This is a genomic window from Vallitalea sp. (genome assembly GCF_025211055.1).
Classification (GTDB): Bacteria; Bacillota; Clostridia; order Lachnospirales; family Vallitaleaceae; genus Vallitalea.
Genome location: NZ_JAOARO010000099.1, coordinates 115,344 through 173,014 on the forward strand (window position 1 = coordinate 115,344; position 57,671 = coordinate 173,014).

Below are 57,671 nucleotides of genomic sequence, written 5' to 3' on the forward strand. Positions count from 1 at the left end.
CTAATGTATTACCAATTGCTTTTTCCAAGACTAAGACAGATAATCAAGACTTATTGAAAGATTGGCTATTAAATGCTACAGGTAAAAAAGCTAATCTTATTATTAATTTTATGTCTTTTAGACTAGGAGCTGGACCTATGGGTGGAAATGCAGATTATGCAGTTAGTGTTTTAGAAGATGTTAATGTCCCTATCTTTCATCCATTTTTTATGTCAAAAAGAAGAGAGCTTGAATGGTTTGATAGTGTGGAAGGAATCAATTCATCAGAGTTTCTATTATCAGTGATGCTTCCAGAATTAGATGGAGCAATAGAGACTTATCCCATTGGAGCTATGGCAGTACCTAAGTATAATAGTGAATTTGATATTGAAGTGAGGGAACTCAGCTTAATAAATGATAGAGTCATGAAACTGGTTTCCAGAGTTAAAAATTGGCTTAAACTGCAAACTAAGATGAACTTGGATAAAAAGGTAGCTATTATATGCTACAATTATCCACCAGGTGAAGATAACCTATTTGGAGGGGCTTTTCTTGATACTTTTGGTTCAGTGGGAAATATACTAAAAGAATTAAATAGTAATTCTTATAATGTAAAACCTCTAAGTGCTAACCAGTTAATGGATAGTTTCACATCAGGTAAGATAGTCAATTCAGGTAGATGGTCTAACGAAGAATCTCAAGAAAATTTTTTTAAGTATGCTACCAAAGAGTACAATAAAGATATGGAAAACAAATGGTATAAAGAAGAGATGTTAGAGCAATGGGGCGAAGCACCAGGAAGTATAATGAGTGATGGAGAAAATTTTTTGATACCAGGAATAATTAATGGAAATATTTTTATTGGTCTACAGCCAACAAGAGGTATACATGAGAATCCAGAAAAAATCTATCATGACAAAACATTATTGCCTCCTCATCAATATATAGCATATTATAAGTGGCTAAAAGAGGAATTTAAAGCAGATGTTATTATTCATGTCGGAACACACGGGACATTAGAATTCTTGAAAGGTAAAGAATGCGGTATGTCCAGTAGATGTCTACCAGATATGTTAGTTAGTGACCTTCCTCATCTGTATATCTATTATTGTGGAAATCCTGCTGAAGGAATGATTGCAAAAAGACGTTCTCATGCAGCATTGATAGGCTATCAACCACCAACATTTATTGAAGGAGAATTATATGGTGAATACGCAAAAATGGCAGCTATGATTGATGAATACCATGAAGCACTAAGAGTATCACCAGTAAGAAGTGATGATGTATATACTAACATAATGAAGAAGGCAGTGGAAAATAATCTACCTGAGGATTTAGATGAAATTGAAAGTGAATTATATAGAATGAACCGTTCACTTATTCCAAAAGGTCTTCATGTATTTGGTAAATCTTTTGATAATGAAGAAGTCTATAGATATCTTGAATTTGTTCTAAGATATGATAGAGGTAATATAAAATCTCTTAGGAGAATCTTAGCAGTTAATAATGGTTATGATTATGATGAAATACTGGAAAAAAATGATATAAACCTATTAAAACGAATAGATAGAGAAGTAAAAGAATTAATTGATATATATTGGAAAGAAAATGGGAAAATCAGTGATAGTCTTAACATTAAAAATGAGCTACGACTAGAAATAGATAGTACAATGAAGTATGCAGAAGACCTAATTACTAAGTGTAATAATAATAATGAGAGCAACGGACTTCTGAAACTATTGAATGGAGAATATCTTAAGGCTAAATTAGCAGGAGATACTATTAGAAATCCAGAAGTAATGCCAACAGGTTATAATCTATATCAATTTGACCCAAGATTTGTTCCTAGTGAAACAGCTTATGAGAGAGGTAAGAAAATCGCTGAAAATACAATTAGCCAGTATCTAAAGGAACATGGAGAATATCCAAAAAGTATAGCGGTAGTTCTATGGGGACTTGAAACTTCTAGGACTCAGGGAGAAACAGTTGGACAGATAATGGCTTATCTAGGAATAAGACTTGGAAAGTCAAGAAGTATATGGGAACCCAAATATGAAATAATACCTGAGGAAGAATTAAAGAGACCTAGAATTGATGTAGTAATAAATATATGTGGATTTTTTAGGGATATGTTCTCAAATATTATCAATGATTTAAATGAATTATTTGAAACAATATATGAACTAGATGAAGGTGACGAATTTAATTACTTCAAGGCTAATAGTAAAAGACTGTACAAGAAGCTATTAGAAGAGGGTTACGAAAAAGAGGAAGCAATAGAGTTATGTAAATCTAGGATATTTGGACCGGCAGAAGGAGAATACGGAACAGGTGTTACTAAGCTATTTGAAACTAAGAATTGGCAAAATGAATCTCAGATAGGAGAAACTTTTGTTAAGAGTCTAAGATATGTATATAGTAAAAATTGTAGAGGAAAAGAAGCAGGAGAATTGTTTAATAATAACTTGAGTTCTGTTGATGTTGTATCACAGATAAGAAGTAATCACGAGTATGAGGTAACAGATCTTGATCATTATTATGAGTTTTTTGGTGGACTTGCTAAATCAGTGGAAATGGCCAAGGGGTCAAAAGCAGAGATATACATTACTGATACAACTGGTGAAAGGATTGAAACAGAAAGTGTGGAAAAATCTATTAATAGAGGAATTAGGACAAGGGTATTAAATCCTAAGTGGATAGATGGTATGTTAGAGCATAAATATCATGGAGTTCAGAATATAGCGGATAGATTTGAAAATATTATGGGGTTAGCGGCTACTACTAATAAGGTAGAAGAGTGGATTTATGATGATTTGCATAGTAAATATATTGATGATGATGAGATGAAGGAAAGACTTAGAGACAATAATAGATGGGCTTATTTTTCTATTGTGGAACAGATGATGGAGTATGAGAAGAGAGGTTATTGGAAGGCTACGGATGAGCAGAAGGAGAAGTTATTGGAGGTATATTTGGAATTGGAGGGGGATATAGAGGAGGATATTTAGATATTACTGCATAAAAAAGTCAACAATCAGGTTGTAAAGTGTTATAATCACTTGCCTTACTCTGAGAAACGAACCGTCTGAGTGATTATAACACTTTACAACCTTCGGTTGGTGCCGGTTTATGGATAGTATTAATTTCTATTAAATAAAATGGTAAAAGGAGTTAGAGTTATGGAAAATATCAAAAAGCAATACCCCTTTACTGCGATAGTGGGACAAGATAATATGAAGAAAGCTCTTTTGCTTAATATAATTAATCCTTCTATTGGAGGTGTTTTGATTAGAGGTGAGAAGGGAACAGCTAAATCTACGGCTGTGAGAGCTTTGGCTGATTTGTTGCCGGAGAGAAAAGAGATTAGTGGTTGCAAGTTTCATTGTAATCCAGATGAAATAAGTGAGTGTTGTGATGAATGTGTGGGTTTGATTGAGTCTGGAGATGTTACTGAGCATAAGGGTAAGATGAAAGTGGTTGATTTGCCTGTTAGTGCAACGGAGGATAGAGTTGTTGGAACTCTTGATATTGAGCATGCTATTAAGATGGGTGAGAAGAAATTTGAATCTGGGATTTTGGCAGAGGCTAATAGGAATATACTATATATTGATGAAGTTAATCTGTTGGATGACCATGTTGTGGATATTTTGCTTGATTCGGCAGCTATGGGGGTTAACACTATTGAGAGAGAGGGAATATCTTATACTCATCCTGCTAGGTTTGTGTTGGTTGGGACCATGAATCCTGAGGAAGGAGATCTTAGACCACAGCTTCTTGATAGATTTGGGCTTGTTGTAGAAGTTATGGGAGAAAGGGAAACAGAAAAAAGGGTTGAGGTTATTAAGAGAAGATTGGAGTATGAAGATAATCCTGAGAAGTTTGTTGAGAAATATATCCAAGATAATAATAGATTAAATGAAAGAATTATGAAGGCTAAGAGTTTGTTGAGTAAGGTTGAATATACAGATAAGATATTAGAAATTGTTGCAAGATTATCTATTGAGTTAGAGGTTGATGGGCATAGGGCGGATATTACTATGGTTAAGACGGCAGTTACTAATGCAGCATTTAATGGAAGAACTAAGGTGATGAAAGAGGATTTGTTAGAGGCGGCAGAGTTAGTGTTACCACATAGAATGAGAAGAAGACCTTTTGAAGAAGGAGTATTAGATTTTGAAAGGGTAAAACAAATTATTGGATAGGTGTATAACTATGAATAAATCAGAAGTGGTATTTCCTTTTGCAGCTATTGCTGGACAGGAGAAAGTTAAGAAAGCTCTTATACTTAATGCGGTTAATCCTGCGGTTGGTGGTGTTTTGATAAGCGGTGAGAAAGGTACAGCAAAGTCTACTTTGGTAAGAGGGTTAGCTGATGTAATTAGAGAAAGTGTTGTTAATCTTCCGTTGAATATTACTGAGGATAGGCTCATTGGGACTATTGATATCGAAACAGCAATTTCTAGAGGTAAGAAAGCTGTAGATTGTGGTGTTTTACAAAAGGCTAATGGAAATATTTTGTATGTTGATGAAGTTAATCTTTTGAGTGAACATATTGTTAATTGTTTGCTTGAGGTATCATCTTCGGGTGTTAACAGAATTGAAAGGGAAGGATTATCTTTCAGTCATGAATCTAAGTTCATATTGATAGGGACAATGAATCCTGAGGAGGGGTATTTGCGTCCTCAATTTATTGATCGATTCGGGTTATATGTGGAGAGTAGAGGTTCTAAAAATATTCAGGAGCGTAAGGAAATAATAAAGAGAAGGCTGGAATATGAAGAAAATCCCATTGGGTTTATTGAGGATTGGCAAAAGGAAAATCATAGAATACGTGATGAAATAGCTAATGCTAGAGAGATTATCAGAGATGTAGTGGTAGATGAAGAACTATTGTATTTTGCAGCCGATATTGCTAAAGGGGGAAATTGCTCAGGTCATAGGGCTGAGATATCAATAGTGGAAACAGCTAAGGCAATAGCAGCACTTGATAGGAGAAAAAATGTTATTAGTGATGATATTGAAGAGGCGGCAGGTTATAGTTTACCTCATAGGATAAGAGAGATACCTAATGTAAATGAATCTAGGAGAGACACAAATAATAATGATAAGGACACTAATAGAGATGAAACACAGAATAATGCAAGTACAAATAATAGTAAAACTGATGATATAAGAAATAGAGATATAGAAAATGATTATATTAGCCAAAGGGATAATACTAATGATGATTTTATGAATAAAAGAGACAATGATTTAACTGATGAACAGATTGGTGATACTAGTAAGAAAAATAATAAGAGTAATGAATCAAGTAATGAACCTCATTTACAAGAAAAGATTGAACAACCCTTATATAACGACAAAATTATTCCCCTGGAAATAAAATCTACAAATAATACTAAAAAGGTAAAAGGTACTGGAAAAAGAACTAAAGTAAAGAATGATCCTCAAAAGGGTAGATATATAAAATATTCCATACCTAAAGGTAAAGTTAGTTCTATTGCATTTGATGCAACATTAAGGGCTGCATTACCTTATCAAAAGTTCAGGAATAATGATAAAGTATCTATAGTTATTGATAGGTCAGATATAAGAGAAAAAATAAGAGAGAGAAGGACAGGGAGTACAATATTGTTTGTAGTTGATGCAAGTGGTTCTATGGGAACAAAACAACGAATGAGGGTTGTGAAATCAGTAATCATTTCAATGTTGAATGATGCTTATCAAAAGAGGGATAAAGTAGGTATGATTGCTTTTAGAAAAGATAAAGCAGAAGTTCTACTTCCAATAACAAAAAGTGTAGATATGGCAGAAAAGAGGCTCAAGAATATACCTACAGGGGGAAAAACTCCTTTAGCCTCTGGGTTATATGCAGCTTATGAATTGCTAAAATCATATAAAGTAAAAGAACCTGATACGGAGCCTTTGATGGTGCTTGTTACAGATGGCAAAGCTAATGTTTCGTTGAACAAGGGTAAGCCTATAGATGATGCATTACATATGGCTAGGATGATAAGAAATGAAGGTATACAAACTATGGTAATTGATACAGAAAGTGGTTTTATCCAATTAGGGTTAGGTAAAAAATTATCAGATGAAATTAATGGAGAGTATTATAAATTGGAAGATATTAGGTATAAAGAATTAAAGGATGTTATTAATAGAGGCAAGGGGAGAGTAACTTGATTCTCCCCGTATATTAAAATATTTATTCTTGAAAATGTTTAATCAAGCATGTAATTATTATTAAATACACTATTGAGATAAAAGCATATAATATTTTATTTGAAGTTAAGATACATAAATCAGGTAAATAACGATTCAATAAAACAGTGATAATATACCAACTAATAAATGATACAGTTTCTGATATTAAATCTGCCATATTATCTTTCAATAATGCTTTAATAAAAGAAGCTAATGAAATTATAGTTATACCTATAACAATTCCTATAATATTCTCAAATAAGAATTCCATTAAATTATTTCCTTTGTTTTAATATATTGTTTTAATAAAAAAGAGGTTATAAAAATCAATTAAAAATCTGCTCTAAATCTAATTACAACTTTGTCGTTATATTTAGAAGTTATATCGCCTGTTACATCTCTTTTAATATGTGATTGCCAAAAACCTCTTTTAGCTTCTTGTTCTAACCAATCTATATCACCAAAATGGGGAGAATTTACTCTACCGCTTTCAGTATAAGTTTTTCTAACCATTTTATTTGAATTTTTATCGTAATAATTACAGTCATCATATTGATTCCAAAGAGCATAATCAGCTGATGAGGAATTATCCCATGCTTCATCATAAATATTATAGACTTGTTTAATTTTTCTAGTCCAACAACAATTCAATGTTATATAATATGAACTGCTTTTCGAGGTTCCAATAGAATTTAAATCAATTCCTAAGGCTGTTAGTATTTTCCATGAATGTTTTGTTACAGATCCCACTACTATATTAAAAGTTTTATTTAATATATCTGCCATAGATTTATAATATGGAAATCCTGTATATTTTTTATACATATTTTCAGTATGTGTTTTAGCCATCCTAGGATCATTTTCTGCATATAAATATATGGTTCTAAATTGCCAAGGGTATGTCTCAAATGTATATGTATCATCTGATACTAGGGATATTCTATTATTTTGCTTTGAAAGTTGTTGAGTTTCAGAAACAATTATTGTAAAATATTCAGGTGTTTCAGTTTCAAATAGAGTATTAAAATTCATCTTTAATTTCTTTTGAAGTTCTGTATAATTGTTTTTACTAACATTATAAATTTTTAATCCAGCTTTTTCTAATTCATTATTTATCAAAGGATAATTTTTTTCTGATAATGTTAATTGATTATTACTAAAAGTACTGATGTTTTTATTTAAGATATTTTGCATATGTTTAAATACTAAATCATCACATTTTTTTTCATATGATATGTTTGTAGATTTAGCAAATATTGATGTAGTAGATGTTAATAATAATGATACAAGTAAAATTATTGATAATATTTTTTTCATGTTATCCTCCATAAAGTTAACTAATTTTTTTGATTTATTATGCTATAATTTATGTAGAAAATCAGTAAATATTGTGTAAAAGACTAGTATAAAAATAGTAAATTAAATACCTCTTTTTATATTAAACAAAACAATTATATATCAATGTAACATAAAATGTCAAGTTATATTAAAATAAAAAAATAAAAAGGATTAATGTCGCTATTTATCAAAAATATTGAGTTTGAGTCTGAATAATTGATTAAGCAAAGCTTTTACTTTTTTAGATACTATTTGTTTGAGTTAATTATAATAAATCTATTACGAAATATCATCAATAACTTAATTCTTTTATAAACCAAAGATTAACTCCGTCATATAATTTCTTTATAACCTTTTGACTCATAGTTTTTTTCCAAACTATGGTCATAGATACAGAAAGCGGGTTTATCCAATTAGTGTTAGGTAAAAAATTATCAGATGAAATTAAAGGCTTGCAAGTAGGTTTTGGTTAGAATCTTAATAAAATCTGTTAATATTAACTATACTATATATATTATTATAATAAATATATTTAGTATAGTTTTTTTGTGCATAATTACAATTAATCAAATCATTAGAAAAAATATGTTGACAAATAACTACAAAATATTTATAATGAAATTAATTAATCAAGTCATTTGATTAATAGAGAAAGGAGGAATATTCTTGAATAAGAAAAAATACACACCCTACTTATTAATTGCACCAACATACATTTTATTCATAGTATTTTTCATAATACCTCTTATATATTCTTTTAGTCTTACGCTTGTTGATTGGAACGGATTTTCAATAGACAAAGTATTTGTTGGATTTCAGAATTATATGAGATTATTTGATGATAAAGATTTTCTTAATGCTCTTAAAAATACTTTGATATATGCAGCTATTACAGTGCCATTAAGTGTTTTTATATCATTAGTACTTAGCTATATAATGGATGAAACAATAAAAGGATATCAATTTTTGAAAGGTGTTTTCTTCTTGCCACATATTGTTTCACTTGTTGCTGTAGGGGTTGTGTGGTCTTGGATTTTCTTACCAGATAAATATGGTTTGTTAAATAGTATTTTATCTGTATTTGGTATAGGACCTATGAAGTGGTTTTCCGATCCTAACTTGGCTATGCCGGCACTTATCATCATAGGAGTTTGGAAAAGCATAGGTTACAACATGGTAATATTTATTGCCGGACTGTTATCTATATCCAAATCTATCAATGAGGCAGCTGAGATAGATGGAGCTAATAGCATTCAGAAGTTTTTTAGAATAACTATGCCACTACTTAGACCCACAATGTTTTTTGTTATAGTATCAAGTACAATATATTCATTTTTTCAAATATTTGATATTGTAAAAGTAACAACAAATGGAGGACCTATAGGAAAAACAGAGATGCTAGTTACTTATTTATATAAAGTTGGTTTCGTTGAGTATGAAATAGGATATGCATCTGCTATAGCATTTGTATTGTTTGCACTAACTGTATTAATTACAGTAATTCAGAAAAAATTTGTTGAGGAGAATTGATATGACTATGAAAAAAATATCTAAGTATATTATTTTATATGGAATAGCGATAGCAATGATATTACCTTTTTTATGGATGATATCCACATCATTCAAATCAGCAAATGAAATCTTTACTATTCCTATAAAATGGATACCAAGCAGTTTTAATTTTAAAAATTTCAGTAAAGCAATATCTAGCTTTCCATTTGTTAGATTCTTTATAAATAGTGTTACAGTTACAATATTTATTATAATTGGGCAGTTAGTAACATCAGTAATGTCTGCCTATGCATTTGCAAGAATGGAATTCAAAGGTAAGAATTTACTATTTATCATTTTGTTAGCTGGCTTAATGTTACCAGCACAAACAATTATGATACCAATGATATTAATACTAAAAGAATTACATTTATTAAATACTTTGCGAGGAATAATAATTCCATTTACATGGAGTGCATTGATAGTATTTTTATTAAGACAATTCTTCATGAAGATACCAAAAGAAATAGAAGAAGCGGCTATGATTGATGGGTGTTCCACTTTTAGGATTGTTACTTCTATCGTTCTACCTATATCAAAGCCAATTTTATCTACATCTTTTATATTAATATTTATCTATGCTTGGAACCAATATTTTTGGCCTTTACTAATTGTAAATAAAGAAGAGTTATATACATTACAATTGGGATTAGCTTATTTTAAAGAAGTTAATGCTATTGAAACTGATTGGGGAGCATTAATGGCTGGAACAACATTAACTTTATTACCAGTTATAATCGTATTTGTAATTTTTCAGAAAAAAGTAATAGAAAGTATTGCATTTTCTGGAGGTAAAGAATAAATTAAAAAAAAGTTAAAATGACTTAAGGAGGATTTAATATGAAAGGGAAAAAAATAGTCACTTTATTATTAGCAACTCTATGTGTAGTATCATTATTATTTAGTGGGTGTAAAAAAGATACAACAAAACCAGATGCCAATAATGATAAAGGGAAAGATGTAGTAGAACAAAACGAAGATAAAGATACACAGGAGAAAGTTACTGTTGAATTCTGGCATGGATATACAGCAGAAAAAACAGAAGTACTTGATGAAATGGTAGCAAAATACGAAAAAGAAAATCCAAATGTAACAATAAACGCTAAGTTTGTTGCAACTGGAGAAGAAATGTTACAAAATGTTCAAACAGCTTTACTTTCAGGAGAAGAACCAAATATGCTTTGGGGATATCCTACATGGACTGGAGTATTAGAGAGTTCAGGAAAACTTGTTGATATAGGAGCAATAATAGATGATGAATTAAAAAGTGATTTACCTACAGGTTTATTAGAAGCTGGTAAATACAAAGAAAAAATCTATTCAGTACCAATTGAAGCGGGAACTTTATATCTAATCTATAACAAAGATATGTTTGAAGAAGCAGGAATTGATAATCCACCAACAACATGGGAAGAGTTATATGATATTTCTAAAAAATTATCAGATGGAGAAAGATATGGAGTTTGGTTACCTATAGCACCTAATGAAAGAACTACTTGGACATTTGAGACATTCTTATGGCAAAATGGTCAAGACGTGCTTAATGCAGAAGGAAACAATGTTGGCTTCAACAACGAAAAAGGTTTAGAAGCATTAGAATTCTATACTAAGATGATTAAAGATGGATATGCACCTACAGCGGTTGGTCAAGACCCATTTATTGACAAACAAGTAGCTATGGTGTACGCTACACAAGGAGCAGCTAATTCTTATATTAATAAGTATGAAATGAATGTGGGAGTAGCAATGTTACCAGGAAAAGATAAATTAGCTACAGGATTAGGTTCAAACCACTATTTCATGTTCAAAAGCGATGATAAAGTACAACAAGAAACTTTGAAGTTTATAAAATATATGACAACTGGAGAGAACCACGCAGAATGGGCAATAAGAGCAGGTTACTTACCAGTATCAAATTCAGCTAGAGAAAGTGATAAATATAAAAAATTCGGTGAAGAAAATCCACATATGATTGAAGCTGCAAAAGCATTAACATATGGAGTTGCTAGACCACCTATTGAAGAATATCCAAAATTATCTACAGCTATCTCAGAAACTATTGAAAAAATAGCTATAGGTAATATGACACCTGAAGAAGGAATGAAACAAATACAAGACGAAGTTAATAAAATATTTAAATAAGTAGGGATAATATATGATTAAAGTTACTAGCCCAGATTTAATGAAGATCAATAATAAAAAGCAAATATTAGAGATGATCTATTCAGAGAAAAATATCTATAGAGCACAGATTGCTGAAATGACTAATATGTCTAATCAAACAATTACTAATCTAGTAAAAGAGTTATTGAACGAAGGGATCGTCAAAGAAGTTACTATTGAAAATAAATCAAAAGGGCGAAACCCAATGGCATTATCTATAAATAATGAGAATATATGTTCAATAGGAGTAGAAGTATCAGTAGAAATGATTAGTGTAGGTTTGTTTGATGTAGACGGTAATATGTTAAATCTCAAAAATTATACCAGATCTAATATAACTAGTAATGTTCTTGACATAGTTAAAAAATTATTAGAACAAGTAATAAGTAATTGTGTTAGTAAGAGAATTCTAGGTATAGGAATTAGTATTGAAGGGATAGTTGATTCATTAAGCGGATTAGTAATAAAATCAAAAAGTCTTGGATTAGATGGAATTAATATTTTAAAAGAACTGGAATACCTAGGTATTCCAGTTCTAATAAAAAATGATGTTAATATGTTAGCTGAAACAGATTATGGAAAAGAATTATTAAATAATTACATGCTTATTAAATTAGATTCAGGTATTGGTGCAGCTCTTGTTTTAGATGGTTATTTATTAAAAAGTAGTCATACAGCTGGTGAGTTTGGACACGTAAAAATCCATTCAATTAATAAGCCAAAACTATGTAAGTGTGGACAATATGGATGTTTAACAACAGAAGCATCTATCTCTGCAATTGAAAGTAAAACAGGATTATCATTTGACGATTTTATTAAGCAATACAAATTGGGAGATAGCAAGATACAATCTATTATTAACGATGTTTCAAGATATATATGTGAACCATTGATTAATATTATAACTTTATTAGATTTAGAAAGAGTTATATTAACTGGTAAATTAGTTAATGCTTTGGGAGATGAATTTATAGATTCAATTAAACAGTATATAGATGATTCTCTTAATAGCTTTAGTTCATATAAAGGATTAAAGATTTTAAATAATGTTAATGTGATAAAAAGGTGTTCTAGTTATGTGTTTTACGATTATTTTTTGAATTGGAAGGAGCATTTATAATAATGAAATATATGACAATTATAGTTGCTTTTTATAATACATAAATAAGTATCATTTAAGAAGAGGGATAGATAATGTATATAGCAGATAAGAATTTTATTCAAGGATGTTTTAGAAGAAAAAAGTATACTGGTTATCAAAAGATAAAACAATATCAATATATAGATGTAACAGCAGATATAACAACAGCAAATAAATATATAAAAGATGAATTTGTAGAAAAACTATATAAAACAAGATTAATTGGAGACATGCAATATAATGAATATATAAATGAATTAAAAGATTTTTTTATGAATTTGGCAGATATGAATGATATAACTGATGTAATGATTTATAATAAAATAAATAAAAAAAGATATAAATATTTTGGGCAAAGCTGTTTAGATTATATAAAAGAAGTTAGGAGTAGTTTTTATACTCATAATTCTTATAAAGAGATAAATGGAATAGACCAAAGTGATATTTTGAATAAATTACAAGATAAGAATAAAAATGTATATTTAGTGATTGACAATTATACATATATTGTACAACTAATGACATTCATAAAAAAGATAAAAGACAGGTTTAAAAAAATATATATTATTACAAAAGAAAATGATAATTTTGCTTTTATACCTACTAAAAAAGATATGATAAGATATATTCAAATGTTTGAACAAGATATGAATATTGAAGATATAACCTTTATAATAGATAAAGACTGTGACTATGGATTTGATCTTAGTAAGTTAGAAGTTGAAAGTGAAAATGATATACTAATTGGGTTTGGAGAATGGTGCTTAGAATCTTTCAAAGAGCTTAATATAGACGCCTTTGTATGTTGTAGATCAGAAAAATTAATAACTAGAGCATTGACCAATGCACTTAGTGAGGATGAGACGCACTTTATTTATATCTATAAGGGTTATAATATATTTAACTATGTAAGTATGGTAGAAAAAACAGAATTAAATTATAAAATGTTAAGTTGGATATACGATATTATAGGTATGAAAGCATATGAAAAAGATATAGATACTTTGTTTAAGAAGTTTCCTAATGTATTTTTTAACTCTAATTCCCATAAAATAATAGAATTACAAAATAGTGATAATCTAAACAAAGAAGAACCAAATGATACATATAATAAAGAAGATATTAGACAGCAAAAGATAAAAAAACATATTGGTGATAATTTCAATGGTATCCATCTAAATGATTATGTTTTTAAAGATAAATGGTCAAATGATGTAAAAGTGAATTATATAGAAATAGAGAATAAAAAAGATATTAATATTAAAATTGATACATTTACTAAAGCAGTTGATCCAAGAGGGTTCTTTAAAAAGCAAAAAGAAGGCAATTATATTGCTTCAAACTTCTTGTTTTTTATTACCCCTAAGACAATAGAGTTATATAATACACTAAGAGATACAAGAGACAAAGAAAAAATTAATAAATATGGCTGGCATATTGACTACAAATATGAAAATAACAAAGTAAAACCAGTTGAAACATTCCCATTATATAATAAAGCAGCTATTGGCAAAAGAAAAAATGGTGGTATAGAATTCTTTAGAAAACACTTATCAGCTGGTAAAATGATTATTAACGATACTAAGATACAATGGGATGATGAAGATATTAATGCAAATGATGAAAGAGATATAATTATATATACACCTATGGGTGAGAGTAAAAATGAAGTAGATTATAATAGATACACTAAGACAGTAGGCGAGAATAGAGTAAATATTATATGTGTTGATGATTTTATTGTTACCATAAGAAAAGGAGATGTAGTATTACCTAATATAGGTGTAGTTATATCTCTTAGTATAGAAAAATGGGAAAAGATATTCTCTGATGCTATATATGACAAAGATGGATATATGGAAACTAAGGATATCTCTCATCAATTATATCTAAAAGATTCAGATGAATATGAATGGTGTTATGGTGGAGGAATGTTTTTGATATATGATGGTGAATCATTTGACACTTGGACCAAACTTGAAGAAGAATTCTATCAAGAAGGATGGTTAACAAAATTATCCATGCAGACTCAAGAATCTGAAATTCATAAAATTGAAAAGCATCCAAGAACAGTCATCGGTGTAACTAGCAATAATAAGTTTTTTATTATGGTTTGTTCAGGGCGAAGCAAAAAAAGTGCTGGAGCTAATTATTATGAATTAATTAAGACGGCAAAAGATATATTTGGAGATATTGAATATCTTATGAATATCGACGGAGGAGGATCTTCTTTTTTAGCATATATAACACAGAATGAATTATTTGAACTAAATGATATCGCTCATTCTAATAATACATGTGCAGGTGTAATAAGACCAGTTAATTCCATTATGACAATTGACTTAAATGATAAATAATTAATATTGAATATAATATAATTACAAAGTTAACATAAAGACCAGTGAAAAGTCTTTGTGTTAACTTTTTTTTACTATTATCAACTTAAATTTATAATGAATTATAACACTATTGATTTAATATTATAAAATTGTATAATAAATATGAAAAAAATATTGCATTAATTTGCAAAATATGCTAACATTTACAAAGTGAGCAAGAATATAAAAAATAAAAAAGAATTATAGAAATAAAACATAAATCATACATTTTTAATACATTACAAGTCGATCTAGAAGAAGTTCTCTTTATAAAGCATACTAAAGATTGAAAACTTAATATTTTAGCTAAAGTAAAAGGATTAATTAACAGATACCTAAGAGATTGTATCATAGGAAGTAATATTATGGTTAAAGAGTACTTTTTAGTACGATAGATTATTGTAATGCTTCTTGATATGAAACTTAATTATAGGAGGATAAATAGCAATGTTTTTAAATATACCAACTAATTGGGATAATGAAATTTTAAATACCGTTGAAAAGATTAATAGTAGTTCTCAATTTAATTATAAGGTTGGACAGATATACGGATCGTCATTAAATGATATAGGATCTGGTAGATTAGATACACCTATGGTAGAGGATATAGTATTAAAAGATCACATTAACAAATGTCATGAATTAGGTGTAATGTTCAATTTTGTTATAAATTCACCTTCATTAGGAGGTATAGAACATGACCAAGTACATCGGGAAAAAATACTTGATGTTATTAGATGGATTAGTGACTTAGGTGCAGATATAGTTACTGTTTCCATACCTTTTCTTGGTGAGCTAATTAATCATCATTTTCCACATCTCAAAGTAAAGATGTCTACTATTTTAGATGTAAGAAACGTTCAAGGTATCCGATTATTAGATCAATTGGGACCTAATATTCATAGTATTACATTAAGCCGTTTTATTAACCGAGAAATGCAATTGTTAAAAAATATTGTCCATGAAATCGACTTTGAAGTTGAATTATTAGCTAATTCGTTTTGTTTACATAATTGCCCTTATCAAAAGTATCATGCAGATTTGGTATGTTGGCAGGCAAAAACAGATAAAAATTGGAAAGAACCTTTTCAAGATTACCGAGCTCTAGGATGTGATGGAATAAGGTTTAGAGATCCATCAGAGTTAATAAAAAGCCCGTGGATAAGACCAGAAGACTTAATAATATATGAAAATCTGGGGATACATTCAATTAAAATTGCTGGAAGAACATTTCCAACACAATGGATCGTAAAGATAATTAAGGCTTATGCAAAAGGATCATATGATGGTAATCTATGGGAACTCATCATGCCATTTCATCCTGTTTATGTTGATAATAAATTACTTGATGGATTCATAGACTATTTTAGTAGGAAGAAATTTGATTGCGGTGTTAATTGTGGAACATGTACATATTGTAATGAAGTAGCAGATAAAGTGGTGACATTTAACGAGGAGAAAGAAGAATATTTAGAAGACTTAGATAAACGTTTAGAGGGAAGAATTGATAGGGAGTTACAAGTACAACCTTATTTAGCTCAGTCAAGAATATAGATAAGGAGTAAGATGATAATGGATAATATTATTTTAAAAGGGGCTAATAAACATAATTTGAAAAATATTAGTTTAGAAATACCCAAAAATCAACTAGTAGTTTTTACTGGAATATCAGGCTCGGGAAAGTCATCTATTGTATATGATATTTTATTTTCTGAAGCACAACGACAATATTTGGATTCACTAAGTACCTATGCACGAACGAGCTTGCCAAAATTCTCAAAGGTTAATGTTGAACAATTAGAGGGGCTATCCCCTGCTATAGTGATAAATCAACAACAGCTAGCAAGAAATCCACGCTCAACTGTAGGGACAGTGACAGAGATATATAATTATATAAGATTATTATTTTCCCGATTGGGGCAACCAATTATTGACTCTGGTGATTTTTCATTTAACACTCCATCAGGAGCCTGTCCAACCTGTAAAGGAACAGGTGAAGAATTAGTACTAGATTATAATAAGCTTATAGATACCAATAAGTCTTTAAATGAAGGAGCTATTAAACATAGAACCTGGAAAGTTGATGGACGACTATTTAATATAATAAAGGCAACTCAATTGTTTGATATGGATAAGCCATTACATGATTTTACAGAAAAGGAGATAACGACACTTCTTTACTCCAAAGCACAACAATTTAATAATAATGCAGTAGGTTTTATTCAAAATTTTTCTTTTGAAGGGATTGTAACAAGAATTATAAATAGACATAGCGATGGACGTGGATTAGTAGGCGTATCATATGATTCAAAGTTTTTTATGCCAAGTGTGTGTAAAGAATGTAAAGGATCACGTATTAATGCAAAAGCTCGCAGTGTTACTTATAAAGGTAAGACAATTGTTGATTTAGTAACTATGGAAATTTATGAATTATTAGAGTTTGTAAAAGAAATATCGGATTCCATAGCTTATGAAATAAAAGAGTACATCATTAATAAATTAGAAATATTAATAAAAATAGGTGTTGGCTATTTATCATTAAGCCGTTCAGTAGCAACTTTATCTAATGGAGAGTCTCAACGATTGAAATTAGGAAAACAATTAGGTAATTCTCTAACCAATCTTATGTATATATTAGATGAACCTACAGCAGGTTTACATGCTAGAGATAAGGAGTTTGTTATACAAGCAATGAAAGAACTTGTAAAAAAGCATAATACAGTTATTGTGGTAGAACATGATAAGCAAGTAATTTCAGATGCAGATTATATTATTGATATTGGCCCAGGTGCTGGAGTAAATGGTGGGAAAGTTGTCTATCAAGGAAATTATAAAGGATTAATTGAGAATAAATCAATTACTGGTAATTATATGAGCAATAGAAAAGTAATTACACGAAAAGACAGCTTACGTACCCCACAAGATTATTTTCATTTTGTAGCAAATAATAACAACTTAAGAGACGTATCAATAAAAATACCAAAAAAAGTACTTACATGTATTACAGGAGTTTCAGGATCGGGAAAAAGTTCTCTAATTGGTGTATTACTAAACAAGTACGAGGACATTGTTGTTATTGATCAATCACCAATTGGATCTTCTCCAAGATCAAATTCTGCTACCTATACAAAAGCATTTGATGATATAAGAAAGCTATTTGCAGAAGTTTCTGGTCTAAGTCCTTCTAAATTTGCATTTAATAGTAAAGGAGCTTGTCAACAATGCAAGGGTTTGGGTTATGAGATTGTCAATATGCATTTCTTAGGTAATATTAAGAAAGTATGCGAAACATGTAATGGACAACGTTATTCAGATGAAGTATTAACTTATAAATACAGAAACAAAAGTATATCTGATGTACTAAACATGACTATAGAAGAGGCAGAAAATTTCTTTGATGTAATATCCATTAAAAATAAGCTTAATATTCTGTCTTCAGTGGGATTAGACTATTTATTATTGGGTCAGTCCTTAGATTCTCTATCAGGTGGAGAAGCACAGCGTTTAAAATTAGCAAGTGGGTTAAGTAAAAAAGGTAAAACATATGTACTTGATGAACCAACAAGAGGATTGCATATGGCAGATATTGCTCAACTTCTTGTCCTTATTAATGATTTAGTTAATGCAGGAAATACAATTATTGTTGTAGAACATAATTTGGACTTCATTAAAAATGCAGATTGGATTATTGATTTAGGTCCTGAAGGAGGGAAAAACGGGGGCAGAATTATTGCAGAAGGTTTTCCAGAGGATATAATAAAAAACAATAATTCGTATACAGGAAGATATTTAAAAAAGCATTGTTTGATACAAAATTATTACTAAGTACTAGGGAGGGAAAACAATGAAATCAGATAAATATATTGTCGTTTGTGGAAATATAATCACAGGTAATGAACTATATTTAATTAAATCATTAGGTTATAAAAGTATTTTAATTAACTCTAATACATGGATAAGTTTAGATAAAGCTCTAGAAGCAGATGTACCTGTTGAAGTGAATTTAAATGATGAAGAAAAAGTACTAAAAAAGATAGATGAACTAAAGGAAAAATATAATATTGTAGCTGTATTTACACTTCATGAGTATAGGGTACCTATGGCTGCCAAAATAAAAGAACATCTGGGGCTGCCTTATGGATTAAGCTATGAGGCAGCAATGAAATGTCGAAACAAAAAAGCGACAAGAAAAACATTAAAAGGTTTAGGTAAAGATTCGGTAAAACATGCAATAATAAGAACACTTGAAGAAGCAAAAGCTTTTGTTAATGTTAATGGTTTACCAGTGGTAATAAAACCTTCTAATGATGCAGGGAGTAAATTAGTAGCCTGTTGTTCCACAATGTCAGAGGTAGAGGAAGCTGTATCAAATATAAGAAATGTTAAAACTAATTTAGTCGATATAATGCTAGATCCAGAATTTCTGATTGAGGAGTTCTTAGACGGACCTGAATTCAGTGTTGAAACAATTACATATCAAGGTGAACCAAGAGTTATTGCAATTACCTCAAAAAAAATATTGTCCCAAATAGCTCCAATAGAAGTAGGACATACAGTACCAGCTTCTCTAGACTTAGTTGAAGAAGAAAGTATTAAAAGTATTGTAATTAAGGCACACAAATTATTAGGTATTAGCGATACAGTAACTCACACAGAGATTATACTTACAAAAAATGGACCACGAATCGTTGAAGTAAATGCTCGTCCAGGTGGGGATAATATTTCCTTATTAGTCGAAGCAGTTACAGGAGTTAATTTATATGCTTCAAATATATTACTTGCATTAGGAAAAGACATAATCACTGATAGTCAGCAATGTACGGCTTCTAAGGCAGATATTCGTTACTTTATTGCAGAAGAAGATGGCTATGCTAGGATTAGTGACTTATCAGATATTTATAATAATGCAAAAGTAAAAAAAATAGATTTAAATATAAAACATGGAATGCAAGTTAAAAAATCAACGAATAACTATGATAGACTTGGTTGGTTTATATGCTTTGACGAAGAAGATGAAATAATAAATGAGATAGCACAAATAGTAGAAGTTCAAAAAGAACCTTTACAAGAAATATTACCAGAAGAAAAGATATCAGAAAAAAAGGAAGACTGGAATTTAGACAACTTCCAGAAGATGAATATTGATATATCTTCAAAAGATAATATATCTGCACGTGAATACGCAATGGCAGTTTTAATGCGTGGGCTATTATCTGATAGTGATCACAAAAAAGTAAGGGCAGTTATATATGCTAAAAGTATTGGAATTTCTAATGAAGAAATCTACAGGTTATTCTCTTCAGTATCAGATATAGATCAAATACTTAATTATAAGAGTATAAGTTGAACATAATAATAACGTATTGTCAATGTATCAAGGAGTCATTTAAGGGGGGGAAGAGGATTCTACTTAAAGTGAAAGGAATCCATTTATAATGAAAAGTATAAAAGATGTTGCAGGAGTTTTTATAAGTATTCCTCGTAAAATCCAAATGTTATTATTAGCGATTTTCGTAACAAATATAGGAAATGGAATACAGGCAATAGCCATGAGCAAATGGCTATATGATTATACGGGGAGTGCTCTTGCTTATGGAGGAGTTATTCTATTAGATTATGTGCTTTCTTTTTTAGTACAATTTATATCAGGAGCTTTAATTGATAAAAGTAATCCTAAAAAAGTCTACATTTTTTGCGATATCATAAGGGGTGGCATTTTTATTACTTTAAGTCTATTTTTAGATAGTTCGTCAGCATTGATTATTGTTAGTGTTTCTGTCGCTATTGTTAGTCTGATTAATTCTATATATAGAACGTGCTACTTCAAATTACTGCCTATGTTAGTTGAAGATTCATCGAAGTTACTTATGATTAATGGAATATCATCAACAGTTATTCAAGGTGGACTATTACTAGGTATTGCTATAGTAGCTCCATTATTGATAATAGGCGGAACAAAATTAGCAATCATTATAAATGCCATTTCATTTTTTGTTTCTGCACTCTTAATGTGGCTAATTAAATTTGAATATATAATAGAACCTGTAAAAAGTATTAAGAAATTTAATTCTATACTAAGCGATTGGTATCAAGTATTTTTACATATTAAAGCAGATTCATCATTGTTACTTCATCTTATTGTAAGTACTGCCAATGTTATGGTAGTTAATTTCTTTAATATACTATTAGTACCCATGGTTAAAACTTGGTATCATAATGATTCCTACTATATATCTCTATTTGATGGAAGCTTTACTATTGGTGCTGTAATAATTGGTATTATTATAAGTAAGATATATGGTAAATTAGGATTACGTTCATCAAGTTGGTTAAGTTTAGTTGTTCAAGGTATAATTTTCTTCTTACTTTTTATTAATAAAATTACTTATATAAGTATAGCTCTAATAGCTTTATTAGGTATGACAAATGGTTATTCTGGTTTGATTTTCCAAACCACATTACAACAGAGAGTTAGCCATGATATGAAAGGGCGAATTGCAAGCTTTAAACATCTATTGATCTCGGTGATATCATTAATACTTATTCCAATTGTATCTAAATGTTTGGATTTATCTATTTCGTTGGGACTTATTTGTAGTGCAATTATTATTGGATTGTATGGTACTATAGCATGCTTCCTTAATTATTCAAATAAATTTGGGGATAATTATTTAGAAAATCAAGTTTAAAAGTTGTTGGTTGGTAAAAATATTTTGAAAGGAATAATACGAGGGTGAGTATAAATGAATGAAGACACCTTTAGAAAGAAGTATAAGGTTAAGGGAAATGTTAATACAATATTAAATGAAATGATTAAGGGACTTCGGCAAAAACGTCCAAAAGTCCCAAGTGAATTGACATATACAATCTTTGAAGCAGGGAGTTTCGCACAGATTTGGTTGCAGACAAAAGGGTGTGCTTATTCCAAAGCAGGAAGTTGTAGTTGCTGTGATTACTGGGAAGGTGCAACTATTGTAAATATTGCTGATGAATTTAATAAAGCTTTGGAGGAATTAAGTGAGAACATAGAAATTTTGCTTATAGAAACATCAGGAAGTGTTTTAGATGAAAGTGAAATTACTATGGAAGAATTAAAAAAAATACTTGAATATTCAAAGAAACGAAAGTTTAGCAAAATAATTATAGAAACACATATAAATACATTAAATGAAAAAAAGCTTGATTTAATAAAAGACATTATGGATGACACAACGGTTTGTATTGAAGTGGGAATTGAATCTTTAGATAAACAAGTTCTTCAATACTCATTAAATAAAATGAGCGTTGTGGGATTGAAAAAGCTAAAACAATATATAAACCTTGTACACGAAAAAGGATTCAAGTTTATTGCTAACGTTATGGTGGGTGTTCCTTTTTTAACTTTGGATAATCAAATAAAGGATGCTGTTAATAGTATTCATCAGCTTTTTGACTTTGGTGTTGATTTTGTCATGCTTTTTCCTATTAATATAAAAGAATATACGTTGGTTTACTGGCTTTATCAAAATAATTTATTTGATCCTGTTTATGGACAGACTATTGTTGAAGTCCTCAATCAGGTTAGTAAGGAGTTGTTAAGTAGAATTGATGTTGTATGGTATGGTAATCGAAAACAGGAAAACCCAGCATATCAACAAGAACTTCTGGGACCTTATTATTGTGATGAGTGCAATGATAGAATGATGAACTTTTTCCAATCTTTTAATCAACTAATCTGTAATAAAGATAGAGTAGATTTATTGGAACAATGTTATCAATTACCATGTCAATGTAAAAGTGAAATCAGAAAGAAATTATCTAAAGAATGTGTAGAAGAAAGAGATTTCTATCATATGTTAGATACTTATTATGAACAGATTAAAAAGTATAGTTTAATGAATATAGAATAATTTGAGGATGGATAATATGAAAAAACAAAGATTAGATTTACATTTGTATACAAACGAATACTGTAATATTCACTGTAAGCATTGTTATAATGATAGTGGGGATGCAAGATTCAAGAAAGAGATACCGTTGGAGAATATTAATAGTATTATTCAAGAGTTGTACGAAGCTTATGATTTGGATATTCACATAGAAGGTGGGGAAATTTTTCTTAGACCTAAGATCTTTAATACATTAGCTATATTAGATAAAGAAATTCTCCAGTGTATGACAATTACAAGTAACGGTACTATTTTTATGGATACACCAGATGTGCAATATGTGTTAAAGCATATAGAAAATTTCCGTATTTCTGTAGAAGGGCATACTAATGAACTTAATAGCGTCCTTAGAGACTGTGATGTTCTAAAAGTATTAAATAATGCAGAGAAATACCAAAAAATGGGAGCAAATATTGTTTTAAGAATCACATTACATAGAGGAAATATTCAAACCCTTATAAGAGATACACTACCAGCTTTGGCTAATAGAGGATTTCATAATTTTCAGATATACGAGTTGCAGTCAGTTGGGCGTGGCGACGGTCTGGATTATTGTATTAGAGAAGAAAAAGATTTTAACGATTTTATTGATACGCTTATTGAATATCTTCCCACCAGAATGAATGTAAAACTTATGTTTAATAAGAGTAGAGTAAAAAGTATTAACTTAAGAAAAAACGAATTAATTAAAGCTGAAATTCAAGTAGAGGAAATAGAACCTAATTTAAGTTTAAGTATAAAATCAGATGGCGGAGTTAACATTTGTCCCTGGGATACTTTTGGAGATGTATTATTTAATATACATCATGAAAATAATTTAGTAAAACGCTTAAATCAATTTAATTTGTTACATGACTGTGAGCACTGTTCAAAGATTAAGATGAAGGTAGGAAAGACATGTTAAAAGATATAGAAGAATATAATATTGGTAATACGCCAATGTTTGTTATAAAACTAAAAAATAACAATTGGCTATACATAAAATTAGAAAAATTTAATTTTCTAGGGAGTATAAAAGCACGTACTGCCTATTATATGGTGAAGAATTTATGTGATATAAAGCATAAGTGTGTTGTTGAATCAACATCTGGGAACTTAGGTATAGCTTTAAATTACTTCTTAAAAGAGAGAGATATTAAGTTTTTATGTTTGATTGATGAATCCATTAGTGATGACAAACTAGATAAGATTAAAAAAAGTGGAATTAAATATAGAATGGTAAAAAAACAAGAGAATCTTGATTTTAGAAGCTCTCGAATAAAATTAGCTAAAGATCTTGAAAGGACAGGGTTTTATCATTGGACCAACCAGTATGATAATGAGTATAATATGCTAGCAAATTTTAAATACACTGCTCCTGAGATTTGGGAAAACTGTAATGGAAATATAGATATTTGCATTTGTCCAGTTGGATCGGGAGGAACAATATCGGGTATAGCAAAATATATGAAAGAAAAAAATGAGAATATAAAAATAATAGGTGTTGAGCCAGTAGGATCCACTATATTTGGAGGCGTAGAAGGCGATTATATTAATGCGGGAACAGGTTTACGAGGGCCATCAGGTCTTATTAAGAATAATCGATGTTTTATAGATGGTTATTATCAGATTGATGACAAGGAGTCTATTCATTATTGTAAGGAAATTATGGAACAATATCAGCTAGAGCTTGGTATTTCATCAGGAATGACCTTTGCTGCTGTTATGAAACATGTAGAAAAGGTGAGTAATAAGCATATTGTTATGATATCTCCAGATGGGTTAGAAAACTATAAAGAGCTGATTGTTTAAGGAGAGGGTAACGTGAATATAGTAAACGAGTTTATAAAACAATGTGATAAAGAAATTAAGAAAAAAAGAACTATATACTGGGATGAAAATACAGTTTATAGTATTAGAGAAAATCCAGCCGATTCTTTTGCAGGATTATGGTTTAGAACACAAGGTTGTAGCCATGATAGAAGTGGTGGCTGTGTAATGTGTGATTATAGTATAGGACCAATAACCAGTGGAGATATGATGATAGAGTATGTAAAACAAGGATTGTCAGAGATTAAAAATAGCTATGATACTTTTTTAATTTCTCCATCAGGTAGTATGTTAGACCACAAAGAGGTTCCTGCTGAAGCTAGGCAAAAAATATTTAACTTATTAGCTAAAACCAATCATAGATCGTTTACTTTTGAAACACGAATAGATACTATTAATGAAGAAGTAATAAAAGAAGCAAAATCTATTTTTGGGGATAAACTTAATAAGATATTTGTCGGTATTGAATCAAAATCAAATTTTATTAACAAATATTGTATTAATAAAGGTATAACGCTAGAACAGATTACAAGGAGTATAGAGATACTACACAAATATGATATTGTTCCAGTTGGAAATATATTAGCTGGGATACCTTTATTGACTTATCAAGAAAGTATAGACATATGCAGAGAAACCATTAAATGGTGTAGTGAAAATAAGGTTAAACCTGCAATTTTTGTTACACATGTCAAGGATAATACTATGTTAAAAAAAATCTATGAAATGGGACTTTGTGATGAGCCCAATTTATGGCTACTTATAGAATTATTATTGCAATTACCAGAAAATATTAACCCAGATATATGTTGGTATAGAACCTACGATGCTTTTAACTTAATAAAAGCAGCAGATACTTGCCCTAAATGCTATCATAAAGTGCTTGATGCATTAGATCAATATACACAATATAAAGATAAGGATATTTTACGCCGATTAGACTGTGATTGTCGATTACAATGGAAAGAAGCATTAAATAAGAAAAAAAATAATTTACCAGATAGAATAGTTCATACTTATTGCCAATTATCAAAGAATATTTTTGGTGAAGAATATTGGATAAAATATGGCAATGCAATAGAAAAAATGATATATGATGATTATAGTGTGGAGGTTGGCTGATGATTGAGTATTCAAATATAGCAAAGTACTATGATCAATGGTCCTCGGGTGATAAATATTGGAATGTAACGAAAGATTTTTATGTTGCAGAGAGCAAACATTATGAAGGACCAATTGTAGAATTAGGAATAGGCACAGCTCGTATCACCACTGAAATACTAAAAAAGTATTCAATAGATATTATAGGAGTTGATCGGTGTAAAGAAATGCTAGAAGAATCAAGAAGAAGGATAGCGAAAGAGGGACTATTAGATAAACTGACATTACTACATCAGGATTTTGTCCATTTACAATTGCCTTATAAGAGTAAATACATATTTATGCCATTTAGAACATTTGGACATTTGCCTTGTATACAGACGAGAAAAAAAGCTCTAACATCAATATACAATAATCTTTGTGAGGGTGGAGTTTTCATCTTTGATCATTATATCTTAGATGAAGAGTGGGCAAAATCAGCTAATAATAGAAGAATAAAAATGTATGAAAGTGATGACATACTAATTGAAGATCTATATACATTTGATTTTAACAACAAGAAGCTACATTGTTCTGTGTTCAAAAATAATACTTTACTTGAAAGTTTTGATTTCTATTGGTTTCAGCCGTCTGAAATTATGCAAATAATTAAAGATGTAGGATTCAAGGTAAAAGCATTATATGGAGATTTTCATAGGAATCAACTTACTAAAGACTCATATAATCAAATATGGGTATTGGAAAGGTGAAAGTATGTATAAATATTTAGGGAAAAGCTTAGATGGTTTTCAAGGTGCTATGCAAATGTTATTTCATGATAAAGGATATGGTGAAGTAAAGGATATAGACTGCATTGCTTTGAGAAATTGTTCTATGGAGATACAGGATAATATGTCATTTTGGTTCTCTCCTTTAGTTAAGACAGAAGAAGCAATAAATAATTTAAAAAATTTATTAGAAATTAAAGATTATATTAAAGTAAAGAAGATAACTAATGATAATATTGATGATGTGCTAACTTTTGATAACCAGCCTTTTGTTCTAGGACCAATCAACAAAAAGAGATTATATAACAAGGTTGATACACAATTTTATGATGGTAATCGTCATTATGTTTACTGCTTTTTAGTAGGAAAAGATAGGATCATCCATGAGCCTGATGGAGTACCTTACATGATGATTGGAGAAAATGAAATATTAAATTTTCTAAAAGACCGTAATAATATTTATAAAATAAACTTAGAAGTAGGTGGTAGCATAAAACAACCTACTAAATTAGAAATTCTTAAAAGGTGGATAATACGTAAAAGAGAATTAGATAAACACCCTCATAATGCATTAAATTTCGACTTCAACAAAATTACTAGAATGTCTTCTTCTAATGAACTACAGCGACAATACGCTCTACAAAATTATATGATACAGACTTATAAATTAATTAATCTACTGGATAAAAATACAAGTATAACACGAGAAGACGTTTTTCATGAACTTGCTGAGAGGATTTCTCAGATTGCCATAAGTGGAGAGATGGAAATGCTTAGTCATGTAATAGGCCAAGTTGATCAAATGATAGTAAAAGCAGTATTGGAGGAGATAGATTATGAAATTTGAATTAAAAGAAATTAACAAAGATATTCAAATAGTACTACAACATCATAAAACGCCTTTTTACTTGTACAATGTATCCCATTTACGGAAAAATATAGAGGCTATTAAAAGCATTCTAACAGAGGATATTAAGTTATGTTATTCGATCAAAGCCAATCCATTAGTTGTTTCTTACATGCAAGATTTGGTGACTTACTTTGAAGTATGTTCATATGGCGAATATGAAATATGTCGTGAATATATAGGAAAAGATAAAAAAATAATTTTTGGTGGAGTGTGTAAGCTTAAAGAAGAGATTCTAGAAGCTATTAAAGATAAACGAATTATAGTTACTATTGAATCTATAACACAACTTCATGATATTAATGAATGTTGCAAATTGCTAGGTATTACAAAAGAAGTATTCTTGCGAATGAGTACAGGGAATCAATTTGGTTTATCAATGGTTGACTTAGAAGAAATTATTAGCCAAAGAGATAAGTATAAAAGCATAAAAATTAAGGGAGTACAATTATATGCTAATACACAGTGTTTTCAAATTAACAAGGAGAAAGAGTACATAAAACAACTTTTTGAAGTAATAGATCAGTTAGAAAAGAATTATGGATACAAGATTAACATTATTGATTATGGTGGGGGAATAGGTGTCCCATATTATAAAAAAGATTTAGAAAAAACTAATTGGGAGGAGATGTTACAAGCCATTTCTCAAGAATTAAGAGATAAAAGTAATGGACGTCAAATAATCTATGAAGCAGGACGTATTATTCCAGCTAGTTGTGGGATCTATGTGAGTAGTGTTTGCGATCAAAAAATTAATAATAAAAGAAGATATTCAATTTTAGATGGTGGAATCAATCATATAAAATATTATGGACAAGCCTTTGGAGGTAGGAATGTGATTGCTAAGGTTTTGAATGGACAGGAGGAAAAAGATATCTATACTGTTTGTGGACCTTTATGTACATCAAACGACATTTTACTAAGACAAATGGAGTTAGCAAAACACAACATAGGAGACAAAATAATATTTCTCAATGCAGGGGCATATTGCCAAACAGAGGCAGCTGGACTTTTTCTAAGTAGAGATTTACCAGCTATTTTCATAATAGATGAAAATAAAACTGTTAAATGCGTAAGAAATAAAATAAAAACTTATACAATTAACAGTACATTGACTAATAAGGAGAGAAAATAAATGTTAGAAAAAGTTATTACAATTATTAAAGACATATTGGACACAGAAGAGAGCATGAATGGAGAAACACATTTATTGGATGATTTAGCGATGGACTCTATTTCTATGTTGTACTTACAGATAGCTATTGAAGATAAGTTTAATGTTAAATTTGATCCACTAGAAGATGAATTTGAGTTCATTTTTTCGAATATTAATAATCTATGTGTAGCAATTAATAAAAAAATAATAGGAGTAGTGTAAATGCAAAATAATTTTTTAAAAGAAATTACAAAAAAAATCCATAGCGAGAGAACCCCTCTTAATATAAATCAAAAAATCTATCATAGACATGAAACAGTTGATGGTGGTGTATTTTGTGAGATTTGGTTCATGACAAAAGGGTGTAAGCATGATAGAGAAGGTGGATGTACTATGTGTAATTATGGTAAAGGGCATGAAGTAGCGGATGATGAAATTATATCCCTAATAAAAGAGACATTAGACAAGCTTCCTCTACCATTAAAACAATTGGTTATATCCCCGTCAGGAAGTATGTTTGACGATGAAGAAGTATCCCCATATTTGCGAGAAGAGATATTTAGATTAGTTTCAGAATATAACTGTGAAAAGTTTATAACAGAGAGCAGAGCTGATACGCTAACAAGAGAAAAACTAGATAAGATGAAGAACATTATTAATCATAGCAATATTGCCATTGAGTTAGGGCTAGAATCTGCCAATCCGTGGGTGTTAAAGTATTGTATTAATAAAAATTTGGCTTTAACAGATTTTAAAAATGCAGTTGATTTAATAAAGGAAGCTGGATTACAGGTAACAACAAATATATCTTTGGGTTCAGCTTTCTTACCAGAAGAACAAGCTATTAAAGATACTTTGAGTTCTATAAAGTGGGCATTTGAAGCTGGTGTTGACACGGTAGTTGTTTTTCCTATTCATATAAAGCCAGGGACTCTTATAAATGCTATGTATAAAAATAATATGTATGAATGTATCTCACTGTGGTCTTTAATTGATGTTTTACAAAAAGCACACAATCAATTTGATCAAAGGGTGGAAATATCTTGGTATAAGAACTACTATAATGATAAGAAAAAAATAGTTTTATCACCAACAACTTGCTCAAAATGTAGAAAAAGTATTATTGATTTGTTGGATGAATATAAGGATACTTGTAGTAGTGAAGTAATACAAAAGCTTGTAGACATTAAATGTGACTGTAAGACACAGTGGCAAGAGAAAATATCAAATAATAAGGTAGATACCTTAGAGCAAACTCTAAATTATTATGAAAAGCTCGCTGCAATATTTGATATTGATAGAGAAATACAAGAAGAAATTATTAGAGATGCAAGAATTAATTCATATATTTTGAATAATTGCGAGTAGGTGATACACATGATATTTATAAGCAATATAAGGGAATTTATACCGCCTATACTGAATGTTGATGAACAAAAGAGTGAATTGTTACCTTTTTATAATAGTACTTATGAAAGACTATACAGTAAATCAACAAGTAATAAAAGTAATAGTATAAAGGCACCTATAGGAGAAAAATTATCTGGAAAAGAATTAATTCTTAAGGCACTAGATGAAGTATATATATCTAGAAAAAAGCAACCTTTAGTAGAGCCTCTTTACTATTTTGACATTCGGTCATCAGAAGATTATTCTACACCCGCACCTGACTATTATATTTTAAATCGTTTGGGGATAAAACATGCAAAAGCCTTAAACATTCGAGGTGTATCCAACGTTGCACTTATACATATGTTAAAAATGGCAAAATTTATATTAGAACAAAAAGAAGATTACTTATTAGTCTCAATATCTCAACGATTGGATCCTGATGATTTTCGAGGTGAAGGATATATTTTAGCTGATGGAGCCATTGCTTTTATATGTAATAAAAACAAAGGACAAGAAGAAGGTTATTACATTAAAGAATTATTTATTACTGAGAGTGAAAAAGAATTGCTTTGTAAGATCTCAGACAAGAAGAAGGTCATAGGACGTAACAACCAAGAGACTATGTCATTGTTATGCAATACTATTATAAGAGACAATTATCTCAACTATGATTTTGGTTGTATGGATTATTTACTTACATTAGAAGATTTAAGGAATAATAAGCGATTAAAGAATGAAGACGAATTCGCCTTAGTTGGAGTAGAAGATAACAAATATACTATGATAACAGTTCAATATATGGAGGGAGTAAATGAAGAAAGAGATTAAAAGAATCCAACATTTCATACAGGATTATATAAGAGATGATGAGAAAGTTGCTATTGCTATATCTGGAGGTTTGGACTCAGATGTTGTTGCAAGATTATGTGTAAAAGCCCTGGGGAAGGATAGAGTAAAATTATTTATGGCACTACAAGACAATATGGAAGAACATCATATACAAAATGCTAGGGAATTAGCAATGGATTTAGATATGAACTTAGCAGAAATAGATATGAGAAATCTAAACACAGAGATAATCAGAAGACTTGAAGAAGGGGATTGTGAAGTGGGATTTAATTCAAATAGTCTTTTGGATCCTTCAAGAGCTAAGTGTTCATTAAGAACGGTCTTACTATCTAGTTATCAAGAAAAAGGATATTTTATAGCTGGGACATCTAACAAAACAGAAATAAAGTTAGGATTTTTCTTGCCTTTTGGTGATAATATAGCTCATTTTAAGCCAATAGCTCATTTATATAAGTCAGAAGTACGTCAATTAGCTAGAGAAATTGGTACATTAAAAGATGTTATTATACAACCAGCCTCAGCTGGTTTTTGGAAGGGACAAGAGGACCTAGAGGACATTGCTTATTGGATTTACTATAAGGGACCAATACCTGGTGGAACGCAATTTACTAATAAAGATGATCAAGAGGTAATGAAAATAAAATCCCATCTAACCACCGAACTTATTGATGATGTTATAAGAGGGATAGATGATAAGAAAGATTTTGATATTATCGTAGAAGAACTTAATATTCCAACATCTATAGTAGAAGGTATTGCATCCATTATAAAACAGGCTAATATAGTGAAAAATCGACAATTACTTAAGACGATTTCATAATAGAACCTAGAGACTATGGGAGAGAAAATATGTTATATAAATGTTTAATTGAAGACAATTTAAGAGATAACGCAGATAAAATTGCATTAAGATACCATCAGTACAATTACAAATATAGTGATTTACATAATTTTACTATGGGTTTAAAAGAATCTCTAAGTATTAAAGGAATTAAAAAAGGCGATAGAGTAATCATTATTAGTAAAAATTCGCCTATGGAAGTAATTGCTATTTTAGCTACTATTTCACTAGGGGTAGTTTTTGTGCCATTACCTTATGATATATCTGAAAAGCGTTTAGATTATGTTGTTAAAGATTGTGAACCAGCAGCAATTTTGGTGGATGAAGAGCGTTATAGCCAATTGGATCAGGGACACTATAAACAACAAGTTATATTGCTAAGTGATGATGTAATACCGAATACAGATGGTCCATACCATCGAGAAATTCTTGATAGGGATGACTTAGCATATATTATTTATACTTCAGGTTCTACAAGTCAGCCAAAAGGCGTGGTAGCTTGTCAGCGACAAGTATTGTTTGCAGCAAAAGCCATTAATGAAGCACTTAAGAACACTAAGGAAGATATTTTACTATGTAGAATTCCACTATCTTTTGATTATGGATTATATCAAGTATTAATGAGCTTTATGATTGGAGCTGAACTTATTCTTATTGATGAAAAAGAGTTGGTACAAAATATACCTTATTTATTAAAGAAATATAACGTAACGGCTTTTCCAGTAGTTCCAGCATTAATTAATATGCTTGTTAAGAGTAAACTGCTTGAAAGAATAGAGTTACCTAATCTAAGGTATATGTCTTCAACAGGAGACGTGTTACCAACTTATATTATTAATAAACTAGATGAAATTATGCCTCATGTTGAAGTAATACCTATGTATGGTTTAACTGAATGTAAGCGAGTAAGTGTTATGCCATATGGAGATAAAGAAAAAAAACTTGAAGGATCCTGTGGTATTCCACTTCCAGGAACGGAAGTAAAGTTACTAAATAAAAAGGATGGAGTTGGAGAATTAGCCGTTATGGGACCTCATGTTATGTGTGGTTATTGGGGCGATATTGAAGAAACATCTAAGTATTATACCTATTATAATGGAAGAGCTATGTTAAAGACAGGTGACTTATTTAAAATAGATAATGAGGGGTATCTATACTTCGTTGGCAGAACAAAGAGTTTTATAAAAAATAATGGTTATAGAGTCAATGTTTTAGAACTAGAGACCATACTTAACAGCCAAGAAAAGGTGAGGGAAGTTGCTGTTATTGGTATAGAGAATGTTGATATTGGGGAAGAAATAGTTTGCATACTTAGCGTAAATGATTTAATAGATAAAGATAGTATAATCAAAGAAAGTAAAAAATTGTTAAGTGGCATAAAGGTAAAAAAATATATTGTTACAAAAGAGCTGTTACCAAAAAACAGTAATGGTAAAATCAATAGAAAAATATTAAAGGAGCAGATTAAAAGCAAATGATATTAAAATCTCAATACCATGGGAATTACACTTATTGCGGGACATATGCAATATATGATTTGATTCAATCAAACCTAAAAATATCCATGAATAAATTTGAAATAATAACTTCTGTTCCTTTTGGTATAGTACATAATCCTGACTATCCCCATAGAATAATATCCCCTTACGTTGATCCTACTATTGGACTGAATAAAGCAGCTAAAATATTAAATATTGATTTGAAAACCTACCAATCAGATGAGAAAGAAGAAATGTATTCAAAACTAGTAGAGTGTATACAAAAAGGAGCAGTATTAATTGGACCTGTTAACATGGCTAAGTTAAATTATTTGCCTCAACCAAGAATTTATAACAAAGTACCGCATTATATAGTTCTTTACAAATTAAAAAACAATAAATTTTTCCTTAATGATTCAGAGGGTTTGATTGGTTATTATATTAATAAGGATGAATTAATGGATATATGGAATGGTCATGACATATATGAAGCCAAAAAGTTATTTAATATGAGAACAATAGAAAATTATGGAAAAGAGCCTAATGAAGAACAGTTAGTAATGAAGAGTATTATAAATTGTCAGACTAATTTACTTAATGCTTGTAAGGAAGGACAAGGACCTTATGTTTTTCTAAAGCTATGGGATATGATAAAAAATACAGGTAAAAAATATTATAATTACATTTTTTTTGATTTAGAGATATTTATTCAGAGGAAGTATTTGTTAATGGAAATCATTGAATGGGCTAATGATATCATTAAAAGTGAGGACTGTGAAAGCATTAAGAGGATAGCAATGAAGCAAATGAAGGTTGTATCAAATATTAATTATAATATTAGAAATAAACAAAAACTAGTGGAAGGAAGTTTCAAGCAATTATATGATCTAGAGAAGCAACTTACTGCGCTATTTCATAAAAATATACTTATAAAGGAGGTAGAGCAATGAAGATAGGAATAAAAGATTATTATTCACTATTAGGTAAAAATATGAAATCCATTGAAGAGATTACAGAATATATGGACGAGGAATATCAAAATAAAATTAAAAATGCTGGATTAGCTAAAGTTCCTATTGATAATGAATGCTTACTTTCAGACATGATTAAGGAAGTTTATAAGAAATGTGAGTTTGAAGTAGAGCTAATAATAGTGGCACACTCTATTCCTTTTATAAATAAAAACTTAAATCATATATCAAAAGAATTAGATTGCATAGAAACAATAACCTTATCAGGAATGCCCTGTGCTATTGTTCATGAAGCTATTGACCTAGCTAGAAAATATATAGAAGCAGGAGAATACAGGTGTATTTTAGTTATCGGTGCTGACAAAGCATATGGAAATAAAGAGAGGGTTTTTTTTAATACTATAATGGGTGATAGCGTAATTGGTTTAGTAATAGATAATCACTGTAGTAATAATACAATTATTTCAAGTCACATTCAGTCAACAATTATAGCGCCAGAAGGGGAGCTGAGTGGAGAGGATAAGATACAAAAATACAGGATGGTAAGTACATCTTTAATTAGGCAATGCATTGAAAAGTGTCTTGAAAAAGCTAATATAGATCTAAAAAGCATTAATCATATTGTGCCTCATACACCAAACAAGCTTTTATGGGATACGGTGGCGAAATTTATGCACCTCGACCGAGATGTTTTCCGAGATGATTATATTCATGAAACAGGTCATCTAAATTCTAATGATAGCTTTTACCATTATCTTAGATTAAAGGATGAGAATAGTATAAAAGAGGGGGAGTATGCTCTTTTGATTAATCCTGGCTTTGGAGGTACTCAAGGGTGTACCTTAATTAAAGCGTAATAATGTATTTTTATCAAATATAAATTATCTAACAATCAATTAATGTCTATCTTTTATTCAGTGTTAGTAAATATATTCAAATCAAATTTCATATATAAATATTAAAAAATAGAAATATAGCATAGCATATTTCTGTTTTTTAATGTTCTCATGTATGAGTACTACCACCCTAAAAATAATCTGTCTAGCTGGACACATATATTGGAATATTAGAAAATATCTAAATAATTACGTTGAATATAATCCAAGAACTAAATAGTATTAGATTATTGATTTTATATTTATTATAGAATATAATAATTTCATATATATATTTTTAATAGATACTCAAAAAACTGGGTTTTCTAGCATAAAAAATGGAGTGATAAAATGAATAATATAATGTTTCAGGGAACAGCTTCTACCGTTGGTAAAAGCATACTTACTGCTGCTTTATGCAGAATCTTAAATGATGATGGAATTAGTGTAGCTCCATTTAAATCACAAAATATGGCACTTAACTCTTTTGTTACAGAAGATGGAAAAGAAATGGGAAGAGCTCAAGTTGTACAAGCTGAAGCTGCTCGTATAAAACCTACTGTTGAAATGAATCCAATCTTACTAAAACCAACAAGTGATGTTGGAAGTCAAGTAATATTGAATGGTAAAATATTCAAGAATATGTGTGCAAAAGATTATTTTAGTACAAAAGCTGGATTAAAAGAGCATATAGTAGAGGCTTACAATAAGTTACAATCCAAGTACGATGTCATTGTATTAGAAGGAGCAGGAAGTCCAGCAGAAATTAATCTTAGAGAAAATGATATAGTAAACATGGGTATGGCTGAGATGGTAGACGCTCCAGTTATTCTTATTGGTGACATTGATAAAGGTGGAGTTTTTGCCTCGATCTATGGCACAGTCATGCTCCTTGAACCAGAAGAACGAAAAAGAATCAAAGGATACATAATAAACAAATTCAGAGGAGATGAAAAAATTCTCCAACCAGGTATAGATATGTTCTATGAAAAACTACAAATACCATGTCTAGGAGTCATTCCCTTTGAACCATTAAAAATAGATGATGAAGACAGCGTTACAGAAAGATTTGATAGAAAAACAGAAGGAGAAATCATAATTGGAGTTCTCCGTTTACCATACATGTCCAATTTCACAGATTTCACTGTCTTCGAATTAGAAGAAAATGTATCCGTAAGATACATAAAAGAAAATGAAGACTATGAAGGCGTCGACCTATTAGTTATACCAGGCAGTAAAAATACTCTCAAAGATATGGAATATATACATAATTCATCACTAAAAGCAGGTATCTACAGAGCTCACAGAAATGATATCCCCATAATTGGTATATGCGGAGGCTATCAAATGCTCGGAGAAACTATAACTGATGAAAAAGGCGTAGAAACTGTTATGAATAGTATAAATGGTCTAGGTCTATTAGAAATAAAAACAGAAATGGAAGAAATAAAACAAACAACCCAAATAACAGGAAACATAATGCTAGAAATCCCCTTTGCAAAAAACTCCTGTAACCTAAAAGTAAACGGATACGAAATCCACATGGGTAAAACTCATCTAATGGGCGAAAGTACTCCCCTGATTAAACTACAAGATGACCGATTAGATGGAGCTATCAATGCCAAGAAAAATGTTTTCGGAACATACCTACACGGAATATTCGATAACGATGAACTAAGAAAAGTGATACTTGATAACATAAGAAATAAAAAAGGGCTAGATTGCAACAACAACATAGACTATGCAAAATTAAAAGACATGGAATACGATAAACTAGCAAAACTAGTACGTCAACATATGGACGTAGAAAAAATAAAAGATATTATCTACAATAACATTTTACCCTGACCCCCTTTAATAAGTTAGCTACAAAAAATCTACATCTAAGAGGTGTTATCATTGAAAGTTATTATAATAATATGTATTGCCCTAATACTTGACAGGATATTTGGCGATCCATTAAACATTCCCCATCCTATCATCTACATAGGAAAACTAATTAGCAAACTAGAAAAAAGCATAAGAAAAAGTAAAATACCTCTAAAAGCAGGTGGCTTCATCTTGCTTTTTGCAACAGTAGGAATAACTGTAACTATAATTACTCTTTTATTATTTGCTTGTGGGAAAATACATCCTTATGTTAGAGATGTTGTTACAACTTATCTCCTCTATACATCATTAGCAGCTAAATGTTTGAAGGATGAAGTTCTAAAAGTTTATAAAGCTATAGATGAAGATGATTTAGACTTGTCCAGAAAACAATTATCCTATTTAGTAGGAAGAGATACTAATCACCTAACTCAAGAAGAGGTTATTAGAGGAGCCGTTGAAACAACAGCAGAAAATACTGTAGATGGTATACTTGCACCTCTTATGTTTATAGGCATTGGATTTATATTCAATATTCCTGTACAATTTGTTTTTATGTACAAAGCAGTTAATACCCTTGATTCAATGGTGGGATATCTGCATTCCCATTACAAAGATATAGGATTTGCTTCTGCTAAAACTGATGATATCTTTAACTATATTCCTGCTAGAATTGGAAGTTTTTTTATGTTATTGGCAGGGGGTATACTAAGATATAATTTCAGAAAAGGATGGATAATATTAAAAAGGGATAATAGAAATCATAAAAGCCCTAACTGCGGCTATCCAGAATCAGTAGTAGCAGGGTTACTAAATATACAAATAGGTGGAACTAATACATATTTCAACGAAGTTGTTGTAAAACCAACAATAGGTGATATAGGAGAAGGATTAAGTGGAAAGCATATAATAGAATCTACTAAGATAATGTATGTATCTGAAATTATAACAGTTGGGATAATTTGTTTAGTATCATTAATAATATACTTTATATGATATTGACGATATTTTAACCGTAAGAATAGAACTATTGTTCAAATATTGACTTGATTAGTTGTTAACATAGGAAGGAATGAACTCTATGAATAAGCATGGTGGATATTATGGTAACTCAGATATTATTGATTATAGTGTTAACATCAATCCTTTAGGTCTAACTGATAATATTAGAGAGACTATAATATCTAGTATAGATAATATATGTAAATATCCTGATATTGGAGGAACTTCTGCAAAAGAAGCTGTAGCAAAACATATAAATGTTGGTTCTAATAAAATAATTATGGGAAATGGAGCTAGTGAACTTATATATTTGTTTGCTAGAGCTTTGAAGCCTAAAAAGGTTCTTATTATTGAACCGACATTTAATGAATATAGGAGAGCTTTTTTATTAGCTGGTAGTGAAATAGATGATTATGTATTAGATAGTGATGATGATTTTCGTTTTAATGAGGATATGTTTTCTAGGAAGATGGAGGCATTTCAGCCGGATGTTGTGATATTATGTAATCCTAATAATCCTACGGGAAAATATCTTGGATTAGAGATGATGAGTGAAATAGTAGATATAGTTAAGAGAGAAAACAGTTTTTTGTTTATTGATGAATCTTTTGTTGAATTTACTGGATATGAGCCTATTGGGAATAGTATAGATTATGAACATATATTTTCTCTTAGATCTATGACAAAGTATTATGCTGTACCTGGACTTAGAATAGGTTATGGGGTAACTAATGATAAGATTATAGAAAAGATGGAAGAATATAAGGAACCTTGGACTATGAATACTTTTGCTCTTGATATTGTGCCAAAGGTTATTGGAGATAAGAGTTTTTGTGTGAAAGTTAATAGATGGGTTAAGATAGAAAGAGAATACATGTATGAGGGGCTAAGCAATGTAAGAAATCTTAAGGTGTATAAGAGTTATAGTAATTTCTTTTTATGTAAGCTTAATTATTTATCGGGAAATATGTTGAATTTAGAATTATTGAAAGATAATATGTATGTTAGGGTTTGTGATGATTTTAAGTCGTTAGATGAGGGGTTTGTTAGAATTGGGATTAAGAGGCATGTGGATAATGAAAAGATGGTTAGTATATTAAATAAAATTTTGTAGATTTTTATTTAGTGGTGAACTTCCGTAGGTTAAATATGTATACAAAACAGCTCTTGACAAATATTTGAAGAAAAACCGTTTCAAAAATTGTATACATATTTACCTACTGGGGTAGTGGTTTGTGGAAAATGAGGTCGAATGTGAGGTAAGATATCTTATATTTTGTTTTTTAATTTTTAGTATAGTATTAGTAGTTAAAGATGGTGAATTGATTATAAAATGAGGAGTGAATGTTGTGGGAATTGTTATGGTAACTGGTGGTGCTCGTAGTGGTAAGAGTACTTATGGTGAACAATTGGCTAAGGTTAGGGGTGGGAATATTGCTTATATTGCTACGGCTATTGTTACTGATAAGGATATGGAAGATAGGGTTAAGAAGCATAGGAAGTCAAGACCTCAGGAGTGGTTGACTATTGAGAGGTATAAAGGGTTTGATAATATTGATAGGGATATAGTTATGTCAACTGATTTATTTTTGTTGGATTGTATTACTACCATGGTGACTAATCTTATGTTTGATAAAGATATTAATTATGATACTTGTAGTAATGAGGATATACAGATGGTTGAAGAATATGTTTTTGGTGAAGTTAAGAAGCTTCTTGATTTCATGGAGAGTAATAATAAGGAGATTATATTAGTTACTAATGAGGTTGGGATGGGATTAGTTCCAGCTTATAGGTTAGGTAGTATATTTAGAGATATTGCGGGAAGAATTAATCAATATGTGGCAAGTAGAGCGGATGAGGTTTATTTTATGGTATCGTCAATACCTATGAAGATTAAGGGAGCTGATAAGGGATGAAGAGTTTCATACTTATGTTAACTTTTTTAACAAGAATTCCTATTAGTTATAGTTTTTCTTTTAATAGTAAAGATTTTATTAAAGGGATTAAGTATATGCCGGTGATTGGTCTAATTATAGGAGGGATTTTATATCCAATAAGTTATTATGGGGATAAGATGGTTCCTATTGTAGCATCTCTGTTGATAATTGTAGTTTATTTGATTATTACTGGTGGTTTACATTTAGATGGTTTAGCAGATGTTAGTGATGGGATATTCAGTTGCAGGGATAGGGATAGAATTTTGGAGATTATGAAGGATAGTAGAATTGGCTCTTTTGGTGTTATTGCATTGATACTATATTTTATGAGTATGTTTGCGGTACTTGGTTATAGTAATCCAGTTACTATATTAATTTTTCCTATTGCTGGTAGATGCTTTGCATTATTTGTATGTTCAATTCATGAATATGGGAAAGAATCAGGTATGGGGAAAGATTTTATAGATAATACTAAGTGGTTTCATGTTGTAGCTGGATTCTTATTATTAGTTGTATTGATTATTCTATTAAGAGAATATCTGTTGTTGGGAGCTATAGTGATAACCAGTGTAATCGTGATGATAGTTAGTGCTAGTATCAGTAAGAAACTTGGGGGTATAACAGGTGATGTTATAGGTATGACTATTGAGTTTTCACAGGTTGTATTCTTGTTGACTGCGTATTTGTTAGAAACGTTATTGTAGTGTAATAGTTTATTATATGGGGGATGAAATTTATGAAATTTATTTTTATTAGACATGGTGAGACTAATGCTAATGTGGAACAACTTATTTATGGGGTTACTCACTCGGATTTTACTAAAAATGGTTTGGATCAAATAGATAGGATATTAGATTATATCAAGTTAAAAGAAATTGATTATTTTTATTCCAGTCCTCTTGAAAGAACTAAGATTATTGCTGATAAAATAGGTGAATGTATTGGTAAAAAGGCAGTGCCTACTGAAGAAGTTAGGGAAATGAATTATGGAATTTTTGAAGGTATGACATCTAATTCAGCTTTGGAGAAATATCCAGAGGAATACAATAGTTTTATGAGTGATTATGGGTTTATTATTCCAGAAGGTGAAAATGTATTGGATTTTGATAAGCGTGTGATTAGTTTTCTTGATAAGATAAAGAATGATAATGGCACTAGTGTGATTGTGACTCACGGCGGAGTTATAAGAACAGCAATAATGTATTTGTTGAATCTTCATAGTGAGGATAGGTGGCATTTTAAGATATTACCTGGAATGATAATTGAGATTGAGTATAAAAATGGGTATGGGGTTTTGGTTCAAATGCAACAACTTGCTCATCCTAAGCTCAATAAATAATAATGGACATTGAACCCCTTTTTCTTGTATGTGGGTGATTTTTGGGCTACTATATATCCAGTTTGAAACAAAAGATAGAGAATAAATTAATATTATAAAAAAGGGGCTAGTATAATGATTGAAAAATTTAGAGATATAACGATACTTCGTATGGGGGATAAGAATATATTGACAGTTGCTTGTGATTCTTGTGGGGGGATTGGTAACAAGGAGCATGATGTGATAAAAGTTGATCCTTATGTTACAGGGTATTATACGGCGGTTGTTTCTTTGTCTGAGACTATAGCGTTAGGGGCTGAACCTATAACGGTTATTAATACTTTTGCAGTTGAAATGAATGATACGGGTAGAAGAATTATAAAGGGTATTAATGATGCTTTGGATAAGATTGGTTTGGACAAGGAGTCTGTGGTTACAGGGAGTACTGAAGAGAATATTCCAGTTACTGTTACAGGGATAGGGTTAACGGTAATAGGAAAATTAGATACAGATATATGGAATTTTCCTAAGGCTGAAGCAGGTAATATAGCTGTTGCTGTTGGTATTCCAAAAGTAGGTAACGAAGTAGTAGGTGATAAAGGTGAGATTATGACATTGGATATACTTAAGAAGATTAAGAGTCTTAATTTCATACAAGATGTTTTGCCAGTTGGTTCAAAAGGTATTGAATATGAAGTAATGGAGATGGCTAGAACTAGTAATGTTCAGTTCAAAGGATACACAGATATTAATGTTAATGTAAATAAATCGGCTGGACCTGTAACATGTGCAGTTTTGGCTATGGATATTAAATATATTGAACAGTTAAGACAAATAGTGAATATCCCTATTAATATTGTTGGCGAGTTTGTTTAAAGATTTTAACATTTCCACCAAAAAGTCTTATCATAAAGAAAGCGTTATTGACATTCATTATCATTTGTATAGGGTGTTGGAAATGTGTAGAAAAAGAGAAATGTATTCTAAAGGATGATTTTGAGATTATTTTTAATAAGTTAAAGGATGCTGATGTAATCATTATTGGCTCACCCGTATATTGGGGAGATGTATCAAGCAAAATGAAGACATTTTTTGACCGTCATACGGGATATGCTATGGTAAAGCCAAAAAATGCTCATGAGTTCTATAGAAGGATCTGTATAATACTATTAATACAATGAAGATCTATATTAAAAAAATGAATGGTAAAACGGCTGGTAAAATAATATATGCAGATTCATTGTTTAAATTAAATCCAAATAAAAAAGAAAAATTAATCAAAAAAGCTTTTAATATAGGAAAAAAGCTATAGCATTTTTTTTCTATATTCTCCAGGGGAAATACCATAATATTTTTTGAAAACATAACTAAAATGTTTTACGCTTATATAGCCAACTTTTTTAGTGATATACTCTAGTTTTAATTCGGTGTTCTTTAATAAGTTGGCTGCATGTTTTAATCTTACCTCTGTCAAAAATTTAATGTAGGATTGTCCTTCTAATTCATGAAATAAGTTGCTTAAGTAAGAATATGAAATACTTAATTCATCTGCAATTAGTGATAGACTGATCGGTTCCATATAGTGATTATATATGAATTGTTTTGTCTGCTCTATCAGTAGATTTTCATCACACATTGAATTATTTTTATGTAGATTTTTAATTATGATAGTGGACATATTGATAATGAAAGCAGAAATATTTTTTTTGTCAGTTAAGTTGTCTTTAGAGTCTATCAGTACTTTATATATTTTATTAATAACATCTTCGTTCAGAGGTATATTTGTTTTTAACCTAGTTATTATATAGTTTAGAGTTTTCAATAAGTAACAGTTATTAATATGTTCATATAAGAAGTTACCAATATCTTTGGATAGTACTTCTTGATTAACTGTATCATTGTTATGGATGGTATATATCAAATTTGCCATATAGCTATGTAAAGATTTTATGTAATCTTGATAGAATTGTTCAGAATATAACTGAATATTACTTTTCGTATCTTTAATGAATAAGGTTTGTAAAAAAGCCTTTTTTGCATTTTCATAGGAAACGTTTAACTGAAGTAATTCATTCTCTTTAGTTCCTACTACAGAAAATATGTGTAAGTTAGTTTCTTCATAATAAGCAGTATCAATCTTTTCATATATATCTATAATAACTTTTTTATAATCTGCATCTTCATCAATGGGTATAAGCAATACAGTATTTTCATTAGAATCAATAAATACTTTTGTAGAGGTATCACTAGTCTGCTTCATTGCTGTGTTGAAAAGCAATAATTTCAGAAGAATCAGATTAGTAATTTTGACATTGTTTTCAATTAAATTATCTTCTGTAACCTGAAGTATGAGGATAATTCCTTCTGCATCAAATAAATTTATACCTAAATCATACATTATAGGATATAGTGATTGAATTTCCATATGAGAACCTGTAATAACAGCTTTCAAAAACTTGGCTATAATAGCTTCTTTATATTTATCTGATGCTAATATAAGATCATTATATTTAATTTGTTCGCATTGTTCTTTATGGCATATTTCAGCTACAGATTCAAGCATATTCTTTAATTCTTCGTTGATTATTGGTTTTAATAAATAGCTATTGACGTTGTATTTAATTGCAGATTTAGCATAATCGAATTCCCCATAACCTGATAATATAGCACAATTTATTTCTGGATAAAGAATATTGACCTGTCTACATAACTCTAATCCATCCATTACGGGCATCTTTATGTCGGTCAAAATTAAATCTACAGATTGGCGTTTTAATACTTCAAGCGCATCAGCACCATCCATTACATCATCAACTATTTCCCATTTATCACATAACTTAGGAATAATCTGTTTTAAAAAATTTCTTGTTAACTGCTCGTCCTCAACAATTAATAATTTGTACATGGTTAAACCTCCCTATAATGATGTCTTTGGTAAAATTATCTTAACTGTTGTACCCATACCTTCCTTACTCTCAACTTCAATACCATATTCAATACCATATTTTATCTTAATACGTCTATTTACATTAATGAGGGCAATACCATTACCTTTAGAAGATAAGTCAAAGCTTTCTCCAATTTCTTTTTCAGTGTTCAATTTTTTCTTTAATCTTATTAACGCTTGTTCTCCCATACCAATTCCATTATCTCTGATTATGAAGATTACATTACTATCTGTAATGGTATCTGTTATTTCTATGGTTGTGGTATCTTTTTTAGCTTCACATCCATGAATAACAGAATTTTCAACTACAGGTTGTAATAATAGAGCAGGAATAATATAATTATTAAGCGTATTATCTATATGGATTTCGTAGTTCAATCTGTCATTGAATCTATTTTTTTGTATTGTTAAATAAGCGTCTAGTAATTGTAATTCTACAGATATAGTAATTTCTTTATCCATATGAGTCAGACCACGTAAAATAATACTTAGCTTATTTATAGTATTAACAGCCTGGGGCAAGTTGTCAGACTGAATTAACATACTTATCATGTTTAGAGTATTATGTATAAAGTGGGGTTGAATCTGATTGAATAGTGTATTAATCTGGGCTTCCTTTTGAAGATATTTCGCTTCATAGATTTCACGAACCAATTTGTGATTTTCCTTGAACATATTCTTAAGTTCTCCGACCATGTTATTCAATGAACTTGATAGATAGCCTAATTCATCATTAGATGTTATAGGAAATATAACATTAAGGTCTCCTTCTTGAATATTATGTATAGTATTTATTATTTTATTTAGTGGGCGAAGAAACATATATAGGTAAAATGATATTAGTAAAAGTGCAAGGATAAAACTAATCAAAGCTACTATAAAAGCACTGTTTCTTACATCTGATATTTTATCATTAATGGTTGATAATGAAGTAACACCAATGACAGTCCAATTAGCATATTCTACATCATTTTTATTGATTAAATATCTTTTATTATTACAGAAAATAGTGGTATAAGGTTTTTTGTCGTTATAGGTTTTAGTATATATATCATCTATATCATCAGGAGTTAAATGAGGTACATTAGAGAAAATTATCTGTTGATTGGCATCAACGATAATAATACCCCCACCCTTTCCGAAGTCTACTTTGTTACAGATATTACTAATACCCGAATAGTTAGCATCTACTTTAATTACTCCTAGAATCTTATCTGTGTTTCTGGTACTTCTTAGAATACTCACTATAGAAAAAACAATATTCTTAGGGTCTTTGATAATTTGTTCAAGATGAGCTGAAACAAATATAGGCTGTTTTTTCTCTAGAGCTTTGTTGTACCAATGATACTTAGTAAAATCCTGATTAGATTTTATTGTAGAAGTAATACGTTCACCTTTATAGATTTTATCAGTCAATATAAATACTCGTAGGATATCTTTTCTAGGAATAATCAATATCTGGTCAAGAAAATCTTCTATAGTTCTTGTTCTATATAGAGATTTCAAGTCAGAGTCATCAATGTTTTTATCTAATGCATCCATTACATCTTGGTTATAGTAAGGAGATAAAGATAATCTATATAGATCTTCTAAATATGTTCTAATATTCAAGGATGTTAATTCAACTATCTGTTGAACTTTTTGTGAAGATTGCTCCATAATACTAACACTATATTTATTATAAGAGTATATTGATATAAATAAAATAGATGTTAATGTAAGTAACGCTGTGCATATAAAAAGTTTTAATGAAAAATTCCAACTTATTTTTCGCATTTAATCATACTCCTATAAACTTCTTTGTTTCTTATTAGATATTTAGATTGTTCAGTACATAAAAATTACTAATTAATTATACCATATATTTTGTATTTTATTGATTATATATAAAAAAAACATACCATTATCGAAAATATAGGGTATTTATTTTTTTGTAATGTAGTTATACAATAAAATTACATCAATACTAATGGGAATTATTAAATTTCCAAACTAATAAGAAAATGGGGGATTAAAAAATCATGAAAAAATTTATATCTTTGTTACTAGTTATCACGACTATTTCATTATTTACTGGGTGTGCTTCAAAAGAAAAAGATAAAACTGTAGATAATACACCTGCACAAGAAGATAATGTTGACCTAGACAATGAAGAACAAGAAACAGAGAAAGACAACGAAGAACAACAAGCAGATGCAGATAACGAAGTTGTGCATATTAAATTTTTTACAGGAAAAGTTGAAACAGTTGATTTGATGAATGAAATTATTGATGGTTTCAATAAAGAGCATCCTGGAATTGTAGTTGAACAAGAGTTCCAAAAAGATGCAAGCAATGTTATCAAAGTTAAATTTGCATCAAATGATATTCCTGATATTACTACTGTAGTTGCACAAGAATACATCGACCAGGGTAAATATTTAGATGTATCCAATGAAGCATGGTGGGATCGTATCCAACCTGCAATAAAAGACATGTGTACAGATGTTAAGAGTGGTAAACAGTATAGAGTAGCAAGTAATATGACTATGGCTGGTTTATTCTATAATAAGGCAATATTTGATGAATTAGGAATAGATGAAGCTAAGACTTGGAAAGAGTTTGAAGAAGATTTGGCTAAGATTAAAGAAAGCAAACCAGATGTTGTACCTCTTTTCATGGCTGGAAAAGATTCTTGGACATTAGGACATCTAATAGAGTTTATGGCACATGGAGTTATTAAACAGACTTATGGTGTTACTGATTCCAAAAAAGCATTTTTAGCTAATGATGATTCCAAACTTAAGCTTGGTGCTGAAAGTGGACCAATGGACAGTTTTGCTTCTGTAATTATAAGTGGAAGAGATAATAAATTATTCAATAATGATTTCTTGACCGCCACTTATGATAATCAAGTTGAAATGTTCGCTAATGGTGAAGCTGCTGTTATCAGTCAAGGAATGTGGGCTCTTAGTGGTATATTAGAAAAAAATCCAGATATGGCAAAAAATATTGGATTCATGCCTTATCCAGCTATAACAGATTCTACTGAACCAGTAATATTAAGTGCTGAAGATTCAGCTTATGCTATTACTTCAGCTTCAAAACATCCAGAAGAAGCAAAAGAATTCTTAAACTATCTATTCAAAGCTGAGAATCTAAAGAAATATAGTGAATCTATTAAATCACCATGTGCATTTAAAGATGTTGATGCAGATTGGGGTCCAATAAAAGAGCAGGTTAAAAATGCACTTAGTAATGGAGTTAACATTGGATTTACTAATGAGTGTCCTTCAGGATTTTCAGGTGATGACGCAGGAAGAATGGTTCAAGAATTATATGCAGGACAATATGCTACTTCCATAGATTTCGCAAAAGCTTACAAAAAAGTTTGGGATAAAGCATGGAATGCATCTAACTAATTATTTAGGGGCTGTACTAGGTTATATAGATATACAATAGGCAGCCCTATATCTTTGTAGTTTGATTGGTTACATATAGTAAGATAATTAAAGTGGAGTGATGACGGAGTGATTTTACGAAATAAGGTAGTTTCCAAATTACATAATTTTATGATTTTACCAGCTTTTATTTTATTCTTTATATTTTTTATATATCCGTTGATAAAAGGTGTTGGCTTAAGTTTAACAGATTATGATGGTATGACAAAAGCCAATTTTATAGGATTAAAGAATTTTATCAGTTTTTTTCATGATAGTCGAGCTAAGAATGACGTAGTTAACACAGTTCTATTTGCTTTGGGAAGTGCTCCACTATTGAATATATTCGGTTTTCTATATGCTTTACTTTTAGATAGTAAGTTTAGAGGTAAAGGTATAGTTAGAACTATTATTTATTTGCCAGCAGTTGTAAGTCCATTGATCATGGGTTACATATGGTACTTTATTTTACAGCCACAAAGAGGATTCTTATTCGCAACTCTTGAAAGAATTGGTCTTAGTGTTTCTAATGCTAATTGGATGGGAAATAGATATATGGCTCTTTGGGTAATTATTATCGTTAATGTATGGCAGTTCGTAGGAATGACTATGGTAGTTTATCTAGCAGGTTTACAAGCTATACCTGAGGAAATGCACGAAGCAGGTAAGATTGATGGTGCTACTTATGGTCAAAGAATCAGATACATAGTACTTCCTATGATGATTCAGCCTATTAAGATTAATGTTATAACTAACATTATAGGCTCATTATCAGTTTTTGAAATAATTATGGCATTGACTGAAGGAGGACCAGGATATAGCACAGAGTCATTAAGTATCTATATTATGAGAATGTGTTACGGTAGTTTCACTGGATATTCTACAGCAGTTGCAGTCATTTTATTCTTATTAATTCTAGTTCCTGTATTAATATCACTGAAATTCATGAAATCAAAAGAATATGATGCGTGAGGAGGCGACATAGTTGAAAAAATTATTAAAAATCCTAGTTATAATATTAATTACTTTACTTGCATTATTTCCATTTTACATACTTAGCTTATTAGCTTTTACACCATCATCTATGAACTTTTCGAAAGAATTGATTCTCCTTCCAAAATCATATTTAGAGAATTTTGGTGCCGCTTGGGAAAAGGCTAAAATGGGACGTTCAATTATTAATTCATTAATTATTACTCTAGGATCAGTAGCAGTTATTGTTTCATTTGCTAGTATGGCTGGATATGCTATTGCTAGAGTAAATAATAGATTCAACAGATTTATATTTTATTTAATGCTAGGGTGTATGATGATTCCAGGTATTATTAATACAGTACCTTTGTATACTTTGATGATTAAAATAGGTGGAATTAACACACATTGGGCAATGATATTAGTCTGTGCAGCTAATGCTTTACCTTTTTCAGTTTTTTTATTTACTGGGTTTATTAGGGGATTACCAATAAATATTGAAGAAGCTGCTATTATTGATGGCTGTACAAAAATAGGATCGTTCTGGAGGATTGTCTTTCCAATATTGAAACCTGTTACATCAGCTGTAATAATCATTAATGGGTTAAATATCTGGAATAACTATGCTCAAGCTATATTTTTCCTACAAAAACAATCTATGCGTACCATTCCACTTGCTATCTCTATGTTCTATCAACAATATGGAGCAAAGTGGCATCTAATGGCAGCCGCAGCAATGATTGGTTTAGCACCAGCAGTTGTAATATTTATTATTTTCCAGAAGTACTTTATTAAAGGTATCACAGCAGGTTCTGTGAAAGGATAATAAAATATTGCAGAATTACATAAAACGAAAGGTGATATTATGAAAGATTTGATACAAGATATTTACCCGAATAAAGCTCAATATCTAGAAGGAGAGACTATAGAAATAATAATAGAATGGAATCAGAATATTAAACTAGCTGATGTTTGTATTTCTCTAGTGGTCTCTCACTTAGGGGAAAAGCATCTAACCATTACGAAAGGAGTTAATAATAAAGGTAAAAATTCAATAATTGAAATAGAACCCCTGCAAGTTAATGGATATGGTGTAGACATTAGTATACTTGATGAAGATAAGATTGTAGCAACTTATTCAACGGCTGTTGATGTAGCCAAAAGTCATAAAGATTCTCCAAGATATGGTTTCCTTAGCGAGTTTGAATCAGATGATACATTGGATGATGAGGATGTACTATCCATGAAAAAACTTCATATTAATATGGTGCAATTTTATGATTGGATGTATCGCCATGATGATTTAGTTAATGAAGATGAAAACTATATTGATCTCATGGGTAAAAAAATATCATTAAATGCCATTAAGAATAAAATTGACCTATGTCATAAAAATGGTATGAAAGCAATTGCCTATGGTGCTATTTATGCAGCTAGCAAACCATTTTATGAAAACCATAAAGATGAGGCGTTATATGGTAGTAATATGCAGCCAATATCTTTTATAGATAAATTCATAATTATGAATATCGAAGAGAAATCTCCGTGGCATAGACATATTATTAATGAGTATGAGAGAGCTATTAGAGTCTTAGATTTTGATGGTATACATATGGATACTTATGGTTATCCCAAAAAAGCAGTAAGTAGGTTGAGTGATGATAATCACATAGTTAATCTGGAGGAAGAATTTCCTGTATTGATTAATAATACAAGAAAACAATTAAGTAAGGTAAAAAGAGATGTTACTTTAATCTTTAATAATGTAGGAAATTGGCCTGTTAGTACTACTAGTTCAGCAGAGCAAGATATGGTTTATATAGAAGTATGGGATCCTTATAGTACTTATAATCACATACAAACTATAATTAGAGATACTAGAAGAGAAACATACAAACCTATTATCCTTGCTGCTTATTTGAGACCTTTTATGGATGAAAGTGAAGAAGCAGGGGCATATGCTCTAAAATTATTGACTGCTGCAATTATTGCTAATGGAGCCTATCATTTGATACTGGGGGAAAATCAAGGGGTTTTAACACAAGGCTACTATGTGGATTATTCAAAAATAAGCGATAGTCTATTTAGTGAAATTAGGAAGTACTATGATTTTATGATTAGATATTCAGATTTGTTCTATAATAAGAACCTTATAGACGTATCTATGACTCATGCTTATGGAGACAACATGGAGTACGTTTTTGAAGGTGATGATTTTAGTGCAACAGCTGATTCTAATAAAATATGGACAATTATAAGAGAAAGTGCTGACACGAAACTAATCTCATTGATTAATTTGAAAGGAAATGATGTGATATGGAATAAGGGAAAGAAAGAACCAAAGATGAATTCTGCTATTAATCTTAAGATTCAAGTAGAAAAGGAAGTAGAAGATGTATATATTTCTTCACCAGAACAAGCAGCACCTATAAAATGCCCTTACAATATAGTAGCTGTTGAAAGAGGAAATATATTAATAATGGACATAAGCAGACTAGAAATATGGACAGTTATTGTAATTAAATTAAGATAGAATTATAGACTATATATGAGAATGAGGAGTGGAAAGATGAAAAAATTAATGAGTTTATTTTTATCTCTTAGCTTACTTTTATTAACAATAAACACGACTGGTAATATTGCATTTGCTGCTGATAATTGTACTATTACTGAAGTTAGCGTTGATAAAGCGAGATATAATACTGGTGATAATGTTACTATTTCTATTGAAATAAATAATCCAGATAGTATGGCAGTATCAAAAACAGTAACAACTAAAATATATCATTTAGAAAATCTTATTGATACTTATAGTTCAGTTGTTGATGTTCAGCCAAATACAGTTACTACTCATACAGTAACATGGAAAGCACCTAGCAACAATTACACAGGCTATTTAATATCAGCAGACATAGGTAATGGTGTTGATGTTACAACAGGAGTTGATGTGTCCAATGATTTTACAAGATACCCTAGATATGGATATTCTGTAGATTTCCCTGTTGGAGAAACTTTAGACGAAAGTAATGAAATGATAGAAAAGTTAGCAAAAGATTATAATATCAATGTTGTACAATACTATGATTGGATGTATAGACATGATATGAACTTCCCTAGTACAGGAAATACATGGGTTGATTTGTTTGGTAACACTATTAGCGAAACAACGCTTCAAAATAGAATTGATAAGGGACATACTCTCAATCAAAGTGCTATGGCTTATCAAATGGCATATATGGTACGTGAAGATTATGAAGATTATAATGCTAAGAAAGAATGGGGACTTTATAGAAGCAAAGATTATAATATAAGCTATGATAAAGATAACCCATCAACTATTAATAACATAGATCAATTAAATTTCCCTCTTGAAGGAAATCCAGCACCTATATTATTGACAATGAATCCAGCTAATAAAGATTGGCAGGATTTCATGAATAATCAATATACTTTAGCTGTTAATCGTTTAGGTTTTGATGGTATCCAAATAGACCAAATGGGTGATTTCTGGGGAAATATTAATTATTACGATTATTGGGGTAATTATGTTGACCTTGGTAAAACATTTTCAGATTTTGTTAATGATTCAAAAGAGGCATTAACTAATAATGATAGTAGTAAAAATTATGTAACAATGAATGCTGTTAATGGAGCAGTACCACCAAATGACAAATTTTCTACATGGGATATTATGAATAATGCTGATACAGATTTTCAATTCAGTGAAATCTGGCAGAACTCTCCTACATATAATAGCTTGAAAAATTATATTGAATGGCAGAGATTAACAGATGGTGGAAAAACAATGGTTCTAGCAGCTTATATGAATCAGCATACTAATGCTGGAACTCTATACGAAGCTGAGAATTCAAGTCTTAACGGTTTAACTAGTGGGAATGATAATGGTACAACTTATATTACTGGTTTTGATAGTGTTGGTGATAGTGCTGACTTTAATATTTTAGTTCCAGAAGATGGCGTATATACTTTAGTATTCAGATTCTCTAATGGAGCTTCAGCAAGAGCAGATAAAAATATCTATGTTGATAATGAAAAAGTTATGACAGCTTATTTTGATTTAACTAGAACTGGATTAATGCCTGCTAACCCAAGTTGGTCTAATTATTCTAATGAAGCAGCTTTTACAGACCCGAAAACTTTATATCTTACAGCAGGAAATCATAGCATAAAAGTTCAACATGACAGTGATAATACTGGAGATATTCGTATGGATAGTATTACACTAGGAACTTTTAACAAAGCTTCAGTTCGTTTAACAGATTCAGCAATAGCTGCATCAGGTGCTATGCATATTGAAATGGGAACTGGTCTTAGTATGGCTAATGGCTCAGGTAATTTCAGTGATACAGTTATGTTAGGTCATCCATATTATCCAAAAGCATTTAAAATGATGAGAAAAGATCTTAGAAATGAAATGCAAAATCATTATGACTTTATTACTGCTTATGAAAATCTATTATATGATCCAGATATCAACCCTGTTGATGGAGGAACACAAACAATCAGTATTAAGAATGAAAGTGTTACTGGTTCTGGTGAAAGTGGTAATATATGGTTCATACCAAAAACAAAAAATGATGATTATGGTATAGTGCATTTAATTAATCTAACAGCAGAAACTAATACTAATTGGAGAGATGTTACTGATGAACCAACAACTAAAACTAACCTTCAGGTAAAATATTATATACCTTATCACAAATCAATATCTAACCTATATATGGCTAGTCCAGATAGAAATGATTGTTTGACAGAGAACCTTTCATTTACTACAGGTACAGATAGTGTTGGTAAGTATATTAAGTTTACAGTTCCTGAATTAAAATATTGGGATATGATTTATTTTACATATGGTAACGAAAGTGAACCATCAATATATGAAGCAGAAGATTCAATTAAAAAAGATGTAAGTACTAATACTAATCATTATGGCTATACAGGATCAGGATTTGTTGACTGCTATGGAGAACTATGGGACAGTGTTTCTTTTGACATAGAAGTTGAAGAAGAAGAGGATTATACATTAAGTTTCTCATATGCTAATGCAACAGGTAGTGAGTGTAGCAGAGAACTTATTGTCGATAATCAGAACAAAGGTAAGATATCATTTCAGCCTTTAGCAAATTGGGATACTTGGGGAGTAGCTGAAAAAGGAGTACATCTATTACCAGGTAGACATAGATTAGTAGTGTTGGTCACTCATGAATATAAAGGTTACATTAATTTAGATAACTTACGTGTTACTAAGCTATCTGAGAGTGTAAGAGGGGTATATATGAATAACTGGAAGAATTCAGTATACCTATGGAAAGAAACTCAAAGTAATTTAGTTAAGCCTTTATTAGCTGATGGTCCATCTATATATGAACTAAGATTCTATGAAGAAACAGAATCTGATAATTATGATAGAAATGAAATCAAAAATTACAGCATGTTTTTCAGAAATGAAACTGATAACAAAGTATATACGACTGGAAGAAATTTCAGAGCTTCAGGTCATTTTGGTGATGATGGTATATTCTATACTAATTATGAGACTTATGCAGGGGAAAAAATGTCTCCAGAGATATCAAGAGATTATGCAGTGGTACCTAATGAGAATTTTATGGTTGTAAGATATACTGTTAAGAATAATACAGGGAATGAAAAGACTTATAATGTCATGGATATGCTACATGTAGATAATCATAGTAGTAATAATATAACAGCTGCCTATGATACTGATAAGAAAGTAACCACTATAGATATGAGTAGAGCAGGACAATATTATATAGCTCATGGTACATTAGAATCAAATATCAATGGCTATCAAGTATCAGATGATACAGTAACAAATAAAAATAATAATGTTTGCTCACCATGGCATACTTTTAACAATGATGGTACTTTGAAAAATAATGGTTCTGTAACTTGTAAAGATATCTCAACTGCATTTACTAAGGCAGTTACTTTACAAGCACAAGAATCAACGGAGATATATTTTTATATAGCAATAGGTAAAGATAGCTCAGAAATTCAAAATGCTATTAATACAGTAACAGGGCAAAATGGTAGTCATTGGATGAATGCTATGGATACTAATTACTCCAATTGGTTGAATGAAGGTAAAACCGTAAACTTCGAACAGCCAAAATTGAATTATGCTTATGAAAATATATCTGTAGCATTAAAACAATCAATTGTACCTGGTACATATAATGATGGTGGAAAAGAAATACCAAAATTTGCATCACTTCCAGCTGCAACTAATCCATCAGCTTATTCTTATAAGGTATGGGCAAGAGATTCAGCAGTTACAGCTATGGCATTAGATGCATCGGGTCATACAAAAGAGGCTGAAAACTATTGGTATTGGTTAGCAGATCGTCAAATTAAAAATGATGAAGGTGATTGGAAAAAACCAGGTACTTTTTGGACCTGCTATTGGATATGGGATAATAGATCTGTTAACTTCGTACAACCAGAGTATGATTCTATAGGGATGTTCCTAGTTGGTGCTTATAGACATTATGAAAGCTTAGATGAACCAGCCAAAACTAACTTCCTAAATAATATATGGGATGATTATAAAAGGTCAGCAGATTTTGTAATGAACCACATTAGTGCAAATGGTTTTGGTAAAGCTGATTGTTCTATATGGGAGGAACAAACAGAGTATAATGCATTTACAGAGGGATTGTATGTTGCTGGTTTAGATGCAGCTCAGGAAATGGCAAAGGCTAAAGGGTTACAATCTTTAGCAGATAGTTATAATGGTGCTACAAGTTCTATAAGAACAGCTATTCAAAGAAGATCAACAGATTCAGAAGCAGGATTATGGAATCAAATAGATCCTAATAATAGATATTACAATAGAGCTGTTAATCTAGATGGTACGCCAAGAACAACAGTGGATGCTTCAAGTGATGTTTTAGTTACTTATGGTGTTATTGATATGATGTCAAAGCGTGCTTATGACCATTATAAAAAAGTTACTAATACAATATCTCATGATACATATGGTATTACAAGATATGAAGGAGATACTTTCTATACAGGTAAAAATTCTTGGGATCCAGGTGGGGTAGAAGCTTTTGAAGATGAACCTTCTTGGCCACAAATGACTATGTGGGTAGCTATGATGGAACTTTTCAGCGGTTATGATTCTCTTAGAGACAATGCTCTAAGACGTCTAGAATGGTTTGCTGATAGAACTGCATTAGGTTACGCACCACAAGGAGAAGCAGTTTCTAATGTTACGTTAAAACCTTGTATAAGCACTATGATAGAGCCTATTACAGGAGCTGCATATATTATGACTGCTCTAACTTATGAAGATAAATTTGATATGCGTATTACACCAAATCAATATAATGCTGGTGCTAGATATACTGTTAATGTTCATGATGGATGCAGAGATACAAGCGATATTTATGATACTAAGTCAGATTGGTATCAATGGGGATACATACCTTATTACTTAGATAAAATAGGTGATAATACTGCTGGTGATTCAACAAGAGATATTGAAAAAGTATATATTTCTAATGATGATGATAATATGTATATTAGAATTGACAATGTAGGAAATACTTTACCTAATTATAATGAAAATGGTGATAAGTTCGTAGTATCTGTTTACTCACAAGATTTTAGTAATAGAAGCATTAATACTACTAATAATGGTTTTTATGGGGCAGTATTAGATAGAGAATATGGATATATGGTCACAAGAAGAAGTGATGAATCCAATTACACAGCATATAAAGTAGACTCTAATAATAAGTGGCAGTTGGATAAACAAATCACTAGCGTTATAGCACCTATGTGGGAAAGTACTTCTGGTAGAATTGAAATGGTTATTCCACTATCGGAGCTTTCAAGTGGGAATGTTAGAAATGGAGATTGGGCTAATATAAAGATTGCACTAGGGTTAGATAATGGTTCTGGTATGCAGGAAACAGACTATATGAATATTCATTATAGAATTACTGGTAACAATGAAAGTTGGATATTTGGTAATTCAGAAGAATAATTAGAAATAAAAATATATTTATAATATTACAAAATAAAGGAGTTGGTTTATACCAATTCTTTTGTTTTATAAATTACTTTAAATAGTATAGTGCAAAAATAAAATAATATTTACAAAAATAATAAAAATAATTACAATTAAAACATATTATAATAAATTAACAAAAATTATTTATATTATTTAAACAATATGATATAATATTCTCATTATAGTATAAAAGGTTGGAAAGATGAGGTGATCACATATTGATATATGTACAATAAATAATACAATACAACACAATAATGTTTATATTTAAAAATTATAGAACCTATTATATTATAATAAGCTGTTATATTTAAAATAATAAAAGTAGGAGTGATTAAATGTTAAGAAAAAAAGCAGTATTTTTGAGTGTTTTATTAGTGAGTTTAATTGTATTCCAAACAACTAGTGTATTAGCATGTGGAGTATTTCAAACAGAGTATAGAGCTCTAAAGAATGGTGTAACTGTTGATTTGATAAATACAGCTAGTGAAAAGGGTGATACTATAGGTGCAAAGGTTGAGTTTTACGATACTTATGGTAATTATTTAAAAACAGTAACAAAGATTAAAAAAGCAAGTAAAGTAAAACATTTCCATCATGATTTTATAGATAAAAGAACCATTTATGGTAGAGTAATAGTGACTCCTATTTTTAATGAAAAAGCTGTAATGAGTCCAATAACTATTAATCTTTATCCTGCTTATCCACCAAAAGAATAAATATAGTAATATTAATGAATTTAATTCAAAAAGTCTAGAGGAGTGATTAAAATGTTAAGAAAAAAGGTATTATTTTTAAGTTTATTATTAATAAGTTTGATGGTATTTCAAACAGCTAGCGCATTTGCAAAAGAAGATGCATATAATATGGGTCTAGACTCATGGGAAATAGAATACAAAGTCCTAAGAACAGGTGTAAGAATTGATTTACTCAAAAAAGATGTTGAAATGGGAGATACCATAGGTGCAAAAGTTGAACTTCTTGATAGAAAAGGTAACCATGTAACAACTATTACAAAGGTTGAAAAAGCAAGCAGAGTAATACATTTTTGTAAGCTTTTTACAGATAAAAGAGCTAGAAATGGAAAGATAAAAATAACACTTCTTGTTAATAATATACCTTATAATCAATATCCATATGAATTTGATATTAAGGAATTTTTAAAAGAATCTAAAAAGTATAAATAGAATTATATTACATAGAAATCTATATTTCTACACAAATAAGTGTTACAATAGATTTGTCGGGAAACAGATAGGCTAAAAAGGTCAGTATAACTAATAAGAGTTATACTGACTTTTTTTCAATATA

General features: G+C 30.2%; 45 protein-coding genes (1 of these 45 only partly in view). 41 read left to right on the plus strand and 4 right to left on the minus strand.

What is annotated here, in order from left to right; genetic code table 11:
• From bchH to N4A55_RS16245, 3 genes are all read left to right on the plus strand, one after another.
• Positions 1-2,987, plus strand: the 3' portion of a protein-coding gene (bchH, locus tag N4A55_RS16235; protein ID WP_293758409.1) for a magnesium chelatase subunit H. It extends 757 nt beyond the left edge of the window; 2,987 of the gene's 3,744 nt are visible here — the last part of the coding sequence; its start codon lies beyond the left edge, outside the window; the stop codon is at positions 2,985-2,987.
• Positions 2,988-3,158: 171 nt separating this feature from the next.
• Positions 3,159-4,181 (plus strand): ATP-binding protein, encoded by a 1,023-nt coding sequence (locus N4A55_RS16240; RefSeq protein ID WP_293758411.1) that lies wholly within the window; start codon positions 3,159-3,161, stop codon positions 4,179-4,181.
• A gap of 10 nt (positions 4,182-4,191) precedes the next feature.
• Complete coding sequence (locus tag N4A55_RS16245) at positions 4,192-6,165, plus strand: magnesium chelatase subunit D family protein (RefSeq protein ID WP_293758413.1); 1,974 nt, start codon at positions 4,192-4,194, stop codon at positions 6,163-6,165.
• 22 nt (positions 6,166-6,187) lie between these two features.
• Here N4A55_RS16245 and N4A55_RS16250 read toward each other — a convergent pair whose 3' ends face one another.
• Together N4A55_RS16250 and N4A55_RS16255 are read right to left on the minus strand one after the other, a co-directional pair.
• Positions 6,188-6,457, minus strand: a complete 270-nt coding sequence (locus tag N4A55_RS16250; protein ID WP_293758414.1) for a hypothetical protein — start codon at positions 6,455-6,457, stop codon at positions 6,188-6,190.
• A gap of 59 nt (positions 6,458-6,516) precedes the next feature.
• Positions 6,517-7,503, minus strand: coding sequence for a hypothetical protein (locus N4A55_RS16255; protein WP_293758415.1), 987 nt, complete (start codon positions 7,501-7,503; stop codon positions 6,517-6,519).
• Positions 7,504-8,190: 687 nt separating this feature from the next.
• On the opposite strand from N4A55_RS16255, the gene N4A55_RS16260 reads away from it, so the two are divergent.
• The 31 genes from N4A55_RS16260 (at position 8,191) to N4A55_RS16410 (ending at position 42,141) form a co-directional block, all read left to right on the plus strand.
• Positions 8,191-9,054, plus strand: coding sequence for a carbohydrate ABC transporter permease (locus N4A55_RS16260; RefSeq protein WP_293758417.1), 864 nt, complete (start codon positions 8,191-8,193; stop codon positions 9,052-9,054).
• Between the two features lies 1 nt (position 9,055).
• Positions 9,056-9,877 carry a carbohydrate ABC transporter permease gene (locus N4A55_RS16265; protein WP_293758420.1) on the plus strand — a complete coding sequence of 274 codons (822 nt, stop codon included), beginning with the start codon at positions 9,056-9,058 and terminating at the stop codon, positions 9,875-9,877.
• A 38-nt stretch (positions 9,878-9,915) separates the two neighbouring features.
• Positions 9,916-11,217 (plus strand): ABC transporter substrate-binding protein, encoded by a 1,302-nt coding sequence (locus N4A55_RS16270; protein ID WP_293758424.1) that lies wholly within the window; start codon positions 9,916-9,918, stop codon positions 11,215-11,217.
• A gap of 13 nt (positions 11,218-11,230) precedes the next feature.
• Positions 11,231-12,358, plus strand: coding sequence for an ROK family transcriptional regulator (locus tag N4A55_RS16275; protein ID WP_293758427.1), 1,128 nt, complete (start codon positions 11,231-11,233; stop codon positions 12,356-12,358).
• Positions 12,359-12,432: 74 nt separating this feature from the next.
• Positions 12,433-14,736, plus strand: a complete 2,304-nt coding sequence (locus tag N4A55_RS16280) for a phosphodiester glycosidase family protein (RefSeq protein WP_293758430.1) — start codon at positions 12,433-12,435, stop codon at positions 14,734-14,736.
• 468 nt (positions 14,737-15,204) lie between these two features.
• Positions 15,205-16,311 (plus strand): U32 family peptidase, encoded by a 1,107-nt coding sequence (locus N4A55_RS16285; protein WP_293758433.1) that lies wholly within the window; start codon positions 15,205-15,207, stop codon positions 16,309-16,311.
• Positions 16,312-16,329: 18 nt separating this feature from the next.
• Positions 16,330-18,582, plus strand: a complete 2,253-nt coding sequence (locus N4A55_RS16290; protein WP_293758435.1) for an excinuclease ABC subunit UvrA — start codon at positions 16,330-16,332, stop codon at positions 18,580-18,582.
• A gap of 19 nt (positions 18,583-18,601) precedes the next feature.
• Positions 18,602-20,104 (plus strand): ATP-grasp domain-containing protein, encoded by a 1,503-nt coding sequence (locus N4A55_RS16295; protein WP_293758438.1) that lies wholly within the window; start codon positions 18,602-18,604, stop codon positions 20,102-20,104.
• An 88-nt stretch (positions 20,105-20,192) separates the two neighbouring features.
• Positions 20,193-21,446 (plus strand): MFS transporter, encoded by a 1,254-nt coding sequence (locus N4A55_RS16300; RefSeq protein ID WP_293758441.1) that lies wholly within the window; start codon positions 20,193-20,195, stop codon positions 21,444-21,446.
• A gap of 54 nt (positions 21,447-21,500) precedes the next feature.
• Positions 21,501-22,646, plus strand: a complete 1,146-nt coding sequence (locus tag N4A55_RS16305; protein WP_293758444.1) for a hypothetical protein — start codon at positions 21,501-21,503, stop codon at positions 22,644-22,646.
• 16 nt (positions 22,647-22,662) lie between these two features.
• Positions 22,663-23,589, plus strand: a complete 927-nt coding sequence (locus N4A55_RS16310; RefSeq protein WP_293758447.1) for a radical SAM protein — start codon at positions 22,663-22,665, stop codon at positions 23,587-23,589.
• Positions 23,583-24,476, plus strand: coding sequence for a cysteine synthase family protein (locus N4A55_RS16315; RefSeq protein ID WP_293758449.1), 894 nt, complete (start codon positions 23,583-23,585; stop codon positions 24,474-24,476). The genes N4A55_RS16310 and N4A55_RS16315 overlap by 7 nt, the downstream gene beginning before the upstream one ends.
• 12 nt (positions 24,477-24,488) lie before the next feature.
• Positions 24,489-25,616 carry a radical SAM protein gene (locus N4A55_RS16320; RefSeq protein WP_293758450.1) on the plus strand — a complete coding sequence of 376 codons (1,128 nt, stop codon included), beginning with the start codon at positions 24,489-24,491 and terminating at the stop codon, positions 25,614-25,616.
• Positions 25,616-26,344, plus strand: coding sequence for a class I SAM-dependent methyltransferase (locus N4A55_RS16325; RefSeq protein ID WP_293758451.1), 729 nt, complete (start codon positions 25,616-25,618; stop codon positions 26,342-26,344). The genes N4A55_RS16320 and N4A55_RS16325 overlap by 1 nt, the downstream gene beginning before the upstream one ends.
• A 4-nt stretch (positions 26,345-26,348) precedes the next feature.
• Positions 26,349-27,209 carry a hypothetical protein gene (locus N4A55_RS16330; RefSeq protein WP_293758452.1) on the plus strand — a complete coding sequence of 287 codons (861 nt, stop codon included), beginning with the start codon at positions 26,349-26,351 and terminating at the stop codon, positions 27,207-27,209.
• The gene (locus N4A55_RS16335) at positions 27,199-28,404 is read left to right on the plus strand and encodes an alanine racemase (RefSeq protein WP_293758454.1); all 1,206 of its coding nucleotides are present in this window, start codon (positions 27,199-27,201) and stop codon (positions 28,402-28,404) included. The genes N4A55_RS16330 and N4A55_RS16335 overlap by 11 nt, the downstream gene beginning before the upstream one ends.
• Positions 28,405-28,647: an acyl carrier protein gene (locus tag N4A55_RS16340; RefSeq protein WP_293758456.1), complete on the plus strand. Its 243-nt coding sequence runs from the start codon at positions 28,405-28,407 to the stop codon at positions 28,645-28,647.
• Positions 28,648-29,793: a radical SAM protein gene (locus N4A55_RS16345; RefSeq protein WP_293758458.1), complete on the plus strand. Its 1,146-nt coding sequence runs from the start codon at positions 28,648-28,650 to the stop codon at positions 29,791-29,793.
• A 9-nt stretch (positions 29,794-29,802) separates the two neighbouring features.
• Positions 29,803-30,645 carry a hypothetical protein gene (locus N4A55_RS16350; RefSeq protein ID WP_293758460.1) on the plus strand — a complete coding sequence of 281 codons (843 nt, stop codon included), beginning with the start codon at positions 29,803-29,805 and terminating at the stop codon, positions 30,643-30,645.
• A complete protein-coding gene (gene nadE, locus N4A55_RS16355; protein ID WP_293758462.1) occupies positions 30,629-31,486 on the plus strand; it encodes an NAD(+) synthase in 858 nt (285 codons plus the stop codon). Before N4A55_RS16350 ends, nadE begins: the two co-directional genes overlap by 17 nt.
• A gap of 29 nt (positions 31,487-31,515) precedes the next feature.
• Complete coding sequence (locus N4A55_RS16360) at positions 31,516-32,985, plus strand: class I adenylate-forming enzyme family protein (RefSeq protein ID WP_293758464.1); 1,470 nt, start codon at positions 31,516-31,518, stop codon at positions 32,983-32,985.
• Positions 32,982-33,935 (plus strand): hypothetical protein, encoded by a 954-nt coding sequence (locus N4A55_RS16365; RefSeq protein ID WP_293758465.1) that lies wholly within the window; start codon positions 32,982-32,984, stop codon positions 33,933-33,935. The genes N4A55_RS16360 and N4A55_RS16365 overlap by 4 nt, the downstream gene beginning before the upstream one ends.
• A complete protein-coding gene (locus tag N4A55_RS16370) occupies positions 33,932-34,813 on the plus strand; it encodes a 3-oxoacyl-[acyl-carrier-protein] synthase III C-terminal domain-containing protein (RefSeq protein ID WP_293758467.1) in 882 nt (293 codons plus the stop codon). Before N4A55_RS16365 ends, N4A55_RS16370 begins: the two co-directional genes overlap by 4 nt.
• 369 nt (positions 34,814-35,182) lie before the next feature.
• On the plus strand, positions 35,183-36,679 hold the full coding sequence (locus tag N4A55_RS16375) for a cobyric acid synthase (RefSeq protein ID WP_293758469.1): 1,497 nt from the start codon (positions 35,183-35,185) through the stop codon (positions 36,677-36,679).
• 51 nt (positions 36,680-36,730) lie between these two features.
• Positions 36,731-37,696, plus strand: a complete 966-nt coding sequence (gene cbiB, locus N4A55_RS16380; protein ID WP_330666451.1) for an adenosylcobinamide-phosphate synthase CbiB — start codon at positions 36,731-36,733, stop codon at positions 37,694-37,696.
• A gap of 85 nt (positions 37,697-37,781) precedes the next feature.
• The gene (locus tag N4A55_RS16385; protein WP_293758473.1) at positions 37,782-38,816 is read left to right on the plus strand and encodes a pyridoxal phosphate-dependent aminotransferase; all 1,035 of its coding nucleotides are present in this window, start codon (positions 37,782-37,784) and stop codon (positions 38,814-38,816) included.
• A gap of 235 nt (positions 38,817-39,051) precedes the next feature.
• The gene (gene cobU, locus N4A55_RS16390) at positions 39,052-39,621 is read left to right on the plus strand and encodes a bifunctional adenosylcobinamide kinase/adenosylcobinamide-phosphate guanylyltransferase (protein WP_293758476.1); all 570 of its coding nucleotides are present in this window, start codon (positions 39,052-39,054) and stop codon (positions 39,619-39,621) included.
• Positions 39,618-40,346 (plus strand): adenosylcobinamide-GDP ribazoletransferase, encoded by a 729-nt coding sequence (gene cobS, locus N4A55_RS16395; protein ID WP_293758477.1) that lies wholly within the window; start codon positions 39,618-39,620, stop codon positions 40,344-40,346. Before cobU ends, cobS begins: the two co-directional genes overlap by 4 nt.
• Positions 40,347-40,378: 32 nt before the next feature.
• On the plus strand, positions 40,379-40,981 hold the full coding sequence (locus N4A55_RS16400) for a histidine phosphatase family protein (protein ID WP_293758479.1): 603 nt from the start codon (positions 40,379-40,381) through the stop codon (positions 40,979-40,981).
• Positions 40,982-41,095: 114 nt separating this feature from the next.
• The gene (locus tag N4A55_RS16405; RefSeq protein WP_293758480.1) at positions 41,096-41,836 is read left to right on the plus strand and encodes an AIR synthase related protein; all 741 of its coding nucleotides are present in this window, start codon (positions 41,096-41,098) and stop codon (positions 41,834-41,836) included.
• Positions 41,837-41,883: 47 nt separating this feature from the next.
• On the plus strand, positions 41,884-42,141 hold the full coding sequence (locus N4A55_RS16410; protein ID WP_293758481.1) for a flavodoxin family protein: 258 nt from the start codon (positions 41,884-41,886) through the stop codon (positions 42,139-42,141).
• 125 nt (positions 42,142-42,266) lie between these two features.
• On the opposite strand, the gene N4A55_RS16415 is transcribed toward N4A55_RS16410, so the two are convergent.
• The gene (locus tag N4A55_RS16415; protein WP_293758483.1) at positions 42,267-43,865 is read right to left on the minus strand and encodes a response regulator transcription factor; all 1,599 of its coding nucleotides are present in this window, start codon (positions 43,863-43,865) and stop codon (positions 42,267-42,269) included.
• Positions 43,866-43,877: 12 nt separating this feature from the next.
• Positions 43,878-45,683, minus strand: coding sequence for a sensor histidine kinase (locus N4A55_RS16420; protein WP_293758485.1), 1,806 nt, complete (start codon positions 45,681-45,683; stop codon positions 43,878-43,880).
• A 245-nt stretch (positions 45,684-45,928) separates the two neighbouring features.
• Here N4A55_RS16420 and N4A55_RS16425 point away from each other — a divergent pair, with 245 nt between their 5' ends.
• The 7 genes from N4A55_RS16425 (at position 45,929) to N4A55_RS16455 (ending at position 57,547) form a co-directional block, all read left to right on the plus strand.
• Positions 45,929-47,308 (plus strand): ABC transporter substrate-binding protein, encoded by a 1,380-nt coding sequence (locus N4A55_RS16425; protein ID WP_293758488.1) that lies wholly within the window; start codon positions 45,929-45,931, stop codon positions 47,306-47,308.
• Positions 47,309-47,416: 108 nt separating this feature from the next.
• A complete protein-coding gene (locus tag N4A55_RS16430) occupies positions 47,417-48,298 on the plus strand; it encodes a carbohydrate ABC transporter permease (RefSeq protein ID WP_293758491.1) in 882 nt (293 codons plus the stop codon).
• Between the two features lie 13 nt (positions 48,299-48,311).
• Positions 48,312-49,124 carry a carbohydrate ABC transporter permease gene (locus N4A55_RS16435; protein WP_293758493.1) on the plus strand — a complete coding sequence of 271 codons (813 nt, stop codon included), beginning with the start codon at positions 48,312-48,314 and terminating at the stop codon, positions 49,122-49,124.
• Positions 49,125-49,163: 39 nt separating this feature from the next.
• Complete coding sequence (locus tag N4A55_RS16440; protein WP_293758496.1) at positions 49,164-50,831, plus strand: glycoside hydrolase family 66 protein; 1,668 nt, start codon at positions 49,164-49,166, stop codon at positions 50,829-50,831.
• Positions 50,832-50,867: 36 nt separating this feature from the next.
• A complete protein-coding gene (locus N4A55_RS16445; protein WP_293758499.1) occupies positions 50,868-56,333 on the plus strand; it encodes a glycoside hydrolase family 66 protein in 5,466 nt (1,821 codons plus the stop codon).
• A gap of 365 nt (positions 56,334-56,698) precedes the next feature.
• A complete protein-coding gene (locus N4A55_RS16450) occupies positions 56,699-57,079 on the plus strand; it encodes a hypothetical protein (RefSeq protein WP_293758502.1) in 381 nt (126 codons plus the stop codon).
• A gap of 51 nt (positions 57,080-57,130) precedes the next feature.
• On the plus strand, positions 57,131-57,547 hold the full coding sequence (locus N4A55_RS16455) for a hypothetical protein (protein ID WP_293758504.1): 417 nt from the start codon (positions 57,131-57,133) through the stop codon (positions 57,545-57,547).
• The last annotated feature ends 124 nt before the right edge of the window (positions 57,548-57,671 follow it).

Excerpts from the sequence above, each read along its gene's own strand:
- N4A55_RS16240 (WP_293758411.1), top strand. The coding sequence starts at position 3,159 with ATGGAAAATATCAAAAAGCAATACCCCTTTACTGCGATAGTGGGACAA.
- N4A55_RS16245 (WP_293758413.1), top strand. The coding sequence starts at position 4,192 with ATGAATAAATCAGAAGTGGTATTTCCTTTTGCAGCTATTGCTGGACAG.
- N4A55_RS16250 (WP_293758414.1), bottom strand. The coding sequence starts at position 6,457 with ATGGAATTCTTATTTGAGAATATTATAGGAATTGTTATAGGTATAACT.
- N4A55_RS16255 (WP_293758415.1), bottom strand. The coding sequence starts at position 7,503 with ATGAAAAAAATATTATCAATAATTTTACTTGTATCATTATTATTAACA.
- N4A55_RS16265 (WP_293758420.1), top strand. The coding sequence starts at position 9,056 with ATGACTATGAAAAAAATATCTAAGTATATTATTTTATATGGAATAGCG.
- N4A55_RS16270 (WP_293758424.1), top strand. The coding sequence starts at position 9,916 with ATGAAAGGGAAAAAAATAGTCACTTTATTATTAGCAACTCTATGTGTA.
- N4A55_RS16275 (WP_293758427.1), top strand. The coding sequence starts at position 11,231 with ATGATTAAAGTTACTAGCCCAGATTTAATGAAGATCAATAATAAAAAG.
- N4A55_RS16280 (WP_293758430.1), top strand. The coding sequence starts at position 12,433 with ATGTATATAGCAGATAAGAATTTTATTCAAGGATGTTTTAGAAGAAAA.
- N4A55_RS16285 (WP_293758433.1), top strand. The coding sequence starts at position 15,205 with ATGTTTTTAAATATACCAACTAATTGGGATAATGAAATTTTAAATACC.
- N4A55_RS16290 (WP_293758435.1), top strand. The coding sequence starts at position 16,330 with ATGGATAATATTATTTTAAAAGGGGCTAATAAACATAATTTGAAAAAT.
- N4A55_RS16295 (WP_293758438.1), top strand. The coding sequence starts at position 18,602 with ATGAAATCAGATAAATATATTGTCGTTTGTGGAAATATAATCACAGGT.
- N4A55_RS16300 (WP_293758441.1), top strand. The coding sequence starts at position 20,193 with ATGAAAAGTATAAAAGATGTTGCAGGAGTTTTTATAAGTATTCCTCGT.
- N4A55_RS16305 (WP_293758444.1), top strand. The coding sequence starts at position 21,501 with ATGAATGAAGACACCTTTAGAAAGAAGTATAAGGTTAAGGGAAATGTT.
- N4A55_RS16310 (WP_293758447.1), top strand. The coding sequence starts at position 22,663 with ATGAAAAAACAAAGATTAGATTTACATTTGTATACAAACGAATACTGT.
- N4A55_RS16315 (WP_293758449.1), top strand. The coding sequence starts at position 23,583 with ATGTTAAAAGATATAGAAGAATATAATATTGGTAATACGCCAATGTTT.
- N4A55_RS16325 (WP_293758451.1), top strand. The coding sequence starts at position 25,616 with ATGATTGAGTATTCAAATATAGCAAAGTACTATGATCAATGGTCCTCG.
- N4A55_RS16330 (WP_293758452.1), top strand. The coding sequence starts at position 26,349 with ATGTATAAATATTTAGGGAAAAGCTTAGATGGTTTTCAAGGTGCTATG.
- N4A55_RS16335 (WP_293758454.1), top strand. The coding sequence starts at position 27,199 with ATGAAATTTGAATTAAAAGAAATTAACAAAGATATTCAAATAGTACTA.
- N4A55_RS16340 (WP_293758456.1), top strand. The coding sequence starts at position 28,405 with ATGTTAGAAAAAGTTATTACAATTATTAAAGACATATTGGACACAGAA.
- N4A55_RS16345 (WP_293758458.1), top strand. The coding sequence starts at position 28,648 with ATGCAAAATAATTTTTTAAAAGAAATTACAAAAAAAATCCATAGCGAG.
- N4A55_RS16350 (WP_293758460.1), top strand. The coding sequence starts at position 29,803 with ATGATATTTATAAGCAATATAAGGGAATTTATACCGCCTATACTGAAT.
- nadE (WP_293758462.1), top strand. The coding sequence starts at position 30,629 with ATGAAGAAAGAGATTAAAAGAATCCAACATTTCATACAGGATTATATA.
- N4A55_RS16360 (WP_293758464.1), top strand. The coding sequence starts at position 31,516 with ATGTTATATAAATGTTTAATTGAAGACAATTTAAGAGATAACGCAGAT.
- N4A55_RS16365 (WP_293758465.1), top strand. The coding sequence starts at position 32,982 with ATGATATTAAAATCTCAATACCATGGGAATTACACTTATTGCGGGACA.
- N4A55_RS16370 (WP_293758467.1), top strand. The coding sequence starts at position 33,932 with ATGAAGATAGGAATAAAAGATTATTATTCACTATTAGGTAAAAATATG.
- N4A55_RS16375 (WP_293758469.1), top strand. The coding sequence starts at position 35,183 with ATGAATAATATAATGTTTCAGGGAACAGCTTCTACCGTTGGTAAAAGC.
- N4A55_RS16385 (WP_293758473.1), top strand. The coding sequence starts at position 37,782 with ATGAATAAGCATGGTGGATATTATGGTAACTCAGATATTATTGATTAT.
- cobS (WP_293758477.1), top strand. The coding sequence starts at position 39,618 with ATGAAGAGTTTCATACTTATGTTAACTTTTTTAACAAGAATTCCTATT.
- N4A55_RS16400 (WP_293758479.1), top strand. The coding sequence starts at position 40,379 with ATGAAATTTATTTTTATTAGACATGGTGAGACTAATGCTAATGTGGAA.
- N4A55_RS16405 (WP_293758480.1), top strand. The coding sequence starts at position 41,096 with ATGATTGAAAAATTTAGAGATATAACGATACTTCGTATGGGGGATAAG.
- N4A55_RS16415 (WP_293758483.1), bottom strand. The coding sequence starts at position 43,865 with ATGTACAAATTATTAATTGTTGAGGACGAGCAGTTAACAAGAAATTTT.
- N4A55_RS16420 (WP_293758485.1), bottom strand. The coding sequence starts at position 45,683 with ATGCGAAAAATAAGTTGGAATTTTTCATTAAAACTTTTTATATGCACA.
- N4A55_RS16425 (WP_293758488.1), top strand. The coding sequence starts at position 45,929 with ATGAAAAAATTTATATCTTTGTTACTAGTTATCACGACTATTTCATTA.
- N4A55_RS16440 (WP_293758496.1), top strand. The coding sequence starts at position 49,164 with ATGAAAGATTTGATACAAGATATTTACCCGAATAAAGCTCAATATCTA.
- N4A55_RS16445 (WP_293758499.1), top strand. The coding sequence starts at position 50,868 with ATGAAAAAATTAATGAGTTTATTTTTATCTCTTAGCTTACTTTTATTA.
- N4A55_RS16450 (WP_293758502.1), top strand. The coding sequence starts at position 56,699 with ATGTTAAGAAAAAAAGCAGTATTTTTGAGTGTTTTATTAGTGAGTTTA.
- N4A55_RS16455 (WP_293758504.1), top strand. The coding sequence starts at position 57,131 with ATGTTAAGAAAAAAGGTATTATTTTTAAGTTTATTATTAATAAGTTTG.